Source organism: Bacillus cereus group sp. MYBK139-1 (assembly GCF_051916915.1).
GTDB classification, from domain to species: Bacteria; Bacillota; Bacilli; order Bacillales; family Bacillaceae_G; genus Bacillus_A; species Bacillus_A pacificus.
In genome coordinates this window covers 634,387-692,057 of the sequence record NZ_JBQAHO010000001.1, presented here as the reverse complement: position 1 = coordinate 692,057, position 57,671 = coordinate 634,387, and the positions used below count along the sequence as shown (strand labels likewise).

The following is a 57,671-nucleotide window of genomic DNA, read 5'->3' as shown; positions in this document are numbered from 1 at the left end:
TCCCATAGTGGCATATTGTCTACAAGTGAACTCATTGAATGTAATGGATTTTGTAAGCCCACATAGCTTAAATCTGAAATTCCTCCAAAATAGTTTTGGTTTTCAAATGTAATGTTATGATTGAAGTTTGCATACTTTTCCATTTCTGTAACTACTTCTTTAATTAACGGATTGTTGCGTGAACTTACAGCTGGATAATATGGCGGAGCAAAGAAAAGTACAATCATCGGCGCCTTTTCTTTACATAAAATAGCTAGTTTATCTACTAAATCAATGGTTACCGCACGATCATCTTTCTCTTCTCTATTTTTTATTATACTAGATTGAATATCATCTATTTTCTCTTGCCCATGTTGTTCAATTGCATAAGCGATAAGCTCTTCATACGTTAATACATTCACCTTCATATTAGGCGGTATAAACGGATTATATTTAGAAAAACGATATGCTTGTTTTTCATATTTCTCTTCTATTTTCTCCGCTACTTTCGTTACTTTTTGACGTAACAATGAAACGACATCTGTCATTGATTTTTCTAATAAAAACAAATTAAATAACGTGACGGCACGATGCGGAATTTGTACAGAGTAATCCTCCTTTAAGTCCCTTTGAAGTAAGTTAGTTGGCGGAGGGCTCGCTTCCCCTTCTACAATATCACAAAGGTCTGTATTTAACTCTAATTCTGCTGTTATTAATGAAGCCATATAACTCCCATTTAAGCCTGCAAAAGGTTCACCTACATGTGTCTCTTTTCCGTAGCAAAGAAAACCAGGTAACACTTTACCAATAGAACCAGTGTAAATATACTTATTTTGGTCACCAGGATGTCTTGCAAACATAGGCTCTGAATTTAGTACCGTTTTATACTCTAAATCATGTTCTCTTGCTAACTCTAGTAATCTTGGAACAGCAGCTCTCATCCCTACCGAGTTTACTTCTTCATCTGGTACAGCCAATAAAAGAACATTCCCATCAAACTTTCCTTCGCAAGCTTGCTCAATCATTGCCATTTGTAAAGCTAGACCGCATTTCATGTCCATTGTTCCTCTACCAAACAACCATTCTCCTTGTTCTATATCTTCACGTACATAGTCTGGAAGCTCATCTTTATGAGCATAGAACATAGACGTTAACTTTTTAGGATTGAATGCATCTTCTTTCCACACTCCATAATCTTGTACATCTACAACATCAAAGTGACTTACTAGAATTACGGTATTTTTTGTACGATCGCTTTTCTTTACTAGTGCTGTAACAAAATATCGTCCGTCCCCCGTCGAATTTTTTTGCAAATGGTGCGGATTTTCTTTGAAATACTGTAAATCAGATAATTGTTCCACAACGAAGTCTGGCAATATCACTTCAGCTTCTGTACCTGTAATACTAGGAATTTCAACAAGACTGCTTAATAATTGAATCAATTGTTCTTTTGATTGCCACTTTGACATATATATCCCCCTATTTTTCCGCATTATGAAAATGAATTCCAGTATATGAATAAAAAATGACGACAGTTATCAAAATTATAGTTCTGATGTACTGCCGATTTTTATTGATATTTCATGAGCTGCTTGTTTCACCTTACTAATAAGAAAAGAAAGTCGCTCATCATTAATGCGATGACTAATTAACCCAACACTTAATGCTCCTACTACTTTATGATTAAATCCGATAATTGGTGCAGCTACTGAAGCTGTCCCTTCTGTTTTTTCTCCATAACTGACAGCATATCCTTCGTTTCTTATTTGCTTTATTTGCTCAAGAAGAATTTGCTTTTGTTCTGGTAAAGCAGAAAGTAGCTGCTCAACAATATATTCCATCTCATTTTGTTTCATATTGGCAAGCATCGTTTTATTTGCGGCACCAATCGAAAGAGGAATCTGTTCCCCTAGATTATCAATAACTCGAATTTTTAATGGGCTATCAATTCTTTCAATGATAATAGAATGTGTTCCATTTGGAATGTTCAAATACACACTTTCTTCCACTTCAGAGGCTAATCGCTTCATCACTTCTCTTGCCACAGATCTGTAGTCTACTTTCTCCAATTGGCGTAATCCTATTTCCATCCACATGGGCCCAATTTTGTACTGTTTCGTTTCTGAAATTTGCGTAACTAGCCCATGCTCGATTAGAGAATTAAGTAATCTATGTACTGTACTAACTGGGAGATGTGTTCTGTCCGCTATATCAGAAATGGCCCAATACTCTTTTTCATTAGTAGAATTTAATAACTTTATAATACTTATCGCTCGATCAATGGACTGTACCATAACTCACCTCTACTTCACTTGTAATATGTTAGTACGCTCAATTACCTATCAATTTAACAAAAATCCTAAATGAAATCAATCCATTTATTCAATTTTCTAAAAATAAAAATATGCTGCGAACAATAATTTGAAAGCGTAAACAAAAAAATATTGACTTTTCTTTTTAATTATCTGAAAATTATAACAAGATTTCACATCACGGAATACATTCCACAATACGGAAAAACATCAAGCTTTATTCTATCAACTACGAAAGTGAGGAAAACAATGGCGCAAGTAAATAATACAAACAATGAATTAAAACGTACGATGAAAAGTAGACACTTATTCATGATTGCACTCGGTGGCGTGATTGGAACGGGGTTATTTAACGGATCTGGCTTTATTATAAGTCAGGCTGGACCTGGTGGTTCCGTACTTGCCTTTATTGCTGGTGGATTATTAATGTATTTCGTTATGCTATGTCTTGGTGAGCTCGCTGTAGCCATGCCTGTTTCAGGCTCTTTCCAGGAATATGCCACTAAGTTTATTAATCCTGCAACTGGCTTTACAATCGGATGGTTGTATTGGTTAAGCTGGGCGAATACAACCGGACTTGAATTTACAACTGCCGGCATTACAATGCAGCGCTGGTTTCCTGATATTCCTGTTTGGGTTTGGTGTTTAATATTTGGCGTTACGATTTTCACGATTAATGCACTATCTGCTCGTAGTTATGCAGAAACAGAATTTTGGTTTTCAAGTATAAAAGTATCTGCCATTATCGCTTTTATTATTCTTGGCGGCGCCGCTATGTTCGGTTTTATTGATTTAAAAGGCGACGAACCAGCTCCGCTATTTTCAAATTTCGTAAATCATGGTGGTTTATTCCCAAATGGACTTGCCGCTATTCTTTTAACAATGGTTACAGTCAATTACTCCTTCCAAGGTACAGAACTTGTCGGAATCGCAGCAGGTGAAAGTGAAGATCCAGCAAAAACTTTACCTCGTTCTATTAGAAATATTATATGGCGTACGATGTTTTTCTTCGTCTTAGCAATCTTTGTTCTCGTTGCTTTAATTCCTTGGGAAGAAGCAGGATTAACAAAAAGTCCGTTCGTTGCTGTATTTGATAATATCGGTATTCCATATGCCGCTGATATTATGAACTTTGTTATTCTTACTGCTGTTCTTTCTGTTGCCAATTCAGGATTGTACGCAGCAACTCGCATGCTTTGGTCACTATCAAAAAATGAAATGGCTCCAGCCTTTTTAAAGAAATTGTCATCGCGCGGAATACCTTTAAACGCTTTAATTATGACAATTGCTATTTCTGCTTTTTCTCTTTTAACAAGCGTTGTAGCTGCTGAAACGGTTTACTTATGGCTAATTTCCATCTCTGGAGTTATAACAATCATCGTTTGGATGTCAATTTGTGTTTCTCAATTCTTTTTCCGTAAACATTATGTAGCAGACGGCGGAAAATTAGAAGACTTAAAGTTCAAAACTCCACTTTATCCACTTGTACCAATACTTGGTTTTGGATTGTACGGCATTATATTAATCAGTCTAATCTTTATCCCAGAACAACGACTTGGAATCTATTGCACTGTACCATTTATTATCTTTTGCTACACTTATTATCACTTAAAAGTTAAGAAAAGAATTTCTACTAACACTAATAGTGAGACTAAAATTAGCGAGACGATGTAATACCCTGCTTATATAAAAGACCGCACATGGCTTTCACTTCATGTGCGGTCTTTTATCATTTTAATTCGCTTTAAAATTATATAATGGCTTAATAATATGCTTTATATCTATTGTCTCTTTCGTATTTTCGATAATTTCATTCATTGGCTTGTATACCATTGGCGCCTCATCAATTGTGCTCTCTGCTACCGATGTAGTCCAAACTTCTGTCATCGTATTTTGGAAGTCCTCTAGACTCAATAATTCTTTAGCCTTCTTGCGACTCATGATACGTCCTGCCCCATGCGGACCAGAATAGTTCCAATCTGGATTACCTTTACCAAACGCAATAATTGAACCATCTCTCATATTAATTGGAATAATGACTCGTTCATCTTTCTGAGCTGAAATAGCACCTTTTCGTAGAATCATATTTTCTATGTCTATATAGTTATGTATTGTAGTAAATTGATCGGTTACTTTCCAGTCCATTTTAGTGACAATTTCATCAATCATTGCTTTACGATTTAACGCAGCATACTTTTGAGCAATATTCATGTCATTCATATAATCTTTGAATCCCTGTCCTTCTAAATAAGCTAATTCTTTTCGAATATTAGGCTTCTTTATTCCACGTAAAGTTTCTTGTATTTCTTTTTCTCTCCCCTCTTTCATTAATCTCTTAATAATCTCATCTTTCATTGATGTAACATCAATGAGTTGTTCATATGCGAAGTTCTGATAATACTCTGCTATTTGCTTTCCTAAATTACGAGAACCACTATGAATGACAATATATACATTCCCTTTGTCGTCTTCATTTAGTTCGATGAAATGATTCCCTCCCCCAAGAGTACCTATACTTTTTTGAGCGCGTTGTAATGTAAATGGTGCTCTCACACCATCAAAATCAATCATTTTTGAGAATCGATGTTCTTTATCTCGGATATGAAAACCACTTGGAACAAATTTACGAATTGTTTCGTCTAAATAATCGAAATTAATTTCTTCTTTTTTCTTATCAATTACAACCACTTCCATCCCACACCCAATGTCTACCCCTACAAGATTAGGAACAATTTTATCTTGTATTGTCATTGTTGTTCCAATCGTACACCCTGCTCCCGCATGTGTATCTGGCATAATACGAATTTGACTATCCTTTACAAATTCTTGATTACAAAGATCAATAATCTGCCCAGTCGCAGTTTCATCAACGTTATTTGTAAATACTTTCGCTTCATTGTATTTTCCTTGTAATTTCAACATCTTTCCTGTCCCCTTCCTTTTGAAAGAATTATTTTATTACGTTGTTTCTGTTCTTAGCATTACTCTCCTCTACCTTCTGCTTTCCATTATATATGTATGATATCCTTCACAATAATACAAAATAATGATGTTTTATCTTATTTACATAATATGATTATCGTATCCTTGAATTTATACCTACACATGAGTATTCCACGTCCTCAATATCCGTTATATAACAAAAACTCCCCTTAAATCGAAAATGATTAAGGGGAGTTTTATAGCCGATGAAATTATAATTCCGATTTCACCCGAACAGAAACATTATTTTTAATTATATTTTTTACATCTTTAAAGCTAACAAAATTGTTACTTTTCTCATCCCAAAGACGGAAACGTAGTGATTGTAAGCTTGTAGCAAGTGTAATTGTTGGTACATTTTTTAACGGAAGCGTATTATTGTGTGCCTCTTCTAGCTTATAATTAGGTACTCTTGGGCTTAAATGGTGAACATGATGGAATCCAATATTACCAGTTAAGAATTGCAAGATTTTTGGAAGTTTATAAAATGAACTTCCTTCTACTGCCGCTTTTACATATTCCCAATCTTTATCCTCTTCAAAATAAGAATCCTCAAAAGTGTGCTGTACGTAAAACAGCCAAATCCCTACTGAACCTGCTATTAAGAATATCGTACCGTGTACGAACAGAAACGATTGCCACCCTATTGCCCAGCAAAGTATTGCTACTACAGCAACGATAATAATATTCGTCAAATACGTATTCATACGTTCTTTCTGTCTTGCACCTTTTCGGTTAAATCTATTTTTAAGCAAGAAAACATAAATCGGACCTAATCCAAACATAACGAATGGATTGCGATATAAACGATATGCTAAACGAAGTCTAAATGGTGCAGCTACATATTCATCGACTGTAAGCGTCCAAATATCTCCTGTACCTCGCTTATCTAAATTACCACTTGTAGCGTGATGAATCGCATGCTCATGCCCCCATTGATCAAATGGGAATAACGTTAACACACCCATACATGTACCTACTATTCTATTTGCACGTCGACTTTTAAAGAATGAATAATGGGTACAATCATGAAAAATTATGAAAATTCGCGTCATAAAACCAGCAGCTAACAAAGATGGAACTAATGCTAACAGATAAGAAACAGACAAACTTTTATAAGCGAGATACCATAAAACAACAAATGGCACGACTGTGTTAATAAGTTGCCACACACTTTTTTTAATTGTTGATTTTTCATACGGAGCAACTTGTTTTTTTAAATTTTTAGTATTTTCTAATGTCATTTTACTAATTCCTTTCCTTTTTGTTGCTAATTCATATTATAGCATACTATTAGTATCAGGTGTTAAAAGTAGATGTAATAAATATTATATACTATAAAAATCTCTTTTTTCTTACTCAATACTTACAAATTACTTACTCTCCAAATAGCGCTATAATTGGACAAATGGAGCGTTTTATTTATAAAATGAACTTCTACAAACTTTTACACAAGCAGAAAAGAGCTGCCATAAGTCATTTTCACCGGCTTATGGCAGCTCCTCTTCATTTCATTTTATTTTATCGATGGATCCAAACTGCACCTGCAGACTTGTCTTCAGCTTGACCTACTACTTCAAACTTCAATCCTAGTTTAGGTAACTTACGTCCCGCATCTGGAATAACGCTGTTGATGTATTGCTTAGAATCATCAAATTTTGCAACTCCTGGTAATCCTTTATAGTCAAAGATACCGCGAGTTGGTGAATTTACTTTCCATGCTGGCGTTTGATCAAATGAGAATGCCGCATCGGCAATTTGATAACGTGTACTGCTCTTCACAGTAGGTTGTCCGTTTAATGTTCCTACGATTGCCTCTGGATGAGAATCTACTACTCCAAGGAACCCTTCACCTGGATGAACGCCTACCCAGTTATCTGTAAAGCTTTGATCCGCATACCATACAACCATTCCTGTATTAAATACTGGACCACGTGCATATTGTAATGCAGTATCAGACCCAGCGTAATTACGCCACTCGATATAGTAGTTATGTTTCTTCTGTTCAAATCCGTTAGACACAGTAAATCCTTTTAATGTCATTGCTGGCTGGCCTTCTGCGTCATCAGAGAAAACAACTTTTCCATCTACAGTTAATGCTGCATTGTCTAACGCAAATCCTTTATAAGCTACTGCAATATCTGTTACATACTCAAATTGCAGTTTTACTTTCTTTCCTTTGAATTGATTTAAATCATATGATTTATCAACCCACTTACCATCCGTTGTATCTATACCACCTTTTACATCTTTTTCACCCATTCGATCAATGCGTGTCTTCGTTCCATCTTCTGCAATCGCATATACGTCAAGGAAATCATACTTCGCTTCCAGTTCATAAAATGCCTTATAATCAAACTTAGCATCCTTTGCAGTCGTTAAGTCAAATACTGGTGTCTCAAGTGTTGTATGAATGTCATTTCCTTTCGTGCTGTAATAAAACTTCTTACCAAATGCTGACTCAATATTTTTTATATCTTTGTCTGGCAAGTTAACACGAATGATTCCTGGTCGTTTTGATTTTGTCACACTTTGATCTAAATATGTTGCAGTACCGATTCCCGTGCGAAGTTTATCATAATCGACCTCAACAATATTCGCCCAGTTCCCCTTCATATTTTTTTGGAAAAACTCTTTATTTTGCGGTGAGAAACTTGTTGGCTCTGTACCTGCAATTTTTCCGGCCCAGCTACCGCCGCTCATTATAGACCATGATTCAACTGGTTCACCTTGTCCTGAATACTTTGTATCATATTCATCTGGCAAGCCTAAATCATGACCATACTCATGTGCAAACACACCAACCGCTCCGTCTTCAGGCTCGATTGTATAATCGTATGCAGCCATCTTTCCGCCCCAGTTCGAAACAGAAGATTTTGTACCATCAATCGCATATGGCTTCGACCCTAGTTTTGAACGATGAGACCAAATCGCATCATCTTTCAATTTACCACCGCCAGCTTCTTGACCCACGCCTGCATGTACTACCATTAAATGATCAATAATTCCATCTGGCTCATTTTTATTTCCATCACCATCTTGATCGTATTGATCAAATTGGTCATAATCTGCTAAATTGATACCTTTTGCTACCGCTGCTTTTAATGCTTCTTTCACAAGATCTTTTGGTCCTAAAGGTCCCTTATTATCATGACCAGTTCCCGCATCAGCACCGTAATCTGACGCTTTTCCTGGAACAGTAAGCCATTCCGTTACAGTTCCATCAACTGTGTAGCTTCCGCCAGATTGTTCTTCATAATACTGTTTAAATGTATTAATCTTCGATCCATCAAATAACGTAAATGGCTCATCACCAAATAGCATTTTTTGATAATGTTCACGATTAAAGTCCTTAGAATACATATAACCCGGTTCTTGATCAATATTATTATGCTTAAAATCGCTAAATTCTACGAGTAATACAAGTACTTTATCTTTTCGAACAGCCCCATTGTACTCAGCTTGCTTCGCTGGTGTAGTCGGTACTTTTCCATTTAATTTTCCTGGGTTCAATCCTGGACCTTGCCCAGCTACTGGTCCTACTTCGGGTTGCTGCGCCTGTTCATTTTCCTTCATTTTTGTATCTTTTACTTTTTTCATAAAATCTGAAGCTTCTTGCGTAAGATTATCTCCTGTCAAGATTTCTTTTCCAGGGTTTTCCCCTTTCTTTTTCTCAACATATTTTTCGACAGCCTTTGATGTCTCAGCTTGTGATGCAGATTGATCGATTACTCCCCGTTGCTTCAGCGCTTCTGCCAAGCGTTCCTCTGGTATTAAATGTTCATCAATTGGTAGAGATGGTGGCGTATCAGCATACGCTGCATGACTTCCAAAAGCAAACGTACTACTTAGCACTGCTGCTGTTGTTAATACCGCTAAAGGTTTTAATTTCTTTTTCTTTTTCAATGTATTTCCTCCCCAGTGTCTGCAAATTATCGATTTTTGCCGATAGCAATATAATATTCGTTATAATACGAATATTCAATCTTTTTAAAGTACTAAAATGTTGAGAAATATTTTTTCTAGGATGAAAAACATAAATAGGTGAATTTACAGGAAGTTCACTCTAGAATTTGTGGTTCTCTTTCCTCTTTTTTCAAGTGAAATCTCATCTACACAAAAATGCCAATTCCTAAGTAGTTGCTAAGGAATTGGCGTTTTTTTAACGAGAATGCTTTATGAATAAACGACTTGCTTCTTCTGGTACATAGAATTTACCATTGCTTTCTACAACAACACTTCCTAATTCATAATCTTTATTCTTAATTCGAATTATATTTTTGTTAACAAATAATTGAGCTGTTACATTATTACGTTTTACTATGAGCACAGGATTTACTGCATCAGTATTATTTACTGTTACAGTTGCACCATTCTGCTTAAAGGCTAATTCACTCTCTACAAATAATTTGTTTGTTACTTCTTCTAAATTAAAGCCCATCGCTTTCGCCATTGTCTTTGCAACGTCCGTGTTTTGAATCAAGCCAACTGGCTTTTGAGGACCGTATGAATATAAAAATATATCCTCACCAGTATGCCCTCCTGTTGTGAAGCCTATGTTCGCACGGTTAGCCAATAATGTAGTGAAAATTGGACCTACATCTATTTTCTTTTTAACCACTTTTAACCTTTCTTTTTCATCATAAGTTAAATTGTCCAACCCGTATAATTTAGCTACCTCTTCTAAATTGGATATATCAGATTTCAAATTATTGATAGTCCCTTCAAGTGTCATTTTCGCTTTTTTCAACGGATCAATATATGCAGAGACCGGCGTAGTATTATAACCTTTTGTCGTATTCATATTGCCAATAGAAATACCGCTGTTACCATGGTCCGCTACGGCTATTAGCATCGTATTACCATCTTTTTTTGCAAATCTTAATGCTTCTGCAACTGCATTATCAAATGCCAATACATCACTAATCATCCCAATTGGATCATTCACATGTGCAGCCCAATCTGGCTTACTTCCTTCCACAAATAAAAAGAACCCATCTTTATCTTTTGATAACGTTTGAATTGCTTTTTCCGTCATTTGCGAAAGCGTTGGTTGCTCAGGATTTGTTGCTTCACGATCCATATCAAACGCTAAGGCATTATGTGAGAAAGAGCCCCAAATTTTATTAGATTTAGAGTTCAATAATTCATTTTTCGTTTCAACAAAGTCGTATTCTTTGTTTTGAATTACCTTTACTAAATCTTCACCATCTTTTCTTTTTATAGGTAGCAGTGCCGCTTTTCCCCCGCCTAATACGACATCTATATTTTGATACACTTGTTGCTCCGCAATTACGTCAAAATGCTTGCGGTTTACATGGTGAGCAGAGAACCCAGCAGGAGTAGCATGCTGAATTTCAGCTGTAGCAACAATTCCAGTTGCGCGACCAGTACGTTTCGCACCTTCTAAAACATTGGCAACTGGACGTAACTTGTCCTCTTCTTTTATTGATTTTAAGCCAGGTGAACTTACAATAGTAGGTAATACCCCTACATATCCAGAATTCGATTTATTCCCCGTCGCTAAAGCTGTAGCTGCTGGAGCTGAGTCTGTTATAGCTGATTCCGCCGAATATGTACGAACTCCTCCTGTTACAATTTCATCTAATGCAAGTGGTTTCCCTTTATACAAGCGCGCTAATGTAGTTGCTGAAGAACTCGTTCCGTCCATAACCATTATGATTACATTTTTCGGTTGACGTTCTACTTTTTTCACTTTCGCTTCCACCGTATGATCATCCATCATACTTTCAGTACATAACATACTTAGTGTGATCGTTCCTACTAACAGTAACTTCTTCATCTTTAAACCCAATACAAACATGATTGCGCCTCCATTAGTTTCACATTCATTTACATACAAGATTCTGACTGCCTACATATGTTTTATTAGTTCCCAATTTTTCTAAAGCTAACAATAGTAACTTTCTTATTCATTACATGTCGGTATAGTTCATCTATCTTATAAAGAAGATTTTTCATTATTAACTTGTTAAACAATAAATCCCCAATTGAATTAAATAAAAATTTATTGTTTAACAATAAATTTCGTGGTAAATTAATAAGATATTAAATAAATGAGGTGCTTTTTATGAAACAAGGATCAACACTCTTCCTAAAGACAGCTGTGATTCTAATGGGTATCCCTGTTCTTGCTATGTGCATTTTTTTAGTTCCTAAAATAGGGAATTTCGCAGCAGAATTATATCCTGATATTACATATATTAAATATCTTGTATTTATCAACTTATACGCAACAGCAATACCTTATTATTTTGCTTTGTACCAAACATTTAAGCTTTTAAACTATATTGATAAGAACAATGCATTCTCAGAGTTATCTGTTAAATCTTTAAAAAATATTAAGTACAGCGCACTAGCAATTAGTGTATTATATGTATTAGGTATGCCACTTTTCTATCTTGTGGCAGAGAGAGATGATGCGCCTGGCATTATTATTATTGGAATAATTATGATTTTTGCTTCAATGGTAATCGCGGTCTTTGCTGCCGTTCTCCAAAGACTATTAAAAGATGCGATAGATATAAAATCAGAAAATGATTTAACGGTCTGAGGTGAATAATATGGCAATTATTATTAATATTGATGTAATGTTAGCGAAAAGAAAAATGAGTGTAACAGAGCTTTCGGAGAAGGTTGGAATTACAATGGCTAACCTTTCTATTTTGAAAAATGGAAAAGCAAAAGCAGTTCGTTTTTCAACTTTAGAAGCCATTTGTAAAGCATTAGAATGCCAACCTGGGGATATTTTAGAATATCAACCGGAAGAAAGCGAATAAAAAGAGTCCTTCATACGAGAAGGACTCTTTTTATTGCATATTACGGCGCAAAACTAATTTGACCAGTAAACAATAAGATAATTGCGATGATCCAAAATATAAAAAATGATGAGGACAGTATGAATGAAAGAATAGCAATCCCCTTCTTCTCTGTTTTTTTCGTCATTGTAATGATAGAAAGTATGATACCTGCAACTGTCAGGGCAACTGTAATATAATCTCCCACTATATTACCTGCATTCGCTATCCTTGTTGGCGTTATAAAAACGAACAGAAAACATAAAATACCGATGAGTAAACATATGTAGCTTATTATACTGTACTTCTTTTTAGGAACTAGTTCAGTTTTCATACTAACTAACTCACTCCTTCTATATAGCTATAAGTTCATATTAGCACAAATAACCATAATTTGGTTAAATCAAAAAAAACAGATACAGCGGGAACTTCCACTGTATCTGTTTTTTATTTAATAACTAAACCTGCTATTTCTTCTTTATCATTATAAGTTATAATGAATGTCCGTTGTTCTTTACTATATTTCGCTACAAGAATAACAGTATATAAGCCATCTTTTTCTTCAATTGATTGTTTTTCAATTTTTTCGAATGTACCAGCTTTCTCTATTATAGGTGTAAGATCTTTCATCTTTTCTTCTGACAATGCAGCTTTCATTTTACTATCAAATTTTTCACGCACGTCTTTATACTTTGCCTCATTTAATAATGATACAATTTCTTCCGCCTTTGGAATAAACTTTTTTGACGTACTTTCATCTACTTTATTACCGGTACATGCCGCGAGCGCGAACGCCGCGATAGCACTTATAATAATAAGTAACATTTTTCTCATTTTCATACATCCTTTCTTTTTAAAATGAAACTATAACTAAAAACGAGTAACGCACAAATTGCTATTGAAACTTCTGATATAATGATCCCGCTTTTTCCTGGTACATAAAGTGATATAATGCCCGCTATTGCATTTGCAGCCCCATGGATGAGAATTGCATATACAACATAACGAAATTTTTTTTGGACGACAGCTTGTAATACAATGAAGGAAAGCCCAACATGTAATACCATCGCAAAAATACGCTCAATGCCGCCGAAATAGTAACTGTCACCATTTTGAATGACTGTTTGTGAAAAGAATAGGGATATTATTGGGATGCCAACTATTAACACTGCCTCAATACCACCATGTCCTGCCCCAAATAAAAAACCAGACTGCCAATCTCGTTGTTTCATAAAATAGCGCATGGCGATAAAACGAGCTACCTCTTCAAAAATTCCAGCTGATAAACTAAGCAAAAGCGCAAATAGGACAGGCTGCATAACGGAAAACATTTGAAAATCTGTGCTAGTTCCATTTACATAATTCAGTATTGGTATACGAATCAATATTTGTGATACAACAAAAGCCAATACCCCTAACATATATGGAATATAGCGTTTCTTCCAAACAGCATATAAAAGTGCAATAAGCGGTAAACCAAAGCTAATCATTGCTGTAAAAATAAGACCATTCATCTCGCTTCACCTCTTACTTGAAGTGTATAAAAACGAGTGAAAAAAGTATGTAGTTATTTCCTATTCGGTTACATTTTCATCATAGATGGTTATTTCATCTCTTTTAATATAAATGTTTGCGTGAAATAAGGACTTACATAAGTTGTTTCTAACGTCGCATTATTTGTTTTATTCATGATCCGTTTTAATGAGAATAGCCCGTATCCTCTAGTCCCTTCTTTACTTGAATGGTTTTTTTCATAAATTTTTTGCAAATCAATCCCTTCACTCTTTGAACTATTACGCACGATAAAATATTGTCGTGAATCTATTTTAAAGAATGCGATTTGTAATATCTTCTCCTCACTTTGTACTGCTTCTTCCATTGCATTATCTACTAAAACTGAAATGATGCGAATAAATGAAATAATCGTCATTGAAACACGTTCAATGTTCTCTGGTATATCAAGCATTACTTTTATTTGTTGCTGCTGGGCAGTACCGACTTTCGATCTTAATACACTTCTTACTTCAGGAATATGTATGCGAGATAATTTTGCGATATCAAGTTCATGATCATTTATTGTTTTTAATGTAGGAGCGATAACATCATAATACACTTGCTCAATTTCTTTCACATTTTTTGTACGTATTCCCTCTTCTAACGATAGTAATACATTCATATAATCATGACGGAAACTAGCAAGCTCATCATGCATATCCTCCAGTTTCTCCACATAATCTAATAACTCTTTATCTAAACGTTTTTCATGCTCTTCTCGTAACTTTTCTTTCGATAAATGTGAGCTTATTAGTACAATGATTAGTAATAATAAAAAAATAATAATCGCTGAATTATAACTTACTTCACTGTATTGTTGATTTATTTTTGCTAAAAACTCAGTTGACGGCTGAGTTAAAATTAGTTCAATAATAAACCCGATCATTAATAATATATAAGTTATATAATATAACGGACTACGTACTATATATTGAGCAATTTTTTGAATTCTTTTACGCGCTAATAGAATACCGATAAAAGTAAGTGTCGTTACGGTAAGATGAATTACACTTCCTGTCCATAAATATAAATTGAATGGCGTTAACATAAAGAGTTTCATTCCTAAATCCAAAAGCAACATTTTTACTAACGTTATAATCACCATACTCACTAGTGCAAAATATACATTATGCTTAAGTTTTAGTTCATTTTGCATTAATCCTAAACTTATTAAAAACAACACAATCGTACTATTCAATTCTGGATATCTCGTTACTGTTACGACAATAGCAAGTAAAATAATGAATACCGCACTTAAAGCTATTAACATTCTAACTGACAATCTGTTGTACCGGATTAATTGTATGTATAAAAACGTATGACACATACTAGTAAGCAGTATTGCAAATAAATCATAAATATACATTACATCTCACCCTTTAACATGTTACGTACTTTACTCACTAAACGACGTGATACTGGAATACGTTTCCCGCTTTTTAAAATTATCATTCTTTGATTCGCATCGTAAGAAGACATTTGCTTCGTATTCACGATATAGGATTGATGACATCGAAATAAACGTTCATCTACGAATTCAATTTCCTTTAAAGTTCCATAAAAATAAACGATTCGATCTAACGTCACTAATGCTAACCGGTGCGGTTCATCAGTCATAACATATTCAACTTCATGAAAAGGAACCCGCACAGTGGCATTACTATTTTCAACGATAAAGTCATCCGACGGAATAATATGCTTATTTCGTGCTTCATATTGAAGTAAACATTGTTCAAACACTTTACACTTGTCCTCGTATGGCAACCCTTTATCAATAAAAGTTAAAGCTGATACCATGTATTGATATGAAATAGGTGCAAATTCAGAATGTGTCGTTACAAACACAATAATTCCTTGCGTATCATACTTTCGTATCTCTTGCGCCACTTGTAATCCTTTACGCTCTTCTCTTCTTATCTCTATATCTAAAAAATAGATTGGAACATACCTCGCCTTAGGAATGTTGGTAATAATGTTTTCACTTTTACTAGTTACCTCTATAAAATCAAAAGGCAACATATATTTCTCGCAAATCTCTTCAACTAGTCGCTTCATTTGCTGTGCTTGTATGACATCGTCTTCTAAAATGAAAATACTCATGTGATCACTCGCTTTATTGAAATCTTTTCATCTATAGATTTATCTATAAGTATATAATTCAAATTGTTATACTAATCTCCTTCTAAATTCTTGAAAGGGCTAATTTTCTTTCGTTTTTATAAAGCATAGAAAACAACCTCTACTTTTTGCTTGAAAGTAGAGGTTGTATTTGAATTTTTTATAAAATAACCCCTCTATCAATTACTACCTTAAAAAATTCCGAGTAATGCGATAAAGAATAATCTGCTACATCACAATCCCCTTGAAACATACATGTTGAAATACCTAATTCTTTTGCAGGTAATAAATCTAACTCTCTATCACCAATAGCTAAATCAATATTGTGCTTTTTATGCAAATAATCATAAGATAAAGGGTTCGGTTTTCGGGGGAAACCATCGTCAATTGTAACCATGTCGACGAAGTATTTGTCCCAGCCGTAATATTCTAAAATTTCCATAACCCCCGCCCTATGTTTATGAGTCATAATCACATTTTTATCCGCATATTTCAAAATCTCTTCAACACCTCTAAAAGGTTTCATATCTTTTGGAGTGATTTTCCCCTTCAAAATTTTAATCCTTTCTTCCTGTTCACGTGAAATATTATAATACTGAATTGCATGAGAATATGATATTTTTAGATTTTTGTAAATTTCTTGTTCATCTACACTATCACCCAATATTTCAGATAGCATCATTGTATATGCAGGATACGTATCAAATAACGTACCATCAAAATCCCATAAAATATTCATTATGTCCACCTTCTATTTTCAAATCATTTGATGATTAAATCCGCCCTATCCTTCGGCGATTCCATCTCTAAGTAATAATCCTCTGCTTTCCAATACCTATTTTGAAACTTCGAAAGTTTCTTTTGGGTCTCTTCGCTTTCCCGTAGAAACCGTGTCTCTCTTGGAAAATCCAAGTACACCATATAATGAAAGAAATCTCTCCATTCTTTTCGCTGTAGAAAAACACCTTCAATTACAATTACGCCTACTATGGGAATCTGTACTTTTTTCATTTCACATGAGTCTACCTCATCATTATAGAACGGTAATTTCAGCCTCGTTTCATTATGTAACTTTTGAAAAAACTTTTGCCGAAGCCACTCAATATCCCATTGCAAATAATAATACTCATACCATTCTTCAAATCCGGTATCATAGCGTTTATTACGCTCCACTATATGATCATCAATATGAAAAATATGAAACGGAATGCTTTCCTGTTTCATATTTTCCTTTAAATTTGCAACAAATGTTGTTTTTCCTGAACGACTTAAACCATCTATCCCTAAAATGAATCTATTTTTCCTATGTTTCTTCATAATAGTTATAAGTTCGTTTGTACTCATTATTTCTTCCACTCTTCTTTTAATAAAGAATACAAAATCGTATCATGCGCAACTCCATTTTGAATCATATGTTTTCGAAGTAATCCTTCTTCTTGAAATCCTGCTTTACTTAATAATTTTTGAGAAGCTTTATTTTCTACATATACAACAGCAGCAATTCTTATAAGTTGCAACTTTTCAAACCCGTAAGCTAAAATCGCCTGTAACGCTTCCGATGCGTATCCTTGTCCCCAATATGTATCGTCTAATTCATAACCAATTTCAGCTCGCTTATGATGATGGTTAATTAAATGAAAACCACACGTTCCGATTAATTGGCCCGTCCCCTTTTTCTCTATTCCCCAGCGAAATACACTTCCCTCTTCATAACGATTTTTAAACGTTTGAATCGTTGTTTTCGCTTGCTCAATATTTTCGAAAGAATCCATTCCGAAATAACGTATAACAGATTCTTTTGAAAAATAACGGAACATCGTTTCTGCATCTAACAGCGTTAATTCTCTTAATTGTAAACGTTCTGTTTCTAGTTTCGGAAACCCCATCTCTTTTTCTCCTTCTATTCTAATGAACTGCAAATTTCAATATAATTCCCATCTGGATCAGCAATGTATGCAATTGTTTGTCCCCACGGCTTTACAATTGGTTCAACTAAAATCGTAATACCTTGTTCTCTAAATTGCTCAATCGCTTCTTCTACATTTTCAACAACGAATCCTAATTCAAAATGAGAAGATTGTAACTCACCTTCTGTAAGTGGTAATCCTGTTAATTCTTTCACGTCTTGCCGCGTATTCATTGCTAATATTGTAGATCCCGTATTAAATTCAATATATGTACCGTGCTCTGCTTTTATAGGCAACTGTAAAATATCTTTATAGAATTTTAAACATTCCTCAAACTTTTCTACATATAAAATGATGTACTTCATTTTTAAATTCATTTTACTTCCCCCTTTATATCCATCCCTAAAATTTCGACAAAAGTCTCATAAAAACCTTGTTTCCTATAGTAGCGAGCACAAAAAAAATGAGGCCGATTTCTCGGCCCCCCAGCTTATTGGCATAAAACAGGAGATTTGGTTTGGACATAACCAGTTCGTACTCTTATTATATTTTATTTTTTCTGAATTTTAAATACATTAAACACCTATTTATATTGAGAAAGTTTTTTTGTTTGCATAAAATTAATAAGTTTAAGAAATGCTACAAATGGAGGTGTATACATATGGAACCAATGCTATGTCCAAGTTGTAAAACGAACCGCACTCGCTTTAATATTCTTGAGCAACAAGTAAAACCCGTTAAGTTAAATCCACAAACTGGTCAAGTAGAAGAGGAATACACAAATGAAACGATGAATGCTTTTCATATGGCCTATCAAGGACCTACTTACCGTGTCCAATGTGCTGTATGCGGACTTGTTGAAAATCCTGAACAATTTATTAAACCTGCTCAAAATCAGTCTTTCTAATAAAAACATGATTATCCCTTGTAGAAATAGATTTTTCTATAGGGGATTTTTTCTTTAAATACGGTAATAAAAAACGTATCTCTTCCTTATTATATGTTAAACTTTACACTCTTTTATTAATGTTCATAAAAGGGTTATTTATCAAGTAATATTAATATACAAATAATTTTAACTGGTGATTATTATTGAAAATCATTTCTTTTTCGTTTATGATTTTTTCAGTTTAATTACTTGTGTTGCAAATGGTATTTCTACAACAAAATTATAAAGTTTTTATTATGTAAAAAAGAGTGAACAAATTATGTTTATATAAAGACAAAAGAAGTTGATCCCGGTATCTCCTCTTCTCTCATCAACTTCTTTTAAACTCTACTTTTTATTATAATATTTCACTTTTTAATTTCTTAATTTTCCAAGTGAGTCTTATAAAGAAGTATATCCACATACAACCTGTAAGACCCGTCATAGCTTTCGCCCACATTGGCACTCTTGATTCCATCGGGCTTATAAATAGATTGTACATTGATGGTAATATAGTTGCTAACATAATAACAAAGAATACTAATAACTGATTTAGTTTTTGTATTCTCGTCTCCTTTTCTGAGTAAATATCAGGCAATTCATTTACTTCTTCTACTTCTTTACAAAAATAATTCCAGCTTGTGAAACTTGTTACGCGTTTCCAGCCTGACATTTCGTATATTTCGAAATACTCTTGTTGTTGTTCTTTCGAATCTCTATAAACCAATCTAAAATCAGCTTTGTATATTACATCTTTTGGCTCCGTTTTCTGAAACGTATATATTAAATTATATTTTTGTAATGCCCAACCTTGCTGATGCATCTTTCGTAAAAAAGCTTCTTCTTTTTCTAAATTCCATGCCGTAAAAAACTTAAATACTCTTTTTGCCTCCATCTTCCATTCACTCCCCTAATATACTATTTCCATTCCTTACAGATCTCTGCAATCTGTTATACTCGAGCTCCAACACTTCTCTCCCAAACGGCGTTAACTCATAGCACTTCTTTCTATCTGTAGAAGCCACTTCAACTATTAACTTCTCTTTTAGTAACTTCGTCGTATTCCCGTATAAAGTTCCAGGACCGAGCTTTACTTCTCCATTTGTCATCTCTTCTACCAATTGCATAATTCCATATCCGTGCATTGGTTTCACTAGGGATAACAATATGTAATATGTCGCCTCAGTTAACGGAATATATTTTCTCGCTTTCGTATTCATTATAACCACCTCTGATACATCGCTTTATGATATATCGACTTACGATACATCGTATACCGATATTATATATTCACATTCCAAAATATGCAAGAATATAATTTAATAATTGAATATTTATTTCTTTGAATTGAAAAACCGTATAAATTTTCTGAATAATTTGTTAAAATATAGAAATATCCGTTTATATTTTGAAAGGAATGATACATATGATAAATAAATTGAAAGAAAATATAGGATCAGTTTTTGTAGGTAAAGAAAATGTTATAGATCTATTAATTGTTTCCTTGCTTGCTGACGGTCATGTACTTCTTGAGGATGTACCTGGTACTGGGAAAACGTTACTTGCGAAAACACTTTCAAAAAGTATTGGTGGTAATTTTTCTCGCGTTCAATTTACACCCGATGTACTTCCGAGTGATGTGACAGGTATTGAATACTTCAATCCGAAAACGAGCGAATTCGAGTTAAGACTAGGACCAGTCGTGGCAAATATTTTATTGGCAGATGAAATTAACCGTGCAATGCCAAGAACACAGTCTAGTTTATTAGAAGCGATGGAAGAACGACAAGTGACGCTTGAAAAGCAGTCAACTCCTCTTCCAAAACCGTTCTTTGTTATTGCGACGCAAAATCCAATTGAATCACAAGGAACGTTCCCTCTTCCAGATGCACAGCTTGATCGCTTTTTAATGACAATTTCTATAGGTTATCCAAATCCTGAAGATGAACTACAAATGATGCGACGTTTCCGTAACGACGCACCACTAGAAAGTGTCACATCTGTTATTACTTTAGATGATATTTTAGAGGCACAGAAACGAGTAAAAAAGATTTTCATATCAGAACCGTTAGAACATTACATTATTAAACTTGCTCATGCTACAAGAAATCATGATTATATCGCTAACGGTGTAAGTCCACGTGCCACATTAGCTTTAGTACGTGCTGTTCAAGCTTTAGCCTTTTTACGAGAGAGAGAATATTGCACACCAGAAGATATACAATTGTTAGTTCCTTCTGTTTGGAATCACCGTATCGTCTTATCAATGGAAGGCGCATTACGTACGACAAAAAATGAAATGATGCAAAAGATTTTAAAAGAGGTTGACGTACCAGTGGAGATTGAACAAACATGAATGGACAGCGCGTTGTAACTGTACCTTTATTTTTTCAACTTCATATTATTCAACTATCTGTGCCAGGCGCGATACTATTTACATTTTTTATGCCGCAACGAATCATTATGTTTTTCTTTTTCTTCTACTATTTATTTGCGATTTTCATTTATAAATATGTCGCTTACATAGAGAAAAAGTTTCAAGTAATAAATGAGAAACAAACAACTCGGCTTTTCCCTGATGAATCTGGACAGTTTTTTATTCATTTAAAAAATGGAGCAAATATACCACTCGTTAATGGTGTTTGTTATTTTCATTTAGATCCGTCCCTACTACCGAATAAAGATCAAGGAATTGAACAAATATCAAAAACACTATTCTCTTTTCCATTTTCACAACCTGCTCATTCAGCGCAAAAATGGGATTTATCATTAACCGCTACGAAGCGTGGCGTGTTTCAAATTGAACAATTCGAATGTGTTTTGAAAGATCCTTTTCATTTATTATCTGTACATTTACCTGTATTTGATAAATTAAGAACTGAAATTATTGTGTACCCTTCTCCTAAAGAAGTAGCAGGTTTGCAAGAACTTCAGCAACTTTTAAATGGATCTTATCGAACCAATTTTTCTTTTTACAATGATGAAACATCTATTATCGGTGTGAAACGATATGAACGTGAGTCTTTCCGTTCTATTCATTGGAAAGCATCTGCTAAAATGCAGGAATTACAGGCGAAGCAATATGAACCTGTAAAAAATTATAGTTGGACGATCTGTCTTTCTTTAGCTGCTGATCGCGGGTTTGGTTGGAAAGATAATATAGAAGATCTTATTTCATTTGCAACATACATTTGTCAATACGCTACGAAGCATCAAATACCGTTTGAATTATTTATTAGTATATTAGCTGAAGGTGGTCCTCTGCACTTACCATTAAATGAAGGGCAAACTCATTACGCAAAAGCTTTAGAGGAATTGGCACGTATTTCAGACGATAGCACATTAATTCCGAAACAAGGATTTCTCCATTATACAAATAGAAAAGGAGAACGATCCTCTACAATGATTTACATCGGCTTGCAGAAGAATGACCTCTCTCTTCTATCGCAACCTACGTTTCTCATAAATAACGAAGGGATGGTGGAAAAGCTTGAAAACTTGGCTCTATCACGTTAATGACTTTATTCTGCTGCTCCTCCTTTCGTTATTAACAGAAAGGGACGAACTTGTTGCTGTTGTTATATTTTTAGCAACAGGCTATATTGGTGTATTTCTTATTCATATATTAATGAAGAAAAAAACAACAGGATTTGTCATACTGTTAATAACTCAAATAATCGGTTGTTCTATTTTTCTCCCTTTCTCTCTATTTGGCACAATTATGTTACCGCTTTTCTTCTTTATCGTACATGTAGTTGGACCAGGATACCCAGTTCAAAAATCGTTAGGTGGTATTGTTTGGTTTGGTGTTTCAGCTATATTTTATGCTCCTTTTCCACCACTCGGGAAACTATTACTATTAGTTATACACATTATGATTACATTTTGGTTAACTGGGGCAAATCGTAATCAACAGTTATTACGTTTCGCTTCTATTATTACGATTGGTGTAATGAGTATAGTACTTATTCAAGTGTTTCCTTTCATTCGGCTTGTTTTTTCATTTATCATAGAAGCAGTTGCATTAGGGTTCGGATACGCTATTAATCCATTATTTTCAGCAGCCGCGTTAAAAGAAACAGATGATTTTTGGTCGAATAAAGGAAATCTAAAAGATCCTACAATTAAGGATGGATTGGAGCCACGTCCTTTTGATCCAACTCTTATAAATAGCATAACCATAATAGCCTGTGCAGCCATTGCTATTTATGTCGTTTGGAAAATAATAAAAAAACGAAAACAATTCAGTTTACCAAATATACCTGTCTTTGAATCTACTATCATCACTGATAAAGAAGGCATGAGCCAAAAACGTTTGAAACGAAACAAACCGCCACATAACGAAATTCGAAAAGAGATTTTTAAGCTTGAAAGTAAGTTAACTCCCCCTTTAAATAGAAATCGAGGAGAAACTATTGAGGCATGGTTAGATAGAATAAATAGTGAAGAAGATGTAAATATTCAGAGTCATATTATTATTAATGCTTATAATACAGTGCGTTATTCAAATGAGGAAAACATCGTACTTTTGCAGGAATTTAAGGATGAAATTCATAAGCTTTACATGTATCAGAAGGATTTAAAGAAAAGGAAAAAATAATACAACAAAAAGACTCCTATTTTCATAGGAGTCTTTTTATACTTCTACGTTACTTTTTAAATTGAGGCGTTTTTCCCTGCTTCAATCTCTAATGACTCTTCATGCCACCAAAGTGTTTCTTCAGGGTCTTCTTTAGCGATTTGGTGTGCTTCTTTTTTCGTTTCTACTGTAGGATATGAACCTTTTAGCGCGCGTCCTGATGTTGTAACGAATAGAACACTAAATACGACTAATCCAATGATACTTACACCTGTTAAATAAAATGCCGGTGCTAGCGGGTTACCAGTCGCATGAACTAAGTATGAACATACAAGTGGTGTTGTTCCACCGAATATTGATACAGAAATATTAAATGAGATCGAAAGTGCTCGATAACGTACATCGGTGAAAAAGAGTGATGGTAATAATGACGGTAATGTTCCTTCATACACACTTAGGAAGAAACCTAATATGAAAATACCTGCAAATATAGCGGCAATATGTCCGTTACCAATCAGTAAAAATGCTGGAATTGCAAATACAGTTAAACCAAGTAAGCCGATTTGCACGACGCGTTTATTACCAATTTTATCACTTAATTTACCGAAATAAAGTGCTAGCGGAATCATAAGTGCCATCGTAATTGAAATAATTAATAAGCCCGTTGTTTCTTTGACTTTAAGTACTTGAGTTAGATAAGAAGGAATATACGAAAGAATCATATAATTTGTAATATTAAAGAAGGCGACAATTACTGTGCTTAATAAGAAGTCTTTTTTGTGATATTTCATAATATCCATAAATGAAAATTGTTCATTGTCTTCAGATTCCTCTTGTGCTTTTTCCATCTCTTCAAAGATGGGAGATTCATCTAAATGACGGCGTAAATATAAACCGACCAAGCCAATTGGTGCAGCTATTAAGAAAGGAATACGCCAGCCCCAGCTGAGCATTTGTTCATCTGTTAACAATAACGTCAAAATGGTAACAATTACCGAAGCAGCAATGTAACCTGAGAGTGTTCCAATTTCAAGACCACTACCGAGTATACCACGCTTTTTATCTGGAGAAGATTCTGCGATATAAACCATTGCACCTGAATATTCGCCGCCTGTAGAGAAGCCTTGAATCATTCGGGCAACTAAAAGTAGTATTGGTGCCCATACACCAATTTGTTCATAGGTTGGTAGTAATGCGATGAATAATGTAGAAAGTGCCATTAAAATAATAGTAGTACTTAACACGATTTTTCGGCCGTACTTATCTCCTATTCTACCAAAGAATACACCTCCGATTGGTCGAACGAGAAAGGCTGCAGCAAATGTACCAAATGTAAGTACAAGTTGCAATCCACTATTATCAACACCTGAGAAGAATAATTGACTTAAAATTACCGCTAAATACGCGTATAATCCGAAGTCAAACCACTCCATTGCATTCCCTATACCAGTAGCAACTACTGCTTTCCTGGCTTGTTTAGGATTGACAATATTAACGTCTTGAGGTTCAAAATTTAAATCATTATTTTGTTGCATATAATAAAACAGCTCCTTATTTAATTTAACTTCTTTAAGCACACCTTCTCTTATTGAATAAAATTAATTCGAAGCACTTAAGGAAAATTAACGTCTCCTTATCTGTTATTATTGTTTCACATAATTAATTATTTGTCCAATGAGATGCTCTCTATGTTAAGTAATTTACTATTTTAAAAAGCTGAAGAAGCCGCTAAAATAGCGGCTTCTTCAGCTTTTTATATTTTTTTATATTTTTTTAAATACTTGCTATAGCAGCTATGTTATGAACACAAGAAATAAACTCATAAGTGAATGCGTCAATTTCCTCTTTCGTAATAATATACGGCGGAAGTAATCGAATAATATTCCCTTGTGTTACATCGACTAACATTCCTTTATTCATTAACTCAATCTGTAATTTCTTCACATTTTCATTCGTGTCATTCACACTTATCCCAAACATCATCCCCGCATGACGCACTTCCTGAATATAATAAGAATTTTCTTTCTGAATGTCTTGCAGTTTGTCATTCAAATATAGTGACGTTTCATATGCTTCTTGCATTAACCCATCGTCAAGTAATGTATTTAATACAGTTAAACCTAAAGCCGTTCCCATTGATGAATGAGCAAATGTGGTGCCGTGATCTCCTGGTGCAAATACATCACATAACTTTTCACCTACAATAATTCCACCTAGCGGTATCCCGCCTCCTGCTCCTTTACCAATTTGAATAATATCTGGTGTAATATTGAAATTTTGATAAGCGAATAGTTTTCCTGTTCTCCCCATACCACTTTGAACTTCATCAACGATAAGTAGTACATTATATTTCTCACATAAGTTTTGAACACCATGTAAATATTCACCCGATAATGGATAAATTCCCCCGCTTCCTAATACAGGTTCTAACATAATGGCAATTGGATTTTCATGAATTATTGTCTCTTCTAATTGCTCTATATTCTCGCGCTCAACTTCATATACCGGGATCGATGTTTTAGGAAAATTTTGATATACACTTTCTTGTCTCGTAAAATGAAGTGCTCCTAACGTACGCCCGTGGAAACTGTTTTTCAGTACTACGATTCCTTCACGTTCTTCATGCGTAATAGCTCTATATTTATCAATTAATTTCAACGTTGTTTCTGTCGCTTCCGTACCAGAGTTTGTAAAAAAGACCTTTCCGTTTTTTAAAGAGCAATCAACTAATTTCTTTGCATACTCAATTGCAACTGGGTTTAAAAAATGAAACGGTAGATGCAACGACTTCGTAACTTGATCCATTGTCGTTTGCACAATTTCCGGATGATTGTATCCTAATACATTTACGCCTACACCAGAAAATAAATCTAAATACTCTTTACCATCCACATCATACAGCTTACACCCTTCTCCTCTTTCTATCGCAAGCTTTGTACGACAGTACGTTGACATCATATACTCTTTATCTAATTGAAACCAATCCGACATGTTAAATTCCTCCTAGTTATTTTCCCTGTTTTATTTCTGTTCATTTTCTATAAAGTCATGTATATATTCATTTTTTAGATTGAAATTTTAATAGTAATGTTCTTCCCGATATTCATTTTTCCATAATTTCTTCTATTTCAACAGGTCCACTACATACGCGTTTTTCTCATCTAGCGGTCTGTTACTAGTTTGAACTTTGCGTGGTATACATAATCAATGCTATAAAATCATATTTAGTAACAATGGACAAAAAAGATTTGGAGGCTATATTGATGGATGAAAACTATGATAAACAGAGGCAATCTTTACTAAGGAAAGACTTTAATGATAATGGAGAACGTAATGAACAAGCTATACTTCACTCTCAAACAGTTGGTTCACGTGGACCTATTCTAGAGCAAGATAGTGTGCTTCACGAGGCGTTACAACAATTTATTCACGAAAAAATTTTAGAAAGACCTGTTCATGTAAAAGGATTTGGTGCGTTCGGTTATTTTCAAACGATCTATCCAATGTCTGAACATACGAAACTAAGTTTTCTACAACATTCTAATGGGAAAGTTCCTGTTATGGTACGATTTTCACTAGCTGTTAGTACGAAAGGAACACCTGATACTGCTAGAAATGTACGCGGTTTTTCTACAAAATTTTATACAAAAGAAGGTATTTTCGATCTATTATGTAATCACATTCCTGTCTTTTCTGTTCGCGATCCAATGCGTTTCCCTGAAACAATTCAAGCGTTGTCACCTTCACCTAAAAATAACTTAATAGACCCTAATAGATTTTGGAGTTTTGTCGCTAGAGCACCTGAATCCATACATTTCGTTGTCCGTTTGTACTCTGATAATGGTACGGCCAAAAGCCTTCGCCGCATTCCAGGACATAGTGTAAATACATATGTTTGGAGAAATGCAGAAGGCAATCGAAAGTATGTAAAGTATCATTGGTACCCATTTGAAGGTGTACAATTCATTACTAGCGAGGAAGCAAATAAACTGGCTGCTGAAAACCCAGATTATAGCGGGAAAGATTTATATGATGCAATTGCAAATGGTAAACCAGTGGAATATGGTTTATATGTCCAGCTCATGGACCCGAAAGATGAAGCGCATCTTTCTTATGACCCTCTAGATGATACAAAAGTATGGGATGAAAAGGTGTATCCTCTTATACCCGTAGGTAAAATGGTATTAAATAAAAACCCTGAAAATTTTATGGAACAAATAGAAAAAGTCGCTTTCTCCCCTTCTAATTTACTTGACGGTGCTGAATTATCAGATGATAAAATGTTGCAAGGACGTGCGAACATTTATAGTGATTCTCAAAGAAGACGAATTGGACCTGAATTCCGCAAATTAACGATTAACCAACAGCAAAATTGGACACCTGCTAATCAAATAACGAGCGGTGACGGAAGGTACGTTGATGGTAAACTTGAGAGAACTTCTATTTCGAAACAAGATGACTTTACGCAGGCTGGTGAATTTTATGCGAAGTTAAAACCGATAGAAAAAGAACATCTTGCTGAAAACTTAGCTAGTGATTTAAAGGTTATATCCGATGATATTAGGAAGATCGTTTTAGGGTATTTTCATAACGTGTCTATTGATTTGGTGAAGAGGATTGAAGCCGAAATAGAAAAATAATAAGAAGTATGTACACATCGACTTTTATTCATAAAAAGAGCCATTTATCTAACCCTTTTTAGTCAGCTAAATGGCTCTTTTTTTATTTTTTCACCACATTATATCTTTTCAAAACTACACTTCCGAATTTATTAAATATCCGATCCATCAAGAATCCCATCAATCCAAGAATAACAAGGCCGACAAAAATCCAATCTGTTTTGAAATATAACCTTGCATTCCAAATCATATAGCCAATTCCTTCATTAGCTGCAACCATTTCAGCTCCAACAATGGCCATAAATGAGGATCCCATCGCAAGCTTTGCCCCAGTATAAATATAAGGAAGTGCAGCAGGTATAATGACATGGAACATAATTTGCCATTCTGATGCTCCCATACTTCTCGCTGAACGAATTTTATCTTCTTCAACAGCTTGCACACCGGTAATTGTGTTAATTGTCACGATAAAGAAAGTTGCATACGTAATGAGGAAAATTTTAGATTGCTCTCCAATACCAAACCAAAGCATAAATAATGTTATAAAGGCAAGAGGTGGAATAAAGCGAATAAAATTGATAACTGGATCAAATAGCGCTCTTAACCATGGGATTCGGCCAATTAATAACCCTACCGGAATAGCTACAAAATTCCCTAAAATCCATCCAGCTATTACTCTTAAAAAACTAACTCCTACATATATAAATAAGGAACCATTTTGACTCAGTTCAATTGCTCCATACAAAACTGCTATCGGACTTGGCAAAAATTGCGGATCAGAAAAACTCGCCACAGCACTCCATATTGCAAGGATAAGTATCCAAGCGATAATTCCACTTTGTAATAGCTTCTTTTTTAAACCAGTCTTGAAATTATTTGTTTCATAAATAGTATCTTTTCTTGCACTCTCATCTTTCAATGCGCTCATATTGGGACCTCCTTTCAATCAAAGTGTGATTGGATCATTTGATAATAGTAATTAAATTCTTTATCTGTAAATGTTCTCTGATACGGTAGTGGAATATCGTAAATCTTTTCAATTTTTGAAGAAGGTCCTTTAGACATTACCCCTATTCTTTGCCCAAGTAATAGAGCTTCCTGAATATCATGAGTGACAAAAATAATCGTTTTGTTTGTTTCTTTCCAAATTCGAATTAACTCTATTTGCATCGTTCTTCGAGTCATTGCATCGAGCGCTCCAAATGGTTCATCCATTAATAAAAATTCCGAGTCGTTGGCTAAAACACGTGCTAATTGGACTCTTTGTTTCATACCTCCAGAAAGTTCTCTTGGATATTTTCCTTCATGCCCATCTAGCCCAACTAGTTTTATATAATAAGAGGATATTTTGTTTCGAGTCTGCTTTATCATTTTTTTCATTTTCAAACCAAATTCAACATTTTCTTTAATTGTTAGCCACGGAAAAAGTGCTGCGTCTGCTTGTTGAAAAACGACACCGCGATTTCTGTCCGGCTTTTTTATTTCTTCATCATTTACCATAAGTTCTCCTGATGTTTTTTCAACAAATCCAGCAATCATACTGAGTAATGTAGATTTTCCGCATCCGCTCGGGCCAAGTAATATAAAAAATTCACCATTCCCAATTGTTAAATTTACATTTTCTAAAACAAATTGTTCATTATTAAATGATTTAGATAACCCAGAAATAGAAATGGCTACAGGAGATTTCAATACTTCTTTTTCACTTACTGTACTCACCATACTTCACTCCTATTCTATTTATAAGTAACAGATTCAGGGAAAGCTTTCTTTAGTGATTCAAGATCAATCTTATCTTTCAATTCATATTTATCTTTCAGCTTCCCTTTTTCTTCTAACCATTTTTTCATATCTTCTAGATGCTTAGCATCTTCTTTAGTAAATCCAAGAACATAGTTCTGTCTTTCAATATCTTTTAATGCGTCTTTCTCTGGTAGTTTCAATTGTTCAAAAGCAAGTTTTGCTGTTTCTTTTTTATTGTTTTCTACGTATTTTATGCCTTCAGAAAGAGCCTTAAGTGCATTTTCAACTGCTTTTGGATTCTTCTCGACAAATGATCTTTTTGCTAGTAAATAGCTGTCAATTGTAACGCCCGCACTTTCTAAATCACCTAATTTTGTTACACCTTTTATATTTTTAAATTTATCCTTTAACGCACCAGAACTCCAAACAGCATCTATATCACCATTTTTCATCCCTACAATAGCTTCGTCTGGTGTACTATATGGAACGAAGGTAATATCCTTTTCATTAATATGTTTCGCTACCAAATATTTCGCCCAAACATACTCCGTTACAGTCCCTTTAGGTACGCCTAACTTTTTACCTTTTAAATCATTTTCTGTTTTAATTCCCTCTCTAACTAGAAGCTCATTGTCTTTTGATGATTTTTCATTTCCTCGCGTAAGTGTTGAAATTACGACCATATCCCCTTTTCCTAACGAATTTAAAAGCGCATAATCAGCAGCAAGACCTGTATCAGCTTGTTCGGTTAATACCGCATTTACTGTATCAATTCCATAAGCAAAATTTGATAGTTGAGCTTTAATACTATTTTTCTCAAAATAACCTTGTTTCTCGGCAGCTCTAAACTGAAAAGAACCACCCGCCGCTGTATCTATAGCCATTTTCACCGTGGCCGTTTCTTTCCCATTACTTTTCGTCGTTCCCGCACTTTCTTTTGAAAAGCTTGAGCACCCTGCGACAGCTAAACTAGTAATCATTGATAAACTTAAAAATAAAGGCTTTAATTTCACCATTTATCACTCCTCCATAACAATTTGTTCAAACTTGAAGCGGGATTTTATTTCACCACAATATTACGTTAAATTATTACAAATAAAGAAATGGCAACATTTTGTCATATAACGAACCTATCAAGTTCATTTTAATAAGTGGGGGGAAATTACTCTCCCCACACTTTAATTTACTAGCGTTAATCTCGTTTTTTATTTATTTCTTCCAATGTCGCTACACAAAAATCTCCGGTGCCGTAAGATATTGTCCCTTCGACTGTCACAACGGATTCCGTACCAGCTTCTGCAGCATTTGGTACTCTAAATGCTGCTATATCAAGGGGAATAATTTCTTTCTCCTCTGGTTTTTCTAGTTGAGGTACCCACTCATACGGTACACGATACGCACGGTAAACCATATTTGAGTTTCTGTTATTTTTATATGGTGAAATATATTCCCATACAAGCTCATGCTCACGAGTAACTTCAAAAATCCGACCATCTGCTCCTTCAGTAATCAATGTATTTCCGTTTGGTAGCCTTTGGGCAGAACTAATATATGGACTGTAAAATCGATATGAATCTAAAGGAGCTTGATATCCAGCTTCAGTTGGCGTATATTGCCATTCAATTTCTAAAGTTACTGGATTAATTTCTAAAATCCTCGAGTGATCACGAACAGCATTTTTGGAACCGTATGGAGATGCAGGATTTGGAAGACCGTATCCTGCCCAACCACCATTATCAAATACGAGTAAATTCCCTTCTCCAGGCAATCCTTTCGGAATGATATGTGCATGATGTTGTCCAATGATCCATCCTAAATGCTTAACATCTGGGCTAGAATAATCAGGACCGAGTTTCCAAACTATATTTCCTGTCTTTTTATCAATAATGGCAATTATATTTGACTCCCTAGCATCCCAAATAATATTTTCAGGATGAAAACGTTCATCTCCTTGATCATAAAACTTATTCGGACCAATTGTAGACATAGAATTGATATGCATCCAATCTCCATCCGAATTACCACCAAAGGATCTAATATTAGGATTACGGAATAGTACATTTTTAGCACTTTCATCAAATCCAAGTTCTTCAAAATGATCACTGACAGCCCATTCCCAAATAATATTCCCTTTCCAATCTACTTCAATAATTACATCATCTAATAACGGCTTATCGGAGATATTCGGATTATGTACATTTTTATGCGCTAAAATTAGCGTATTTCCACTTTCTGTTTTCGGCTCTAATCCTGGCGCATAGTACCCGACAGGATTTCCTTCCCGTTGGTAATCATGATGAGCTCTAGCCATCCACTGCGAGGCATGTCCTGGGTCTTCAATATGTTCCAGACGGTTAAATTTCCAGACGATGTTTCCTTCCCAGTCAACTTGAACTAAATCGACTTCATCCTGAAAACCAAACTCAGGATCTCTTTGTGCTGTATGACCAAAAACATATCCGCCTGGTAACACCTTGTTTGGAAATCCCCGTAACCCTTTCCATAAGTGTACTTCTTTCCCATTCATATCAATTAATAAAGCACCATGATCTGCAGCTTGATAAATTGTATAACCACTCCAAGCTTTCCCGGGATTATATACTGTTGCCCCTGTTGGATAAATTGTTGGATGTCCCATTCTTTCCACTCCTATTCATATTATCATTTTTTGAATTTTCAGTCCTTAATAACTAGACTAATAGCATTCTTCGTTACTCCTCCCTATTCTCATTACTTAGTTTCATAATCGTATGAGAAAGTTGTTCTAAATTATGGGCTAAGCGTTTAAAAACTTCGGCCTGCACTTGTAATTCTTCTGTTGAAAATCCATCGAATAAAACAGACATAAAACTTGTTCTTATATTATGATTTCGCTTTATAAATTTCAGGCCATCTTCAGTAATATCAAGTAAAGTGATTCGTCTATCTTCCTGATGACGTTTCCGAATAGCCAGGCCTCTTTCTTCTAACTTATCGCATAATGCCGTAATCGCTCCTGATGTCAAATCCAGTTCTTCTGCCAAATCAGTTAGACGTTGCTCACCATCTTGAATAATTTTGTTTAATATTAAGAAGCCCGGCAACATAATACCTTCAATCTTAATTTTGTCGCGTTCCTTCACAAATTTACGGACCATTTTACGAAACAACCAATCTGTTTCTTCAATTAATGTTGGCATCGTTTTATTCATATCTCCTCCGCTCCTTGCTCTATGAATAATACAAAAAGGCACGAACACATTTCAAAATTTCGAAATGTATACGTGCCTTTGGTTATCCAATCAGCTATTCAAATTGTTTTAGCATTAAAATAATGAGTGGTAAAATAAGTAATATCCACATATTAATCCATCAATCCCTATGTGTCAAGTTGGTTTTTAAAATATATTCTCGCTAAACATTATTTTTAAGATTATTATTATGAATGGAAATGCATTCATAATATAAAACTCCCCCACTATAAATAACTACTAAAGTGGAGGAGTTTCTTCTATAATTGCTTTATCAAATTCACCGGCGAAGCAACTACCCTTCCACTTTTTACGTCATATAGCCCTATAGGCGTTACCCGTATAAAAGGCAAGTGCGTTGCAGAAAAGAATAAAATTGTAAATGCTGGATCATCATACGCGTAGCCACGCTCTTGTAGTAATTTCACCATCTGTTTCTCTTCCTGTATTAATTCACTCATTTTTAAATTAGACATAATTCCGAGCAATGGTAATGCGATTTCATGTAATACTTCATTCTTCTCAGCTATTACCATTCCCCCGCCAAGTTCTTTTACTCTATGAAAAGCTATAAGCATATCTTCTTTTCTTTTTCCGATAAGAATGATGTCACCTGTACCAGAATAAGAGCTAGCAAGCCCACCTAGTTCTTTCGCAAAACCTTTCACAACTGTATTCACTCGCCAACTGCCATCACGAGCAATCATCATAAGGAAACATTCATCATGATCTGTTGATAATTCATTACATTCTATGTTGATTTTACTAGTATATGGTTTTGTAATAACGTTATTTAATAAGTGCATACCCGTTTTATTAGAGAAAATCATATCTTCTTTTTCTATGGACCAATCTAATGATAATGGAGTTACTTTACATTTACCCCAGTCTATATGTAATGCTTCATGTGTATTTACACCGTCACGCTTCACCCATTTCCCCTTTGCAATAACGCTCGTTGGTACTGGGTTTTCTTTACTTTCTAAAATATTGATATTAGCAATTCTACCTGTCCCAATCGAACCATGTATATGCTCCATATTATAATAACGAGCAATATTATAACTTGCCATATGATATGCATCTATTACTGGAACACCTTGCTTTATAGCAGTAGTAATCATTATATTCGTCATTCCGTTTTCATAAAAGGACGGGTGAGAACCATCTGTTGTGAAAATGAATCTATCAAATTGCTTCACACCTAATTCCAGTAATTCCTTCAGTAAAACTTCTAAATCTGGTCGGATCGAAGAGTTTCGAAGAGAGACAGTGTAACCTTGCATAAGACGTGTTAACGCCTCTTGACCCGTCATCGCTTCATGATCACAGTCTGTACCTAACAGTTTTAATTTTACTAACGTTGCTTCTGATGCTCCTGGAAAATGCCCTTCTACTTTTTTCTGCAATCGCTTCGTTTCCTGCACCCAATTTAACATTTCATCATCGCCATGTAATAGTTTTGGCCACGCTGTTAGCTCTCCTCCTTGAAGAACTGCTTCATGCTGTAGCCATTCTATTATTTCTTCACTATTAAATAAAGATTCCCCATTTTGCAATTCAGTTTGTCCATCAAAACGGCACCACCAATACATACTAGCTGGAAGCTTTTCAAATTCATCTAATAAATGAAATGATTCTTCACGCTTTAATGTGAAAAATAGAGTTAAATTATCATTAATAAAAGTTGTTGTCCCGGATTGCATCGCATGATTCGCTAACGTCTCTGGGTTATATAATTGATATGGATGTGCATGCGGTTCTATGTAACTAGGAACTACATACTTTCCATCACAATCAGTAACTTCACATTCATGTAGTTGCTCTGGTAGTTTTTCACCTACATATATAATACGGTCATCATAGATCCAAATATTCGCTTGCATCCATTCACGTATATAGGAATTTAAGTATGTTGCATTCTTTAATAATTTGTGTGGACTTCTTGTACCGTCTATTATTTCAACATGTTCTCGCAATTGCTTGTTACTCCATCTAAACTGATTTTGTCCCAATGTATTTCACTCCAATGCTATATTAGTTAAGTCAAGAAATAATTAATCAAATAAATCATTTTTCATTCAAGCCCACTCAATACGTATCCCTATTATATTTAACAATTACAAAAATAACAATTTTCAGAATAACATTCGTTTTATTGTTCACTTCTTCCTCATTTGAACATGAACATTTCTGTGAAGTTGTTTTACTGGATTTGAAAGAATAATGAATATTACGTAAGAGCAAAAACGTGTCACCTTAATACGATGGCACGCTTTGCATTTTACATTATGATTAGTTTATACTATTTCGGAGCTGATTGATAAAGGCATAGGCTGCATTTGAAAACACTTGATTCTTTTTCCATATAATATTTAAGTTTGCTTCTAATTTAGGTTGTAATGGTTTAAAACAAAGTTTACTGCTTGTATATTTATTTTATCACTCTTGTTAAAAATTTTATTTCTCCTTGTGAGAAGAGAATGTGCCTATATATTTTTCTATACAGCAATAAAAAGACTTATAGAATGATTCTATAAGTCTTTTACTATAAGGAATTAACCTATACCCATCGATTAACAAATCCAAAAACCAAAAGATTCGCGATGAATAAATTTCTAATAAATCACTATTCTCTCTAATCATCAAAAAGTTCACAACAGTTGAGCAGTTCCTCTTACTACCTCGTAGCCAAAATATATTCCAAACAGAATTAAAACAATGCCTGCTACTATAGAAATCCATTTCATTACTGTATGATTAATAAATCTTCTACCAAAATGAATAGATGTAGCCATAAATATATCCCAAAGCATAATCCCAGCAAAAATGGCTGCACTATACCATAAAGCTTGTTCTTTTCCAATAGTATTCATAGCACTAGTTAGAACTGATCCATATATCCCTATCCAAAAAATAATATTTAATGGATTAGAAATTGCGATAGCAAACCCCGATAGAAAAGATTTTAAAGGATGTTCTTTTTCACCTGATGAAATATATTGAACTTGTTTAGTAGCTTCCTTCATACTTTCATAGCCTAAATAAATCATCGTTACAAAACCAAAAATCCAAATACAAAGTTGAGCAACTGGAGTTGTTAAATAAGTCGAAATACCAAAGTAAATTAAAAACATCATTACAACATCTGCTGACATTGCTCCAACTCCTACTAACCATGCACTCAAAAAACCATTTTTTATTCCTTTATTTATTTGAGCAACATTAATCGGACCGACTGGTGCAGACAATGAAATCCCTAATAATATATAACTAAATATCATGCTAATCATTTTTCTTCAACCCCGTAATAGGACATCTCATTACACTTTCTTCATTTGTTTCTGGTAGCATATATTGTTTCCATTCAAAGGTTTCTTTTATTCCGTAATCCCCTATATCTGGATGCATTGGAATATCATCATATGCTAACAAACGTTTTCTAATCACTTTCCTTACTTGTTTCCCTTGTTTTGTATCACCTGTAATATCATCTAGAGTACCTCGAGGTTGTAACGTAATTTCAAGGCCGGTTCCTGTATATCTACTTTTTCTCTCAGAATATATTGGAGCCCTACAAACGACAAATATAGGTTCACCACCAAAACAAAATTCCCATTTAGCGTTATAAGGATCTATTGGTATTTCTGCATTCCATGGCTCCGGATCATTTTTCATTAAAAATTGTAATACATTCCAAAATTGTTTTTTGTATTCTTCAGCCAGTAATTGTTTATTAGATGGTTTAAAAAATATTACTAAAGTAGTTCTCTTTGCAATTTGTTGATATGTTTTAATATATTCATAAATCCCATCTCTTAGTTTGAACAATTCATTTTCATCATAAGCCGATTCAGAAAATATATATCTAGACCAACCATGTTTCTCAGAATCTACTGCAAAATAACACGGAAATGGTTTAGAGTGATCTAAAATGCTATCGTGAAAATTATTGAAAGATATAGTTTTCCACTCATCTAAAATCCCTTTATTTTGTTCTTCAATTATTCTCTTTTGATCATATAAATACATTTTTGTAGTTGGCATTACTAAAATCCCCCCTAATATATTTATGATTTTTTCTCATATATTAAAATATTATTCTCAACAATATTTAAGATTTTATTTATACTTTTTATAGGTATTTCAATTGTTATCTCAGGTATACCGGGAGATAACAAAAATTTATTATAGTTATAAATTTTTCGATCTATAATAAGTGTGATTTCATCTGAATAGCCAAATGGAGATACACACCCTGGAACACAAGAAGTTTTTTCTATTAACTCCTCGGCTGAACAAATAGAAATCCTTTTTCTAACCAAATTTTTCATAAGTTTTGAATCTAATTTTTCTCCTTCAACAGTTACAAATATGTAATAGTTATTTGATTTATCTTTTAAAAATAAACTTTTACTGGGTACACCTTCTAATTTAAACCTTTCTCTAATTTTTCTATCTGTTTCATAATCTAATATTGGCTCATATGTATATTGTTTATACGATATAGCTGCTTCTTCTAACAGTTCTACTACTTGTTTATACATATTTATCCTCCCCTTTGATTTCATTACACAATTTGAAAAGATAGCCTTTTCTATTGCTGTTCCCGCTCCCTATTCTTTTTCACAATATATTCAATTATAGTTTACGACACAATTGAATTTGAAATAAAATACATATTTGTAACATAAATGGAATTAAAATATAAAACCTATATTAATCATTATTTCCATAATAGTCAATCATTTTTATGCAAATCATAATTATCTATGTTTGTATACTTAATTCTATTTGTTATTAATTCATACGATAAAAGTACCTTATTATGTAAATTACGGAAATGCATTTAAATATTTTTCAACAAAAATCAGAATTTACTTATTATTAACTCCGAAATCTAGAACTACTTACCTTTGTATGTTTCAATATTTTAAAAATGTAAAAGTCACTATAAATAAGAAATATCAAATAAATATAATAGATTTATAGTAAAATGAAGAAATTCAAATACATCATTACTTTTCTTGTTACAGCACATAAAAATCCCGAATCATGGGAAGTAAATTGCTCATGATTCGGGATTTTTTAAGAGTATATTTTAATAACAATTAAATCACATACAAATCCTTATATACCTCTATAGTAGAACTCTTTTCATCTATTATTTATTAAATTCAACTTGCATCATTTTATTAAACTGTGTAAGAATATCAACCGGACCTAAAGAGTTAACATTGACAGCAAATGTATGCTTGCCTCCAATTACTCCACCAGCAAAAGTCATAAATCCAGGAATTGATCCTCCGTGCCCCCATACTGAGACACCATTTGGAAGTTTAGTCTCATAGATTCCAAGACCATATCCATCACCAACCCCTTTTCCTTCTACAGGAACTGTAGTAAGCATTTCTTTTAGCTCGCGTTCCTTCAGTAACTTACCACCGAGTAAAGATGAAAAGAACTTGTTTAAATCATCAGCATTAGAAATCATATCTCCAGCTGCATTAGCTAAACTCGGATTATAATACGTAATGTCTTTCAACTCGCCTGTTTCTTCCATTTTCACATATCCACGAGCATGATTCTTTCCTGGGATGACGGGTGAATTTCCTGGTAAAAACGTATTTGACAAATCCAAAGGTTCAATAATTCGATTTTCAATTTCTTCCGCATAACTATTACCAGTTATTTTTTCAATTAGCATTCCCAATATTACATATCCTGTGTTTGAATACAACCAGTCTTTGCCCGGCGAGAAATCTGGAGGCAGAGAAAGGCCTATTTTCACTATTTCTTCTGCTGTATACGTTTTTTTCGAATTCATTACGTCAGCGTCTTTTGATTTTAAATATTCAGCGATGCCACTCGTATGATTCAAAAGTTGTCGTATCGTAATTTCATTTCCATCATACCCATTTCCTTGTACGAGACCCGGCAGCCACTTTTCAATTGGATCGTCAAGTTGTACGCGATTTTCTCCTACTAATTGAAGGACAGTCGTGGCGGTAAAAGTTTTCGTCACACTACCAATCCGAAAGCGATAATCCGATTTCACCGGTTTCTTTGTACTTAAATCCGCCACACCAGCAGTATAACTATTAATTTTCCCTTTATTAGACGTCTTAGCTAATACCCCTGGCGCCCCAATTTGTATAGTTTCCTGCATTACTTGTTTCCAACCATTCCGATTCTTTTGATTAGGTTCTTGTGAAGAATTAGAAATATTTTGAGTAGACTCTGCATTTACAGTAAAACCTGGTGTGAATAGAGTGGTACCCACTAATAAAACTGTCAAACTCGCTAACTTCATTGAATTACGTTTTTTCATAAGATTCTCTCTCCCCTATTCATATCGTATTGATTCAAGCTATACTTTTATCCTATATGATAAAACTCTCTTTTTTCTTATCCATTCCTTACGAAATACTTACTCTTAAAATTTAACAACAAGAAAAAAGTAATGTATGAAAATAAAAGAGAACGTGTTTTCAATTTATGAAAACACGTTCTCTTACATATTTAAAACTCTATACCATTTTTTTAGTTTATTCACTTTTACCATCCTGCACTAGCGTTCATGCCATTTCCGATAATAGAAAGTAATAGTGGCCATAATACTGGTCCTAACGTAAGCAGTACATTTAGAAGTATAAGTATTCTATATCCACCGGTGAAATTATGATTTTTACGATTAACAAATACGAGACTGACTAATGATAGTATAGTCGTTAAAAATAACACTAACATTACCAACCAATACCACACCATTAAACTGAGACTCCATGGTGTTAATAGCTCGTGTATGATGCAAAATGAAATTCCTAACACAGCAAAACTAAAGCTAGTCACCGATGTTTTTATAAGCCATTTATTTATTTTTTTGTCGTATGTAGTTTTACAATATAAATCTATTAAAATGAATAAAGATAAATATGCCATTAATACGCCTATCCAAGACAATAACCAGTCTCCGTCCCCTTTGAATAATAAGAACAGCAACCAACACATACTTACTGCAGAAAAAACAAAGGAAATAAGTATGCTTTTTAATACCGATTTCATTACATGTTCACACCCTTAAAAAACTTAAAAATTAATTATAATTTATAAAAATTAAGTATAGGTTAACATGTAATGAAGTATAAGTAAATAATGTTAATTTTGTTTACCTATTTAAATACGGTTTCATATAAGAAAATAATTCATGTTAATCAAATTTTCGTATAAAAAAAGAAAAGGTAGATATTTATGTATCCCCTTTCCCATCTCCCTCTACCCACTTCATTATTTCTTCCACATCTAAATCCGTATACGTCTTTTCCCCATAACGAACAGACTCATATAACGGGATAATATCCCTTGTTCTACAAATTCTTTTTAACCATTGTTGCATCGTTTCATAGGACCTTCTCTGTTCATGAAATGGTAATGTTCTTTCCCATTCAACTAACGTTTTCCTTATCGTATCTGGCGGTAACGGCTGTTCTAACTGATGAATGACTTTCTTGTTATTTTCGGTTTTTACCATATTTTCTTTTGTTACCGATTTTTTCTCCTGTTCTATTTCTGGTTTTGTTACCTTTTTCCTAACGGATTTATAAAGAAAATATATAATTATCCCTGCAATCATTACATAAAAAACTATACTAATCCATGAATTTGAAAGCACATCACTCCATGAATTCTCCCGTTTGAAAAGCGGGATTTTCCTATTTATTTTCGTTCTTGTATCTACAACTCCTGTTTCTTCATCTATAATTCTTTCAGGCTCATCAAACTGTTCGTTTATACTAGTAAAATCATAATTTCTTTCCAACATTGTCTCCGTCTTATTAAAAAAACGTTCTTTTACTATGTCTTGCACATACACAACACCTTGTGATAACGTTATTGCACTAATCGCAAAGAAAAGTATGATTAAAGCTCTTACACTCCACAACTCCACTTTCATATGCCGCGCTTTATTAACCATGACATAAGCCCCTTCTTATTCTTTCATTACAATCCATTTATTCGTTCTACTGTATTTCTTTGGTGAAGTACCAAGAATTAAAGGAACCGCATCCAGTTCCTTTCGCCGGAATCCAGCTGTGTAAAAATAAGAAGAAGATACAGGTGTATCCTGATCTGATATGGAGGCAAGCACCTTTAATACATTTTGCAAGTGTTTCCGATTATCCCCGTTTTTTATATGTAGTAATCCATTATCTTTTACGCTATTGATCCATACTTCAAATGAACAGTTTTGCATAAGCAGTTGTTTACATACGCCTGCCGTTAATTCAATGAGTTCCTCTGTATCATTTCTCAAAGAAATACCACTTTTGTTTTGCAAGTTTAGATAAATCGCATATTTATCTGATTGTGTTCGCTCGTATTTTTTTGCAGTTATCGCCCCTGTTTTCGCTGTCGCACTCCAGTGGATAGAACGAAAATCTTCATTTTCATACGACTTCACTCCCATTACCTTCGTTTCATCATATAAGGGTGATGACATCGCTTTTCGAAATCCTCGTGACCATTCTTGTAATTCAGGAACTTGCATTTTCGGAACAGCTGGTAAAACTAAATAGGTCGGTGTTTCAACTTGTTTATATGTTATATGGTTCGTCATAAATCCAAAGGGATCTGTAATGACAATTTCAACTTCTTCCCATCTCGCAATTCCCCTTTTTACAGCTACAGCTTGTAAATCAAATAAAACTGACTCTCTTCCTTTTAAATTAAAATTCATATAATAATTTGAACCTGTACTATGATTTTTGTTTATTTCATCATGATTCCAAGTTAGCTTATTTTCACACTTAAATCGAAATACAACATTAAAAATAGGAAAAATTGATTTGTTTGAAATTTTTATTTTGCATCTGTTCGTTTCACCTATAAAAACATTCGAATTTCCTTGACTGTATTCCCATTCAACACGAGATACTTTACGTATATAAACATGCATAGCACCTATTAAAATTACATACAAAAATACGAGAGATAAAAACAGTAGATTACTTGAAAATATACATAAAATAACGGCTACAACTGACATAACTCCCATTACGAAAGGCTCCGCTAAAGGTGTATACACAAGCTGTTGATTCATCGTACATTCTCCACTGGCACATCAATCGTATGAAGAATTTCTTTCATGATTTGTTCTTTCGTCGTTTTCATCTCCCCCTCAATCGTTAACGTTAAACGATGAGCGCATACGGATGCAGCAAGTTGTTTTATATCATCTGGCGTACAGTAATCTCTTTCATTTAATATTGCCCGTGCTTGAATCGCTCTCATAAATGCCAATGTGCCGCGCGGACTTACACCAATTTCAATTAGCTCATGCTTACGCGTTGCCTCAATAATTTCAAGAAGATAATCTTGTACATCATTCCCTACTAACACTTCTCTTGCACGCTTTTGCATCGTAATAATTTCTTCACTTGAAATAATAGAATGTAACGTTTCTAACGGATCATTCATTTGAAACCGATTCATCATTTCCTTTTCAGCTTCTCTCGTAGGATAACCTTGGCGTATTGTGAGTAAAAACCGGTCTAACTGAGCATCAGGTAAAGGAAATGTACCGGCCGATTCAAGAGGATTTTGCGTTGCAATTACTAAAAAAGGTTCTGGTAAGGAATGTGTCTGTTTCGCAATTGTAACAGTACGTTCTTCCATCACTTCTAATAACGAAGATTGTGTTCTCGGTACAGCACGATTAATTTCATCCACTACTACTATATTTGCAAAAATAGGACCTAACCTCGTTTTAAATTCCGAATCCTTCACATCAAAATATTCGAGACCAATAACATCTCCGGGCAAAGTATCCGCTGTAAATTGTATTCTTTGAAATTTTGCGTCCACGCTTTTAGCCAAACTTTTCGCTAGTGTTGTTTTTCCTGTCCCCGGTACATCTTCTAATAAAATATGTCCTTTTGCTATTAGAGCAATGGCTGCAAGTTCTATGGATTCATCTTTTCCTATAATAACTTTCGAAATATTATTAGTGATTTTCTTTAATGTGTTCATCTATTTATCCCCCCACTTTCTTTTGTTCTGAAAATTAAGAATTATTATTTTCCAAATTATAACACATTACGATAAAAGTAAATATATTCCTGTCAAAATAAAAAAGATGACCTTAGCACTATAAGCTAAAGTCATCTTTCTCATTATTTTACTAACTCTCCATTATAAGCTTTTATATCAAGAGGAGCAGTTAAAAACTGTTTTACTTTGCTAACGAAAGATGTGAAGTGTTCACTCGTATTATGACTCGCAACTGCTACTTCATCTTTCCATACTTCTACCATCGTATACACATTTTCTTTTTCTACATCTTTATAAAGATCATAAGATACATTTCCACTTTCTTCTCTTGAACCATGAAGTAATGGTTGAACTTCTTCTAAAAATGTTTGTTGTTTCGCTGGATCTACTTGAAATGTTGCGTGAATAATAATCATGGTGTTTCTCCTCTCATATTTCACTTATTTCTTTTGAAATTACTTCCACTCAGCAACTTTTTCAACTGGAAGACGTACTGATTGGTAACCACTATCAGCAGCTTTTCCGATTGAAATTAACATAACTGGTACGTAGCGTTCTTTATCTAGTCCAAATGCTTCTGCGATTTGGTCTTTTTCAAATCCACCAATTGGGCAAGTATCATAACCGTGAGCACGAGCTGCTAGCATAAATTGCATTGCTACAAGACCACCGTCAATTAGTACTGTGTCTTTCATTATTTCTGGTGTAACCATTGAGAAGTAAGCTGAAAGTTTTTTCATTTGATCTTCTTTTACTTCAGCTGGCATAAGTCCGCGCTCTACTGCTGTACCGTAAATTTCTTCTGCGTTATCAAAGTTGTTTAAGTCACCGAATACAGCGATCATTGCTGAAGATGTTTCTACTTGTGATTGATTGAATTTCGCAAGCGGTGCAAGTGTTGCTTTCGCTTCGTCACTTTCAATCACAAGGAATCTCCATGGTTGCATGTTTACTGATGATGGTGCAAGTGTTGCTTCTGTAAGAATTTCTGTCATTTCTTCTTTGCTAATTTTCACTGATGAGTCGTATTTACGAATGGAACGACGTCCTGTTAAAATTTCGTTAAAATCATTTGTTTTTACTGAGTTAGTCATAGTTGTTTTCTCCCTTTTTTATAATTCTTTTATATTTTCTTGAATGTGATTTAACATAGTTAAAAGATTATCGCGTTCTTCCTCACTTAATCCTTTAAATGCAGATGCTGCAAAACGTTCTTTTTCCTCTTGAAACGCCTGAATTTTATTTCGTCCCTCTTCAGTTAGAGAAACTAACGTAATTCTGTTATCATCTGGATTTTTACGTCTTACAATCATTTCATTAGCCTCAAGCTGCTTTAAATGCCTCGTTATCGCTGCATTATCAATATTCACTTCTTGCTGAAGTGCTTTTTGACTAATTTCACCTACTTCAAATAACTGAAGTATAAGCTCTAATCGAGACTGGCTCATACCCGTACACCCTTCAAATTTCGAACTTACTTCTTTATTTAGAAAGTGTAATTTATATAAAATAATCGCTTCTTTTGAGCATGAACTTGTCAAACTATCCCTCCTTTACATACAAAATAAAAATATTTGATGCATCAATAGTTGATACGTCAATTAATATAATCTATATCGATTAAGAATGCAAGCATTTTGTTTTCATTGTATTTTTTCCAAATTAAGGCGCTTTGTAGCGTTACAAAAAATGTAAATTACATTATAATAGTAATAATTTAAATGACTGGAGAGTGATTGTAATGCGGCAATACACAAATAGAAATGAGGAAATGAAAATGGAAAATGAAATGAGGATATTGATATATGACAACAATAAATATAGGGATTGTCGCGCACGTAGACGCTGGCAAGACGAGTTTGACTGAACGTATTCTTTATGAAACGAATGTGATTAAAGAAATTGGCCGAGTTGATGGCGGAAGTACGCAAACAGACTCAATGGAATTAGAAAGGCAGCGCGGAATTACGATTAAAGCATCCGTCGTTTCTTTCTTTATTGATGACTTAAAAGTAAATGTCATCGATACACCGGGACACGCTGATTTTATCGCTGAAGTGGAGCGATCATTCCGCGTTTTAGACGGTGCGATTTTAGTTATTTCTGCCGTTGAAGGTGTGCAAGCACAAACGAAGATTTTAATGCGAACGTTACAGAAACTAAACATACCGACTATTTTATTTGTAAATAAAATTGATCGTCGTGGTGCAAATAGTGAAAAAGTTGTAAAGCAAATAAAAACGATTCTTTCAAATGAAGCATTCCCCTTTTACTCTGTCCTAAACGAAGGAACAAAGGAAGCTCGTATTATTGAATATAAATCATATGATGATTGTATAGAACGATTAGCACCATATAATGAATCGTTACTTGAGTCATATGTAAATAACGAAATCGTAACGGACACAATGTTAAGAAAAGAACTCATTAAACAAATAGCGCAAGCAAATGTGTATCCGATTTTCTTCGGTTCCGCAATGACGGGTATAGGAGTATCTGAACTACTTGAAAATATTTCAGCCTTACTTCCAGCTAATAATCTGTCTCAAGATGAAGAATTGTCCGGTATTGTTTTTAAAATTGAACGTGAACCTTCTGGAGAAAAGATTGCATATGTAAGAGTTTTTTCTGGTAACTTACACGTTAGAAAACATGTTGATATACAGCGCGATCAGTCTCTACCACATAAGGAAAAGATTAAAAAAATGTGCATGTTTCATAATGGAGATGCTGTTCAAACTTCTACCGTTCCTAGCGGAGAATTTTGCAAAGTGTGGGGACTAAGTGATATTAAAATTGGTGATATTATCGGTGCAAGGACTGATTATATAAAAGATATTCACTTTGCCGAACCACAAATGGAAGCTGCCATCGATGCAGTACCTAAAGAACGAATTCATGATTTATACGCTGCACTTATGGAACTATGTGAAGAAGATCCACTCATTCAAGTGTGGAAAGATGATGTTCATAATGAACTATATATTCGCCTTTTCGGTCAAGTACAAAAAGAAGTAATTGAAACAACTCTTTTTGAGAAATATAATTTGCAGGTTACTTTTTCAAATACGCGAGTTGTATGTATTGAGAAGCCAATTGGCATTGGGATTTCCGTTGAAGTAATGGGCGAAAAAACGAATCCATTTTACGCAACAGTTGGATTCAAAGTTGAACGTGGTGAACTTAATTCTGGCATAACATATACATTAGGCGTTGAACTTGGCTCACTACCTTTAGCCTTTCATAAAGCGATTGAAGATACTGTATTTCAAACGTTAAAACAAGGTTTGTACGGATGGGAAGTTACGGATATTATCGTTACGTTAACCCATACTGGCTATGCTAGTCCTGTTACAACAGCGAGTGACTTTAGAAACTTAACGCCGCTCGTTTTAATGGATGCTTTAAAGCAAGCTGAAACATATGTATATGAACCAGTAAATAAGTTTGAATTAACTGTACCAGAACATGCAATTAGTACTGCAATGTATAAGCTCGCTGCTATTTCAGCAACTTTTGCAGAGCCTATATTCAATAATGATTCTTATCAGTTAACAGGATCATTACCTGTTGCAAAAACAGAGAATTTTAAACGCATGCTCCATTCATTTACAGAAGGAGAAGGCATATTTTCAACGAAGCCAGCTGGTTTCACAAAGCTGAGACCTCCCTTCCCTACTCGAAAACATGTTGATTATAATCCGCTGAATCGGAAAGATTATTTGCTTCATGTGTTGAAGGCTTATTAAAGTAAAAGAGGTGCAATTCGCACCTCTTTTTGCATGTATTGATAAGTTAGTTTTCCCTAACAATTTCTTTAAGCTTTTCTATTATTTTCGCTATTGCTTCAATTGAATTCTCTGTTTCAAATTCTCCAACATTCACAGAATGATTTGCATTTTTGACAACATCGATCGTTAAATGCGTTTTATATAACTGATCAATTTTATTTGCATTATAATGATGATCTTTATCCCCAATAACTAAAAATCCTTCGTGATTACTTTGTAAAATAGATTCGAAAATAGATTCAAAATTTAGTAAAGGTGTAAGTACTATCATTTTTGACTGTAAAAAATCTTCTCTCTTCATTAAATCATTTGCAATTGGAATTGTTCCGAGTGATTTTCCTAAAAACATCGTCTCGTTGTATTGCTCACCTTTTAATACTTCATTCATTATAGGATGAATATCACCCATCATTACTTTCGTTACTTCTTCTATTGGTTTATTCATTACTTGTTCGTCATAAGAATAATGAATATGTACAACATCTATTTTATGTTCAAGCATAAGCATCGTCGCGTAATAAAATAACGGCTTATCATAATTGTATCCTGAACCTGAAAACATAAAGCAAACCGTACTAGAACCTTTTTCGATATGTGTGTAATGAATTACTTTGTCATTTATATGTATCTTTTTTTTAGTCCTCTTCACCGTTTTCCCCTCCGAATACATTTACTTTTGTAATACAATATGTTCTGTGTGAGCTACTATATCCTTTACTTTTTCTTTTATAAATGCTGGTTGTAAGTTATATGCATGTAACTCTTCTACCGACACCCACTTAAACAAATATGTTCTACCCTCTTCTTCCAAAATATATTGATTCGCTCCATTCGCGGGTAATTCATGCAATTCTACTTCGTAATAAAAACTAATCTCATGAAACTTTCGCTCAGAAAGTGTGAAGAAATTTTCTACTGACCATAGTAATCTCTTTACTTTAATAGGAACAGCTAATTCTTCCGCAAGTTCTCGTTTTAACGCGTCTTCACTATTTTCTAGCATTTTCACTCTACCGCCTGGTACGTACCAAAAATCTTCACCATTACCTTGCAATATAAGGATTTTATTACCGTGTTTACAAATGGCTCCGACTCGGTAATTAAAACATGTTTCCTCAACTTTGAACGTAAGATCCACAACGATTGCCTCCTATACTTCATTTAAAAATCGCTATAAAACTATTATGTATGTATCGTACAAATAAGATTACTAAATTTTTCTAGTTCATTCAATAGTTTTTTAATTTTCCGAATCTTTTTCCATCAATTATACATATGCATCTATTACAATAACAGTACACACGAAAAAGCGCCTTGTTTCTTTAATAACAAGGCGCTTTTTCTTGATACTATATTTAAATTGTTATCTTCCCACTCTCCCACCACTCCATGAAAGTTTTTAAAGAAGGCGCAACCCACGTTCTACTATCATTTTCATGATTCCATACATATATATCATCTCTTTGTACCATTCCATTCAAAACAGAATAACCAAACAAATCACCATTTCCGCCATCAGCAAAAAATAATAAACAATCCAAAGGCATGTACAAATCTTTAAAATCAACTATATTTCTCATATTCATATTTTCAGTTTTAATTTTTGAAGCAGGCCATATAAAGTCCCCGTACTCACCTTCTATACCGTTTGTTTCCTGTAATAATTGATATAGATCATTCGGTAACTCCACATGTAAACATCTTTGTATATCAGTAAGTTCATCATTCGTAGCTGGATTTTTCAAATTTAAGTTTGATGAGATACTATGAATGGTGTCTTTCCACATCACCTTTTCTCCTCCTAATATTCAATCAATTATATATAAGGCTACTCTGAATTTATTGATACCACTTTTCTAACAAACACTTCTCCCTCTTGCCTGAAATACCTGCTTTTAATTCCCATTCGTCCATACTCTTCATCCACACATACACATCTGCAACTGTATCTTCTAACCTTCTAAAAGTAAGTCCTTCTTTAACAGCACTTTCAATATTAATAGAAAAACCACCTTTCCACGGCTTTGGCTCACCTTCTAATGAAAAAGTTTCAGGAATCCATAGTGGCATCTCTGTCCAAGGCTGTACTTTATATTCATTTATAAATGATTCATCTACCCAAACGAATGCAGCATCACCATTCGTAACCTTTTTACACGTATTTAATAGCTCTTCCATCGTCAATTCATAATTTGGACCTGTAACATTGAATATACCTGCATTTTTGTTTTCTGCCATGTTTAGTCCCCAATTTGCGACGTCTTTTATATCAACTATCTGCACTGGACGGTCTTTTCTTCCTGGAACTAACACCTTACCTCCTTTTGCTATACGCTGAATCCAATATGGAAGCCGATCTGTATAATCAAACATTCCTGAAAGAAGTCCTGCTCTTACGTGTAAAACACGCCGAGGCCAATACTTCTCTGCTTCTTTTTCACATAATACTTTCAGCGCACCGTAATACTCATAAGGAGATACTTCACCATTTTCTACAGCCTTTATTTGCTCAGCCGTCGGTTCAGGTTGTAATATATAGTCTTCTTTTATATGATGCAGAATCCAATCTTTATATACGGAAAGGCTTGAGATGAATATATAGTGTTCAATATTATCTTTAAGCACTTCTCCAACATTTCTAATGTGATGTGGAGAAAACCCACATGTATCTACGACAACATCCCATTTTCGATTTTCTAAACTTGATACATCACCATTTCTGTCACCGATAAGCTGCTCCACTTCTAGAAAAATCTCCTGGTTTGTTCCACGATTAAATAATGTAACTTCATGCCCTCTCTGTAAAGCCTCTTCTACAAAAGCTCTCCCTAAAAAACGTGTACCACCTAGTATTAAAATTTTCATGGTTCTCCCCCAGTCATCATTAAAAATCCTTTCTTTTGTTAAACGAATTTCTATCATAAAAAGTTACGGGGGATTTGTTATTTTACTTTAATTCTAGAAACAAAAATAGAATCCATTTTGAAAAATAAATCAACATGGATTCTTAAATAAAAAACAATTTTTTTGATGTATCTTAGTTTAATTGTTAACTCTGCACAATTTCCCCATCAACTAACTCAATAATTCTATTACACTTATTCGCTACTTCCATATCATGCGTTACAATAATAATTGTTCGTCCTTCTTCATTCAGTTGTAACAGTAGATTCATAATTTCTTCTCCTGTTTTTCTATCTAAATTTCCAGTTGGTTCATCCGCCAAAATTAATTCTGGTTCACCTACTAACGCTCTTGCAATTGCGACGCGCTGCTGTTGTCCACCTGATAGCTCGTCGGGTGTTTTATGCATATGTTCTTTTAATCCTACTTTTTCTAAATAGAACTTCGCCTTATTTTCTCTTTCCCGTTGCTCTAGCTTTCTATATGTGAGTGGTAGCACTACATTATCCAGTACAGTATGTTCTTTTAACAATGCAAAATATTGAAAAATAAATCCGATCATTTCATTTCTTGTTTTATGAACTTTATTTGCTCTAATTTCAGTTAATGTTTTTTCATTTAACGTATATTCACCCTCATTTGGCATATCAATTAACCCGATAACATTTAATAGGGTACTTTTCCCTGAACCTGACCGACCCATTATCGCTATCATTTCGCCCTTATTTATCGTTAAGTTTATACCGTTTAACGCGAACGTATTATGGTTCTTGTTACTATACACCTTCTTAATGTCTTTCAATACAATTAAACCCATTATTCCATCCCACCTATTAATGTTTTCGGTTCGAGTTTTCTAATAAATAAGAAGACAATTACATTTGATACAATGATGATCAGTAATAAGAAAAGAAATACTAAAAGTAATATAGGCATGTCCAATTTAAAGTCTAATGCGGATACTGCTTTAAAATCCTTTGACATTTGCAGCAGATTACCATATCCCCATGAAAAGTAAGCTATTGACATTCCTAAGCCAGCTATTGCTACAATAATGTTTTCTATAACAATTTGAATAAACATTCCAAATTTACTTTCGCCAAAAACTATTTTTATACCAAATTCCCTCTTTCTCATCAAGATAGAAACGATGGTTGTTACTACCATTCCGACGATCGAGAATAGAATGAATAAGATTCCTACTATAAGTTGAGGTATTTCAGAATAACTATTAAGAGTAACATCTATATTTATTTCATCACCTAAATTTTTCAAATAAAACGTACCGCCGTTTCCTTTAAGTTGAATTGATTTTTCTAGTTTCTTTACATCTGCATCTTTTCGTAAATGTAAAACTGTACTTTGATGCAGTCTTAAAAACATCGCTTCATAATTTTCATATCTATCAGATGACATAGGCATTATCATTGCATAATCCAACTTCAAATAAACGTTCGTTGTATTATTATTTACGATAAATTTATTCTCTGGTAAAAAGCCTATAATTGTATATTGATTATTAATTGTATCCCCAACTTGAAAATATTTCTTAAAGTAAGAACCCATTAATACTTTTGTTTTTTCTTCACTATTTTTTGGAAAATCTTCATGCAAGAAACCCTCTTCAGGTTTTAAAGGTAAACCTAACAATTTATAGTAATTTTCATCAACAACAATTGTTTGAACAGTAGGTCTGTCATCGTGAAACGTTTTATGTTTCAAATCAGCAATCATACTATTTTGAAGTGGCCTATTACTTAATTCTATTTCAATTAAACTCTCCTCGTATGTACCATACGAAATCACATCTTTATTTTGATGAATTGTATTATAAACCGCTTGAATTTGCTCTTTATTAAATTGATCGCTTTGTAACCTATCTGTCGTCCTTTCAAAAGTAACTAAATATGTTTTATCCACATTTAATACTGAGCTGGCTTTATCATTTAGATGGTGTAAATTATAAAATACATTAATTGAACTCGTTATAGTTGCTAATCCAAATGTAATCTGTATTAGAAGAAGTACGGAAAATAGAAATCTCTTTTTTAATGCTAGGAACGCACTTTTTATTCTCATCATTTTTACTCCTTTAACGCTTTAGCAGGTTCACTTTTAAGCACATATACAAATGGTATTACAGAGAGGATAAAAGCTATAGTAAGTGAAAAAAATACACACATTACAATATGAGTAGACTGTAAACTAATGCTATAACTTGTAAACTCTACAATATTTTCACTCAAAGTGCTAAAAATCCATTGTATGCATATTGCACAGGTTGATGCAGCGATTGCACATAAAAATAATTGACTAAATATAAAAATAAACAGATTTACATTACTTGCTCCCAAAGCTTTCCTTAACGACAGACTTTTTTTCTTCGTATAAATCCAATAATAACTTACTATTATACTGGTAATGAAAGCTATACAAAAAAGCCTAAATGGAAAACTAAGTAACTCTTTCACGGCTTTACTTGTGTTTTTTTCTTTCTCATAGTTCTCTTTTTCACTAATCACTTTGGCATTTATATCTTTATTGTTCTGTTTCATATGCTGTATGAAAGTTTCTATCTCTTCTTTAGGGTTTTCGTTAGAACGAACAATCATTTGGAATGTATTATCTTTTTGTATCATCTGTTTCACTTCATCTGGCATGTCATTTAGAGAGACGTAAATTTTAATATTATACTCATATCCAGTATTTTCTCCAGCTACGCCTTTAACTATATATTCCTTATTAAATAATTTTATTGTTTCCATATCCTTATAAATTTTCTTCCCCACTATTACACTATTTTTTTCATCTTGTCCCATCTGAGAACCTTTTAGCAAAGGTGGAGACCAATTTTTATTAAGGAGACCATTCATTGTTACTCGGCCGATATCTGGAATAGTAGTACGAATATCATTTGTAATAACACTAGCATTTTTAAAATCAGATTCTACTAACGTCTGAAACTGTTTGAAATTGATTTCCCCCATATTAGTAAGTTGAACGGAATAGTAATAATTAAAATAACCATTTTTTCTATCATAAAATTTCTCATCATAATAATCTTTCGTCGACATTGCTATAAGTATCGGCCATATTGTCAATACAAATGCAATAAATAACATAATGAATATTGTTTTGTTTACCACTATTTCTTTTAATACTAGATTCATATATCCTCCTCATTTTAAAAACCGTGAAAAAGGCATTTATCCTTTGTCACGGTTTTTGTTGATTGTTATCTAATTACCATTTCCTTAGAGGTATAGGCACTATCCCCTTTCATTACCCATTCATGACCCGAATAGCCAGTGGTAATTGGCCCTCTGGATGAAACTTTAACGTTCACACGATCTGTAATTTTAGCATTATTCTTTTCTACCTCTTTAGAAGACCCATCATCAAAGCTAGCCCTTACAGTCATCTTGTAAAAATGAGGTTCATTTGTTTGCGTAGTGTAGGCGTATCCTGTAGCCTTTCCTCCACTTCCGTCCCATTCCCCATAAGAATCCCAACTAATTGAAGCAAATGAAGCGGAAGAAACCATACCTAATAAACAAGCAGTAATCCCTGTAGTAGCTAAAGTTTTTTGAAGTAAGCTTTTCATATATCCTTAATCTCCTTTTTAAAATATTCACTTAAATATTTAAGTATTTTTAGGCCTTGTCCTCATTATACATAAAGAAAACAAGAAGATATTTAAAAATCCTAATATTTACATTACTTTACACAGAACTTACCTTCTCATGAACTTTCCTTCATAAAACAAAAAGATAGTATGAAACTCCCATTCACACCATCTTTTTGCTTCCGTTATTTATTTGATTCTGTATAAGGAAGAATATATTTCACAATCAATTCCCATCTATCCCTTGCATTCGGTATGACTTCAGAAGCAATCACCACCACCAGTTCCTTCTCTGGAATACAACAAATCACATTCCCACCATCGCCCATTGCACAGTATGAAAAGATTCCAGCCTCTTCTCGTAACCACCATAAGTAACCATATTGATTTTGGTTCATTGTTGTCGATTCTTTTATCCATGGTGTTGATAGAATTTGTTTTCCATTATGAGTACCTTCATTCAAATACAGCTGTCCAAACTTAGCCATATCTTTAACCGTTAACGTTAGTCCCCAGCCGCCTGTCGAAATACCATTTGGATCATGAACCCATCCTTTTACATCTTTTCCGAATAAGTCATCGAATCCAAATGCTTTCATATTGTAGTTTGGAATTTCTCTCATGCCGAGTGGCTGAAATACGTATTCATTCGCAAATTCACGTGCACTTTTTCCTGTTGCGTTCGTTATAATTGCTGATAGTATGTGAGCTCCTGCAGATGAATATTTAAAAAATCCAATTTCTCCGCCGTTTCCTATCCTATTTAACGTATATTGTATCCAATCTTGTTGTGTACATAGTTCTTCTAACGGTTCCTGCCAGTCTACAAAAGGATATGGCGCTGTCATTGTTAGAAGATGGCGTACTGTTACTTCAGATGCCTTAAGTTTATATTCCGGGAAAAACTCTATTACTCTTTGATCAACGCTTTATATATATCCCTTATCTATACATATCCCAATTAGCGCAGAGATTATCGTTTTTGTAACTGACGCTACATGAAACGCATCATCTGGACCGTGTCCCTTATAATATTTTTCAAAAATAACATTACCTTTCTGCACTACTAACATACCATTCACATTTCCATATTCTTCTTGTATAATCTGATCTAACTTTTCAGCAGTTTTCATTATTCCTTCCCCTTTAACCTATCATTAAAAAGGTTCGATAGGTACATATATATCAACTATATGTTTATGTTCGGGATGCTGCTTTGGATCATTTCTATATACTTCAAAAGGATACGAGTCTCTCGGTTTATATCCGCTATTTGGCAGCCACTCACCATATATAAAGTCCCATGCTCTTTTATATTCATCTTGAAATATTTCAAAATGTCCTACTACATACTTGCCTGAAGGTATTACCATTATTCCAATGTCATTCGTTTCTATTGCAGATTCACCCGGAATTGTTATACATAAACTTGTTCTTAAATGATTGTCCTCCGTAAATTCATGATGATCGTGGTAAATGGTTAATACTTTCGTATCCTCAAATACATGATAGTTTTGCTTGGCTGCGTAATGAAATAGTTTCTCTATCATTTTCGGAAAAGCTATAGTTAACTCTTCATATGTACCGATATGTCTTATGTATGAGACGTTTATATCGTCCGCTGTTACAATTTCAACATTCCCTCGAACCTTCTTACATTCATTGTATTGAGAAGTTCTTCTTACGTCTTTGCAATTCTTGCTATTGTCGTTTCGATATTGAGACGGACTTACTCCGTAATAATTTTTAAATGTACGGGAGAAAACTGCTGAATCTGTGAAACCAAAATGGTAAGCGATATCTGTAATCGTCATATCCGGGCGATATGTAAGTAGATTTGTTGCCCTTTCTAACTTCAAGCGATTCACATACCGAGATAACGGCTCGTCTACTATTCCTTTAAAAATCCGATGAAAATGAAACTTTGAAAATCCTGCTACATCGGCTAGCTCTTCAATTGAAAGTGAATCATTTATGTGTGATTCTATATAATTTTGTACTTTGTATATGCGCTGTAAATACTCATTTCTATTTTGTTTACTCTCCATACTTCTAGCTCCTCACAACAAAAAGGCTAACTTTGTGCTAGCCTACTTTTACACATGTTTCAAAAATAATACTCTACTACCACCGTTCCCATCATAATTTGTATGTACCGATACACCCTCTATCTCATCATCCCCAGCCTCAATTTGAAAGCCAATCTCCCTATGAAACTGTATCGATTTTTTATTAACCGGTGATGTGATTGCTTTTATAACTTTACGATTGTTTGCACGCGCAACATCAAAGAAGTAAGAATACAATGTCGATGCGATTCCCCTTCTTCTATACTTCGGATTTACTCCGATAAAATGAACGTACGCTTCCTCTTTATGCGTTTGCGAAAAGAATCCGCATAAGAAACCTAACGTTTCGCCTTCTTCTTCAATGATAAAACTCGTTTCTTGAAAGTGAACGAAGAACAGTTTTGGCAACATAGCTGCCATATCTCTCCCGCCCCACCAATCATTTAAAACAGAATGAATCTTTACATAATCTTCCCCTTGAATGTTTCTTACTCGCATATGTTTCTCCCTCTCACTCACTTCATTTTTTCATAAATTTTAATGACTGTTTCTACTAATAGGATGAATACCCATATTCCGCAAAATACAAGGACAGACTGGAATAAAGAACCTAGCATAACAATACTTATTAAACCTAATTCTGGGCCTGAAATGGACATTTCATCAAATCCTATATTATGTATAAATGGACCGGTTGAAAAAGCCATAAAAATAGATGCTATTAAATAAATCACACTCATTATTTTTAATATTTTTATAGAAAGATACGAAGTTTGTTCTTGCTCCACTTGTGATAATTCGATTTCCCCACTCTCAATTCCTTTTTGCAGACAATCTTCACACAAAAATTCTTCCTTAATTTTTTTACCACCATGCAATGTACCGGTTATTTCTTTACATCTTGAACATTTTCGATTTATCATGTTGTTACCACTCCTATCTTTTATGATTATATTTATAAAATTCTATTTTTACCTTAATATCCCTTTTATGTATTTTATAGAGAAAGGTCGTGTTTTATGATATCTAAACTTACTTTTGGTTATAAAAAGCCTACTGAGCAATATGTATTACGACCTAGTTGTTATGCAATTATTTTTAACTCAACCTCTTTAAAGATTGCTATTATCCAAAAAGGAGAACGCTACTTTTTACCCGCCGGCGGTATGGAAGGTACCGAAACAAAAGATGAATGCTTACATCGTGAACTACTAGAGGAATTAGGATGGTCCATTGAAATTGATCGGTATATCGGTAATGCAATGCGGTATTTTTATGCTGAAAAGGAAGATACTTATTATTTAAATGATGGGTTCTTTTATATTGCGAACATGGTGCAGAAACAAACTGAAAACTGTGAGAAGGATCACGTCCTAAGATGGATGTCTCCTTTACATACTGTAGAACTTCTACTTCATGATCATCAAAAATGGGCGGTTGAACAAGCGCTTTTATTACGAAATAAAAAAGGATCTCCTTCTATATGAAAGAGATCCTTTTTACTGTTAGCTTACTTTTTTCAAATTGAGAGCTGGCTTTTTCATTCCGCCTTTTTTTACAACGTATAAGCCGATAAAGATGATAAGTCCACCAACGAGTTGCATCATATTAATTTGCTCTCCGATTGTTACTGCTGCAAAGATAACTGCGAATAGTGGTACAAGATACATATAAACCATTACTTTCGTTGAGCCTATTTGACTAATACCGACATACCACATTGCTAGTCCGAAGATGGTCGCAAAGACAATTGAATATACTAGTGATCCCCAGCTTAGCGTATCTACTGGCCATGTTAATGTGTTTACGTTGAATAAACAGTATATAACGAGAGGTACAATTCCAATTAAAGTAGACCAAGATGTGACTCTCATTGCGGAATATTTTGTAATAAGAGGTTGTGCTAAAATTGGATACCATCCCCACGCAATTGCTGCGACTAATCCAATTATATTTCCGAGCCATGCATACTCGTAAGTAGCTCCTCCTGTATGTCCTGTTAATAAAACGAATGCTGCACCAATAAACGCTACTATTGAACCAATTTGTACTTTCATCGAAAAGCGTTCTTGTTTGTGCAATACCGCTAATATTCCTGTAAATATAGGTGACATCGCAATTAATAATGAGGCGTTCGTTGCTGAAGTATATTTCACAGATAGCATAAACATCGTTTGATACATTGTCGTACCAACGATACCGACTGCTACTAATCGTAACCAATCTTTTCTTTCAATACGTAATGAGCGTTCCATTAAAAATGTAATAAGTAATAATACCGGTGATGCTACTAAAAATCGTAAGCTATTAAATTGAATGGATGACATAAATGCCACACCATACTTTCCAATTGTATAATTTGCTCCCCATACTAATGCTACTGATACTAGGAGCCATTCCATTTGCCATCTTTTCATCCGAATCTCCCCTTCCATATTTAGCATAGTAAAATTGGCTGGATAT

Annotated in this window: 58 protein-coding genes and 1 pseudogene (1 of these 59 running past the window's edge); 10 read left to right on the top strand and 49 right to left on the bottom strand. The window is 34.1% G+C overall.

Features of this window, described 5'->3' with window-relative positions; genetic code table 11:
- Positions 1 to 1,448: the 5' portion of a M20/M25/M40 family metallo-hydrolase gene (locus ACTFRS_RS03450; RefSeq protein WP_139865949.1), read on the bottom strand. 193 nt of this gene lie to the left of the window's left edge; the window shows 1,448 of its 1,641 coding nt (coding positions 1-1,448); the start codon lies at positions 1,446 to 1,448; the stop codon falls past the left edge of the window.
- Positions 1,449 to 1,523: 75 nt separating this feature from the next.
- Positions 1,524 to 2,273, bottom strand: coding sequence for an IclR family transcriptional regulator (locus ACTFRS_RS03445; RefSeq protein ID WP_139865950.1), 750 nt, complete (start codon positions 2,271 to 2,273; stop codon positions 1,524 to 1,526).
- 267 nt (positions 2,274 to 2,540) lie between these two features.
- Between ACTFRS_RS03445 and ACTFRS_RS03440 the strand changes: the two genes are divergently transcribed.
- Positions 2,541 to 3,965, top strand: coding sequence for an amino acid permease (locus ACTFRS_RS03440; protein ID WP_138321794.1), 1,425 nt, complete (start codon positions 2,541 to 2,543; stop codon positions 3,963 to 3,965).
- Between the two features lie 60 nt (positions 3,966 to 4,025).
- On the opposite strand, the gene ACTFRS_RS03435 is transcribed toward ACTFRS_RS03440, so the two are convergent.
- The 4 genes from ACTFRS_RS03435 to ACTFRS_RS03420 form a co-directional block, all read right to left on the bottom strand.
- Positions 4,026 to 5,213: an RtcB family protein gene (locus tag ACTFRS_RS03435; RefSeq protein ID WP_139865952.1), complete on the bottom strand. Its 1,188-nt coding sequence runs from the start codon at positions 5,211 to 5,213 to the stop codon at positions 4,026 to 4,028.
- Between the two features lie 272 nt (positions 5,214 to 5,485).
- Positions 5,486 to 6,517, bottom strand: coding sequence for a fatty acid desaturase (locus ACTFRS_RS03430; protein WP_000171515.1), 1,032 nt, complete (start codon positions 6,515 to 6,517; stop codon positions 5,486 to 5,488).
- Between the two features lie 277 nt (positions 6,518 to 6,794).
- The gene (locus tag ACTFRS_RS03425; RefSeq protein WP_139865953.1) at positions 6,795 to 9,179 is read right to left on the bottom strand and encodes an immune inhibitor A domain-containing protein; all 2,385 of its coding nucleotides are present in this window, start codon (positions 9,177 to 9,179) and stop codon (positions 6,795 to 6,797) included.
- A 256-nt stretch (positions 9,180 to 9,435) separates the two neighbouring features.
- The gene (locus ACTFRS_RS03420; protein WP_440024248.1) at positions 9,436 to 11,097 is read right to left on the bottom strand and encodes an alkaline phosphatase; all 1,662 of its coding nucleotides are present in this window, start codon (positions 11,095 to 11,097) and stop codon (positions 9,436 to 9,438) included.
- A gap of 267 nt (positions 11,098 to 11,364) precedes the next feature.
- On the opposite strand from ACTFRS_RS03420, the gene ACTFRS_RS03415 reads away from it, so the two are divergent.
- Positions 11,365 to 11,847: a DUF2975 domain-containing protein gene (locus tag ACTFRS_RS03415; protein ID WP_440024250.1), complete on the top strand. Its 483-nt coding sequence runs from the start codon at positions 11,365 to 11,367 to the stop codon at positions 11,845 to 11,847.
- Between the two features lie 10 nt (positions 11,848 to 11,857).
- Complete coding sequence (locus ACTFRS_RS03410) at positions 11,858 to 12,073, top strand: helix-turn-helix domain-containing protein (RefSeq protein WP_000974621.1); 216 nt, start codon at positions 11,858 to 11,860, stop codon at positions 12,071 to 12,073.
- 40 nt (positions 12,074 to 12,113) lie between these two features.
- Here the strand turns inward: ACTFRS_RS03410 and ACTFRS_RS03405 are convergent, their stop codons facing one another.
- From ACTFRS_RS03405 to ACTFRS_RS03365, 9 genes are all read right to left on the bottom strand, one after another.
- Positions 12,114 to 12,425: a hypothetical protein gene (locus ACTFRS_RS03405; protein ID WP_000845971.1), complete on the bottom strand. Its 312-nt coding sequence runs from the start codon at positions 12,423 to 12,425 to the stop codon at positions 12,114 to 12,116.
- A gap of 113 nt (positions 12,426 to 12,538) precedes the next feature.
- Complete coding sequence (locus ACTFRS_RS03400; RefSeq protein WP_001230585.1) at positions 12,539 to 12,925, bottom strand: DUF3887 domain-containing protein; 387 nt, start codon at positions 12,923 to 12,925, stop codon at positions 12,539 to 12,541.
- Between the two features lie 2 nt (positions 12,926 to 12,927).
- Positions 12,928 to 13,605: a YhfC family glutamic-type intramembrane protease gene (locus ACTFRS_RS03395; protein ID WP_440024252.1), complete on the bottom strand. Its 678-nt coding sequence runs from the start codon at positions 13,603 to 13,605 to the stop codon at positions 12,928 to 12,930.
- An 89-nt stretch (positions 13,606 to 13,694) separates the two neighbouring features.
- Positions 13,695 to 15,011 (bottom strand): GHKL domain-containing protein, encoded by a 1,317-nt coding sequence (locus ACTFRS_RS03390; protein WP_440024254.1) that lies wholly within the window; start codon positions 15,009 to 15,011, stop codon positions 13,695 to 13,697.
- Positions 15,011 to 15,745 carry a LytR/AlgR family response regulator transcription factor gene (locus tag ACTFRS_RS03385; protein WP_440024255.1) on the bottom strand — a complete coding sequence of 245 codons (735 nt, stop codon included), beginning with the start codon at positions 15,743 to 15,745 and terminating at the stop codon, positions 15,011 to 15,013. Before ACTFRS_RS03385 ends, ACTFRS_RS03390 begins: the two co-directional genes overlap by 1 nt.
- Before the next feature lie 178 nt (positions 15,746 to 15,923).
- On the bottom strand, positions 15,924 to 16,502 hold the full coding sequence (locus ACTFRS_RS03380) for an HAD-IA family hydrolase (RefSeq protein WP_242293260.1): 579 nt from the start codon (positions 16,500 to 16,502) through the stop codon (positions 15,924 to 15,926).
- Positions 16,503 to 16,525: 23 nt separating this feature from the next.
- Positions 16,526 to 17,107: a kinase gene (locus ACTFRS_RS03375; RefSeq protein ID WP_139865960.1), complete on the bottom strand. Its 582-nt coding sequence runs from the start codon at positions 17,105 to 17,107 to the stop codon at positions 16,526 to 16,528.
- Positions 17,107 to 17,649, bottom strand: coding sequence for a GNAT family N-acetyltransferase (locus ACTFRS_RS03370; RefSeq protein WP_242293261.1), 543 nt, complete (start codon positions 17,647 to 17,649; stop codon positions 17,107 to 17,109). The genes ACTFRS_RS03375 and ACTFRS_RS03370 overlap by 1 nt, the downstream gene beginning before the upstream one ends.
- A 14-nt stretch (positions 17,650 to 17,663) precedes the next feature.
- Positions 17,664 to 18,047 carry a VOC family protein gene (locus ACTFRS_RS03365; RefSeq protein ID WP_242293262.1) on the bottom strand — a complete coding sequence of 128 codons (384 nt, stop codon included), beginning with the start codon at positions 18,045 to 18,047 and terminating at the stop codon, positions 17,664 to 17,666.
- 284 nt (positions 18,048 to 18,331) lie between these two features.
- Here ACTFRS_RS03365 and ACTFRS_RS03360 point away from each other — a divergent pair, with 284 nt between their 5' ends.
- Positions 18,332 to 18,577, top strand: a complete 246-nt coding sequence (locus tag ACTFRS_RS03360) for a hypothetical protein (RefSeq protein ID WP_000433609.1) — start codon at positions 18,332 to 18,334, stop codon at positions 18,575 to 18,577.
- Positions 18,578 to 18,956: 379 nt separating this feature from the next.
- Here ACTFRS_RS03360 and ACTFRS_RS03355 read toward each other — a convergent pair whose 3' ends face one another.
- Both ACTFRS_RS03355 and ACTFRS_RS03350 read right to left on the bottom strand, forming a co-directional pair.
- Positions 18,957 to 19,493 (bottom strand): DUF2812 domain-containing protein, encoded by a 537-nt coding sequence (locus tag ACTFRS_RS03355; protein ID WP_242293263.1) that lies wholly within the window; start codon positions 19,491 to 19,493, stop codon positions 18,957 to 18,959.
- Positions 19,494 to 19,500: 7 nt separating this feature from the next.
- The gene (locus ACTFRS_RS03350; protein WP_001092635.1) at positions 19,501 to 19,818 is read right to left on the bottom strand and encodes a PadR family transcriptional regulator; all 318 of its coding nucleotides are present in this window, start codon (positions 19,816 to 19,818) and stop codon (positions 19,501 to 19,503) included.
- A gap of 206 nt (positions 19,819 to 20,024) precedes the next feature.
- Here ACTFRS_RS03350 and ACTFRS_RS03345 point away from each other — a divergent pair, with 206 nt between their 5' ends.
- From ACTFRS_RS03345 to ACTFRS_RS03335, 3 genes are read left to right on the top strand one after another with little or no spacing between them, the layout of a single operon-like run.
- Positions 20,025 to 20,954 (top strand): AAA family ATPase, encoded by a 930-nt coding sequence (locus ACTFRS_RS03345; protein ID WP_242293264.1) that lies wholly within the window; start codon positions 20,025 to 20,027, stop codon positions 20,952 to 20,954.
- Positions 20,951 to 22,114: a DUF58 domain-containing protein gene (locus tag ACTFRS_RS03340; protein WP_242293265.1), complete on the top strand. Its 1,164-nt coding sequence runs from the start codon at positions 20,951 to 20,953 to the stop codon at positions 22,112 to 22,114. The genes ACTFRS_RS03345 and ACTFRS_RS03340 overlap by 4 nt, the downstream gene beginning before the upstream one ends.
- Positions 22,089 to 23,198, top strand: coding sequence for a DUF4018 domain-containing protein (locus ACTFRS_RS03335; protein WP_242293266.1), 1,110 nt, complete (start codon positions 22,089 to 22,091; stop codon positions 23,196 to 23,198). The genes ACTFRS_RS03340 and ACTFRS_RS03335 overlap by 26 nt, the downstream gene beginning before the upstream one ends.
- A gap of 56 nt (positions 23,199 to 23,254) precedes the next feature.
- Here the strand turns inward: ACTFRS_RS03335 and ACTFRS_RS03330 are convergent, their stop codons facing one another.
- Complete coding sequence (locus tag ACTFRS_RS03330; protein ID WP_001186944.1) at positions 23,255 to 24,712, bottom strand: MFS transporter; 1,458 nt, start codon at positions 24,710 to 24,712, stop codon at positions 23,255 to 23,257.
- A 238-nt stretch (positions 24,713 to 24,950) separates the two neighbouring features.
- Positions 24,951 to 26,168: an aspartate aminotransferase family protein gene (locus ACTFRS_RS03325; RefSeq protein ID WP_242293267.1), complete on the bottom strand. Its 1,218-nt coding sequence runs from the start codon at positions 26,166 to 26,168 to the stop codon at positions 24,951 to 24,953.
- A gap of 272 nt (positions 26,169 to 26,440) precedes the next feature.
- Here ACTFRS_RS03325 and ACTFRS_RS03320 point away from each other — a divergent pair, with 272 nt between their 5' ends.
- A complete protein-coding gene (locus tag ACTFRS_RS03320) occupies positions 26,441 to 27,817 on the top strand; it encodes a catalase (RefSeq protein WP_139865968.1) in 1,377 nt (458 codons plus the stop codon).
- A gap of 82 nt (positions 27,818 to 27,899) precedes the next feature.
- Here the strand turns inward: ACTFRS_RS03320 and ACTFRS_RS03315 are convergent, their stop codons facing one another.
- The 17 genes from ACTFRS_RS03315 to ACTFRS_RS03235 form a co-directional block, all read right to left on the bottom strand.
- Positions 27,900 to 28,724: an ABC transporter permease gene (locus ACTFRS_RS03315; protein WP_242293268.1), complete on the bottom strand. Its 825-nt coding sequence runs from the start codon at positions 28,722 to 28,724 to the stop codon at positions 27,900 to 27,902.
- 14 nt (positions 28,725 to 28,738) lie between these two features.
- Positions 28,739 to 29,518: an ABC transporter ATP-binding protein gene (locus tag ACTFRS_RS03310; protein ID WP_139865970.1), complete on the bottom strand. Its 780-nt coding sequence runs from the start codon at positions 29,516 to 29,518 to the stop codon at positions 28,739 to 28,741.
- Between the two features lie 14 nt (positions 29,519 to 29,532).
- The gene (locus ACTFRS_RS03305) at positions 29,533 to 30,555 is read right to left on the bottom strand and encodes an ABC transporter substrate-binding protein (protein WP_000239836.1); all 1,023 of its coding nucleotides are present in this window, start codon (positions 30,553 to 30,555) and stop codon (positions 29,533 to 29,535) included.
- A gap of 176 nt (positions 30,556 to 30,731) precedes the next feature.
- Positions 30,732 to 32,177, bottom strand: coding sequence for an aryl-sulfate sulfotransferase (locus ACTFRS_RS03300; protein WP_000509958.1), 1,446 nt, complete (start codon positions 32,175 to 32,177; stop codon positions 30,732 to 30,734).
- A gap of 73 nt (positions 32,178 to 32,250) precedes the next feature.
- Positions 32,251 to 32,730 carry a MarR family winged helix-turn-helix transcriptional regulator gene (locus ACTFRS_RS03295; RefSeq protein ID WP_070806360.1) on the bottom strand — a complete coding sequence of 160 codons (480 nt, stop codon included), beginning with the start codon at positions 32,728 to 32,730 and terminating at the stop codon, positions 32,251 to 32,253.
- A gap of 299 nt (positions 32,731 to 33,029) precedes the next feature.
- Positions 33,030 to 34,784, bottom strand: coding sequence for an adenine deaminase C-terminal domain-containing protein (locus ACTFRS_RS03290; RefSeq protein WP_242293269.1), 1,755 nt, complete (start codon positions 34,782 to 34,784; stop codon positions 33,030 to 33,032).
- 639 nt (positions 34,785 to 35,423) lie between these two features.
- Complete coding sequence (locus ACTFRS_RS03285; protein WP_242293270.1) at positions 35,424 to 36,062, bottom strand: LysE family translocator; 639 nt, start codon at positions 36,060 to 36,062, stop codon at positions 35,424 to 35,426.
- Positions 36,055 to 36,816: a YqcI/YcgG family protein gene (locus ACTFRS_RS03280; RefSeq protein WP_139865971.1), complete on the bottom strand. Its 762-nt coding sequence runs from the start codon at positions 36,814 to 36,816 to the stop codon at positions 36,055 to 36,057. Before ACTFRS_RS03280 ends, ACTFRS_RS03285 begins: the two co-directional genes overlap by 8 nt.
- A 23-nt stretch (positions 36,817 to 36,839) precedes the next feature.
- Entirely contained in the window at positions 36,840 to 37,316 is a 477-nt protein-coding gene (locus ACTFRS_RS03275) for a YbaK/EbsC family protein (protein ID WP_242293271.1), read from the bottom strand.
- A 617-nt stretch (positions 37,317 to 37,933) separates the two neighbouring features.
- Positions 37,934 to 39,100 (bottom strand): serine hydrolase domain-containing protein, encoded by a 1,167-nt coding sequence (locus ACTFRS_RS03270; RefSeq protein ID WP_139865973.1) that lies wholly within the window; start codon positions 39,098 to 39,100, stop codon positions 37,934 to 37,936.
- 227 nt (positions 39,101 to 39,327) lie between these two features.
- Complete coding sequence (locus tag ACTFRS_RS03265) at positions 39,328 to 39,834, bottom strand: DUF3902 family protein (RefSeq protein WP_139865974.1); 507 nt, start codon at positions 39,832 to 39,834, stop codon at positions 39,328 to 39,330.
- Between the two features lie 184 nt (positions 39,835 to 40,018).
- Complete coding sequence (locus ACTFRS_RS03260; RefSeq protein ID WP_139865975.1) at positions 40,019 to 40,744, bottom strand: signal peptidase II; 726 nt, start codon at positions 40,742 to 40,744, stop codon at positions 40,019 to 40,021.
- A gap of 15 nt (positions 40,745 to 40,759) precedes the next feature.
- Positions 40,760 to 41,869: a DUF58 domain-containing protein gene (locus tag ACTFRS_RS03255; protein WP_139865976.1), complete on the bottom strand. Its 1,110-nt coding sequence runs from the start codon at positions 41,867 to 41,869 to the stop codon at positions 40,760 to 40,762.
- The gene (locus tag ACTFRS_RS03250) at positions 41,866 to 42,798 is read right to left on the bottom strand and encodes an AAA family ATPase (RefSeq protein WP_242293272.1); all 933 of its coding nucleotides are present in this window, start codon (positions 42,796 to 42,798) and stop codon (positions 41,866 to 41,868) included. Before ACTFRS_RS03250 ends, ACTFRS_RS03255 begins: the two co-directional genes overlap by 4 nt.
- 143 nt (positions 42,799 to 42,941) lie before the next feature.
- Positions 42,942 to 43,235, bottom strand: a complete 294-nt coding sequence (locus ACTFRS_RS03245; protein WP_062821704.1) for a putative quinol monooxygenase — start codon at positions 43,233 to 43,235, stop codon at positions 42,942 to 42,944.
- A 39-nt stretch (positions 43,236 to 43,274) separates the two neighbouring features.
- Positions 43,275 to 43,913, bottom strand: a complete 639-nt coding sequence (locus tag ACTFRS_RS03240) for a nitroreductase family protein (RefSeq protein ID WP_242293273.1) — start codon at positions 43,911 to 43,913, stop codon at positions 43,275 to 43,277.
- Positions 43,914 to 43,931: 18 nt separating this feature from the next.
- Positions 43,932 to 44,360 carry a MarR family winged helix-turn-helix transcriptional regulator gene (locus tag ACTFRS_RS03235; protein ID WP_139865979.1) on the bottom strand — a complete coding sequence of 143 codons (429 nt, stop codon included), beginning with the start codon at positions 44,358 to 44,360 and terminating at the stop codon, positions 43,932 to 43,934.
- Positions 44,361 to 44,624: 264 nt separating this feature from the next.
- Between ACTFRS_RS03235 and ACTFRS_RS03230 the strand changes: the two genes are divergently transcribed.
- Positions 44,625 to 46,568 carry a GTP-binding protein gene (locus tag ACTFRS_RS03230; protein ID WP_318160627.1) on the top strand — a complete coding sequence of 648 codons (1,944 nt, stop codon included), beginning with the start codon at positions 44,625 to 44,627 and terminating at the stop codon, positions 46,566 to 46,568.
- Positions 46,569 to 46,614: 46 nt separating this feature from the next.
- Here the strand turns inward: ACTFRS_RS03230 and ACTFRS_RS03225 are convergent, their stop codons facing one another.
- The 12 genes and pseudogenes from ACTFRS_RS03225 to ACTFRS_RS03170 all read right to left on the bottom strand — a co-directional run bounded on the left by ACTFRS_RS03225 (position 46,615) and on the right by ACTFRS_RS03170 (position 56,131).
- Positions 46,615 to 47,280 carry an alpha/beta hydrolase gene (locus tag ACTFRS_RS03225; RefSeq protein ID WP_318160626.1) on the bottom strand — a complete coding sequence of 222 codons (666 nt, stop codon included), beginning with the start codon at positions 47,278 to 47,280 and terminating at the stop codon, positions 46,615 to 46,617.
- Positions 47,281 to 47,748 carry an NUDIX hydrolase gene (locus ACTFRS_RS03220; protein ID WP_016717853.1) on the bottom strand — a complete coding sequence of 156 codons (468 nt, stop codon included), beginning with the start codon at positions 47,746 to 47,748 and terminating at the stop codon, positions 47,281 to 47,283. It lies immediately after the preceding gene.
- A gap of 217 nt (positions 47,749 to 47,965) precedes the next feature.
- A complete protein-coding gene (locus tag ACTFRS_RS03215) occupies positions 47,966 to 48,397 on the bottom strand; it encodes an SMI1/KNR4 family protein (protein ID WP_061182882.1) in 432 nt (143 codons plus the stop codon).
- Positions 48,398 to 48,449: 52 nt separating this feature from the next.
- Positions 48,450 to 49,475, bottom strand: coding sequence for an SDR family oxidoreductase (locus tag ACTFRS_RS03210; protein WP_318160625.1), 1,026 nt, complete (start codon positions 49,473 to 49,475; stop codon positions 48,450 to 48,452).
- Positions 49,476 to 49,659: 184 nt separating this feature from the next.
- Positions 49,660 to 50,331 carry an ABC transporter ATP-binding protein gene (locus ACTFRS_RS03205; protein ID WP_318160624.1) on the bottom strand — a complete coding sequence of 224 codons (672 nt, stop codon included), beginning with the start codon at positions 50,329 to 50,331 and terminating at the stop codon, positions 49,660 to 49,662.
- Positions 50,331 to 51,596, bottom strand: a complete 1,266-nt coding sequence (locus tag ACTFRS_RS03200; RefSeq protein ID WP_318160623.1) for an ABC transporter permease — start codon at positions 51,594 to 51,596, stop codon at positions 50,331 to 50,333. Before ACTFRS_RS03200 ends, ACTFRS_RS03205 begins: the two co-directional genes overlap by 1 nt.
- Positions 51,597 to 51,598: 2 nt before the next feature.
- Positions 51,599 to 52,684: an ABC transporter permease gene (locus ACTFRS_RS03195; RefSeq protein WP_001055046.1), complete on the bottom strand. Its 1,086-nt coding sequence runs from the start codon at positions 52,682 to 52,684 to the stop codon at positions 51,599 to 51,601.
- A 65-nt stretch (positions 52,685 to 52,749) separates the two neighbouring features.
- A complete protein-coding gene (locus tag ACTFRS_RS03190) occupies positions 52,750 to 53,118 on the bottom strand; it encodes a hypothetical protein (protein ID WP_318160622.1) in 369 nt (122 codons plus the stop codon).
- 206 nt (positions 53,119 to 53,324) lie between these two features.
- A pseudogene (locus ACTFRS_RS03185) lies at positions 53,325 to 54,272 on the bottom strand (serine hydrolase domain-containing protein).
- Positions 54,273 to 54,296: 24 nt separating this feature from the next.
- Complete coding sequence (locus ACTFRS_RS03180) at positions 54,297 to 55,187, bottom strand: AraC family transcriptional regulator (protein ID WP_318160620.1); 891 nt, start codon at positions 55,185 to 55,187, stop codon at positions 54,297 to 54,299.
- A 48-nt stretch (positions 55,188 to 55,235) separates the two neighbouring features.
- Entirely contained in the window at positions 55,236 to 55,706 is a 471-nt protein-coding gene (locus ACTFRS_RS03175) for a GNAT family N-acetyltransferase (RefSeq protein WP_318160619.1), read from the bottom strand.
- A 17-nt stretch (positions 55,707 to 55,723) separates the two neighbouring features.
- Positions 55,724 to 56,131 carry a DUF3980 domain-containing protein gene (locus ACTFRS_RS03170; protein ID WP_016717861.1) on the bottom strand — a complete coding sequence of 136 codons (408 nt, stop codon included), beginning with the start codon at positions 56,129 to 56,131 and terminating at the stop codon, positions 55,724 to 55,726.
- A gap of 96 nt (positions 56,132 to 56,227) precedes the next feature.
- Between ACTFRS_RS03170 and ACTFRS_RS03165 the strand changes: the two genes are divergently transcribed.
- A complete protein-coding gene (locus tag ACTFRS_RS03165) occupies positions 56,228 to 56,695 on the top strand; it encodes an NUDIX hydrolase (protein WP_318160618.1) in 468 nt (155 codons plus the stop codon).
- An 18-nt stretch (positions 56,696 to 56,713) separates the two neighbouring features.
- Here the strand turns inward: ACTFRS_RS03165 and ACTFRS_RS03160 are convergent, their stop codons facing one another.
- Positions 56,714 to 57,625, bottom strand: a complete 912-nt coding sequence (locus ACTFRS_RS03160) for a DMT family transporter (protein WP_139865989.1) — start codon at positions 57,623 to 57,625, stop codon at positions 56,714 to 56,716.
- Positions 57,626 to 57,671 lie beyond the last annotated feature (46 nt).

What these genes read in the sequence shown, in the direction of transcription:
- ACTFRS_RS03445 (WP_139865950.1), bottom strand. Translation starts at nt 2,273, where the DNA reads ATGGTACAGTCCATTGATCGAGCGATAAGTATTATAAAGTTATTAAAT.
- ACTFRS_RS03440 (WP_138321794.1), top strand. Translation starts at nt 2,541, where the DNA reads ATGGCGCAAGTAAATAATACAAACAATGAATTAAAACGTACGATGAAA.
- ACTFRS_RS03435 (WP_139865952.1), bottom strand. Translation starts at nt 5,213, where the DNA reads ATGTTGAAATTACAAGGAAAATACAATGAAGCGAAAGTATTTACAAAT.
- ACTFRS_RS03430 (WP_000171515.1), bottom strand. Translation starts at nt 6,517, where the DNA reads ATGACATTAGAAAATACTAAAAATTTAAAAAAACAAGTTGCTCCGTAT.
- ACTFRS_RS03420 (WP_440024248.1), bottom strand. Translation starts at nt 11,097, where the DNA reads ATGTTTGTATTGGGTTTAAAGATGAAGAAGTTACTGTTAGTAGGAACG.
- ACTFRS_RS03415 (WP_440024250.1), top strand. Translation starts at nt 11,365, where the DNA reads ATGAAACAAGGATCAACACTCTTCCTAAAGACAGCTGTGATTCTAATG.
- ACTFRS_RS03410 (WP_000974621.1), top strand. Translation starts at nt 11,858, where the DNA reads ATGGCAATTATTATTAATATTGATGTAATGTTAGCGAAAAGAAAAATG.
- ACTFRS_RS03405 (WP_000845971.1), bottom strand. Translation starts at nt 12,425, where the DNA reads ATGAAAACTGAACTAGTTCCTAAAAAGAAGTACAGTATAATAAGCTAC.
- ACTFRS_RS03400 (WP_001230585.1), bottom strand. Translation starts at nt 12,925, where the DNA reads ATGAGAAAAATGTTACTTATTATTATAAGTGCTATCGCGGCGTTCGCG.
- ACTFRS_RS03395 (WP_440024252.1), bottom strand. Translation starts at nt 13,605, where the DNA reads ATGAATGGTCTTATTTTTACAGCAATGATTAGCTTTGGTTTACCGCTT.
- ACTFRS_RS03390 (WP_440024254.1), bottom strand. Translation starts at nt 15,011, where the DNA reads ATGTATATTTATGATTTATTTGCAATACTGCTTACTAGTATGTGTCAT.
- ACTFRS_RS03385 (WP_440024255.1), bottom strand. Translation starts at nt 15,745, where the DNA reads ATGAGTATTTTCATTTTAGAAGACGATGTCATACAAGCACAGCAAATG.
- ACTFRS_RS03380 (WP_242293260.1), bottom strand. Translation starts at nt 16,502, where the DNA reads ATGAATATTTTATGGGATTTTGATGGTACGTTATTTGATACGTATCCT.
- ACTFRS_RS03375 (WP_139865960.1), bottom strand. Translation starts at nt 17,107, where the DNA reads ATGAGTACAAACGAACTTATAACTATTATGAAGAAACATAGGAAAAAT.
- ACTFRS_RS03370 (WP_242293261.1), bottom strand. Translation starts at nt 17,649, where the DNA reads ATGGGGTTTCCGAAACTAGAAACAGAACGTTTACAATTAAGAGAATTA.
- ACTFRS_RS03365 (WP_242293262.1), bottom strand. Translation starts at nt 18,047, where the DNA reads ATGAATTTAAAAATGAAGTACATCATTTTATATGTAGAAAAGTTTGAG.
- ACTFRS_RS03360 (WP_000433609.1), top strand. Translation starts at nt 18,332, where the DNA reads ATGGAACCAATGCTATGTCCAAGTTGTAAAACGAACCGCACTCGCTTT.
- ACTFRS_RS03355 (WP_242293263.1), bottom strand. Translation starts at nt 19,493, where the DNA reads ATGGAGGCAAAAAGAGTATTTAAGTTTTTTACGGCATGGAATTTAGAA.
- ACTFRS_RS03350 (WP_001092635.1), bottom strand. Translation starts at nt 19,818, where the DNA reads ATGAATACGAAAGCGAGAAAATATATTCCGTTAACTGAGGCGACATAT.
- ACTFRS_RS03345 (WP_242293264.1), top strand. Translation starts at nt 20,025, where the DNA reads ATGATAAATAAATTGAAAGAAAATATAGGATCAGTTTTTGTAGGTAAA.
- ACTFRS_RS03340 (WP_242293265.1), top strand. Translation starts at nt 20,951, where the DNA reads ATGAATGGACAGCGCGTTGTAACTGTACCTTTATTTTTTCAACTTCAT.
- ACTFRS_RS03330 (WP_001186944.1), bottom strand. Translation starts at nt 24,712, where the DNA reads ATGCAACAAAATAATGATTTAAATTTTGAACCTCAAGACGTTAATATT.
- ACTFRS_RS03325 (WP_242293267.1), bottom strand. Translation starts at nt 26,168, where the DNA reads ATGTCGGATTGGTTTCAATTAGATAAAGAGTATATGATGTCAACGTAC.
- ACTFRS_RS03320 (WP_139865968.1), top strand. Translation starts at nt 26,441, where the DNA reads ATGGATGAAAACTATGATAAACAGAGGCAATCTTTACTAAGGAAAGAC.
- ACTFRS_RS03315 (WP_242293268.1), bottom strand. Translation starts at nt 28,724, where the DNA reads ATGAGCGCATTGAAAGATGAGAGTGCAAGAAAAGATACTATTTATGAA.
- ACTFRS_RS03310 (WP_139865970.1), bottom strand. Translation starts at nt 29,518, where the DNA reads ATGGTGAGTACAGTAAGTGAAAAAGAAGTATTGAAATCTCCTGTAGCC.
- ACTFRS_RS03305 (WP_000239836.1), bottom strand. Translation starts at nt 30,555, where the DNA reads ATGGTGAAATTAAAGCCTTTATTTTTAAGTTTATCAATGATTACTAGT.
- ACTFRS_RS03300 (WP_000509958.1), bottom strand. Translation starts at nt 32,177, where the DNA reads ATGGGACATCCAACAATTTATCCAACAGGGGCAACAGTATATAATCCC.
- ACTFRS_RS03295 (WP_070806360.1), bottom strand. Translation starts at nt 32,730, where the DNA reads ATGAATAAAACGATGCCAACATTAATTGAAGAAACAGATTGGTTGTTT.
- ACTFRS_RS03285 (WP_242293270.1), bottom strand. Translation starts at nt 36,062, where the DNA reads ATGATTAGCATGATATTTAGTTATATATTATTAGGGATTTCATTGTCT.
- ACTFRS_RS03280 (WP_139865971.1), bottom strand. Translation starts at nt 36,816, where the DNA reads ATGCCAACTACAAAAATGTATTTATATGATCAAAAGAGAATAATTGAA.
- ACTFRS_RS03275 (WP_242293271.1), bottom strand. Translation starts at nt 37,316, where the DNA reads ATGTATAAACAAGTAGTAGAACTGTTAGAAGAAGCAGCTATATCGTAT.
- ACTFRS_RS03270 (WP_139865973.1), bottom strand. Translation starts at nt 39,100, where the DNA reads ATGAAAAAACGTAATTCAATGAAGTTAGCGAGTTTGACAGTTTTATTA.
- ACTFRS_RS03265 (WP_139865974.1), bottom strand. Translation starts at nt 39,834, where the DNA reads ATGAAATCGGTATTAAAAAGCATACTTATTTCCTTTGTTTTTTCTGCA.
- ACTFRS_RS03260 (WP_139865975.1), bottom strand. Translation starts at nt 40,744, where the DNA reads ATGGTTAATAAAGCGCGGCATATGAAAGTGGAGTTGTGGAGTGTAAGA.
- ACTFRS_RS03255 (WP_139865976.1), bottom strand. Translation starts at nt 41,869, where the DNA reads ATGAATCAACAGCTTGTGTATACACCTTTAGCGGAGCCTTTCGTAATG.
- ACTFRS_RS03250 (WP_242293272.1), bottom strand. Translation starts at nt 42,798, where the DNA reads ATGAACACATTAAAGAAAATCACTAATAATATTTCGAAAGTTATTATA.
- ACTFRS_RS03245 (WP_062821704.1), bottom strand. Translation starts at nt 43,235, where the DNA reads ATGATTATTATTCACGCAACATTTCAAGTAGATCCAGCGAAACAACAA.
- ACTFRS_RS03240 (WP_242293273.1), bottom strand. Translation starts at nt 43,913, where the DNA reads ATGACTAACTCAGTAAAAACAAATGATTTTAACGAAATTTTAACAGGA.
- ACTFRS_RS03230 (WP_318160627.1), top strand. Translation starts at nt 44,625, where the DNA reads ATGACAACAATAAATATAGGGATTGTCGCGCACGTAGACGCTGGCAAG.
- ACTFRS_RS03225 (WP_318160626.1), bottom strand. Translation starts at nt 47,280, where the DNA reads ATGTATTCGGAGGGGAAAACGGTGAAGAGGACTAAAAAAAAGATACAT.
- ACTFRS_RS03215 (WP_061182882.1), bottom strand. Translation starts at nt 48,397, where the DNA reads ATGTGGAAAGACACCATTCATAGTATCTCATCAAACTTAAATTTGAAA.
- ACTFRS_RS03210 (WP_318160625.1), bottom strand. Translation starts at nt 49,475, where the DNA reads ATGAAAATTTTAATACTAGGTGGTACACGTTTTTTAGGGAGAGCTTTT.
- ACTFRS_RS03205 (WP_318160624.1), bottom strand. Translation starts at nt 50,331, where the DNA reads ATGGGTTTAATTGTATTGAAAGACATTAAGAAGGTGTATAGTAACAAG.
- ACTFRS_RS03200 (WP_318160623.1), bottom strand. Translation starts at nt 51,596, where the DNA reads ATGATGAGAATAAAAAGTGCGTTCCTAGCATTAAAAAAGAGATTTCTA.
- ACTFRS_RS03195 (WP_001055046.1), bottom strand. Translation starts at nt 52,684, where the DNA reads ATGAATCTAGTATTAAAAGAAATAGTGGTAAACAAAACAATATTCATT.
- ACTFRS_RS03190 (WP_318160622.1), bottom strand. Translation starts at nt 53,118, where the DNA reads ATGAAAAGCTTACTTCAAAAAACTTTAGCTACTACAGGGATTACTGCT.
- ACTFRS_RS03180 (WP_318160620.1), bottom strand. Translation starts at nt 55,187, where the DNA reads ATGGAGAGTAAACAAAATAGAAATGAGTATTTACAGCGCATATACAAA.
- ACTFRS_RS03175 (WP_318160619.1), bottom strand. Translation starts at nt 55,706, where the DNA reads ATGCGAGTAAGAAACATTCAAGGGGAAGATTATGTAAAGATTCATTCT.
- ACTFRS_RS03170 (WP_016717861.1), bottom strand. Translation starts at nt 56,131, where the DNA reads ATGATAAATCGAAAATGTTCAAGATGTAAAGAAATAACCGGTACATTG.
- ACTFRS_RS03165 (WP_318160618.1), top strand. Translation starts at nt 56,228, where the DNA reads ATGATATCTAAACTTACTTTTGGTTATAAAAAGCCTACTGAGCAATAT.
- ACTFRS_RS03160 (WP_139865989.1), bottom strand. Translation starts at nt 57,625, where the DNA reads ATGAAAAGATGGCAAATGGAATGGCTCCTAGTATCAGTAGCATTAGTA.